This is a genomic window from Virgibacillus sp., from assembly GCF_013393565.1.
GTDB classification, from domain to species: Bacteria; Bacillota; Bacilli; order Bacillales; family Amphibacillaceae; genus Virgibacillus; species Virgibacillus dokdonensis.
Map to the genome: position 1 here is coordinate 1 of NZ_JABXHF010000022.1, position 55984 is coordinate 55984.

The 55984-nt window shown below is 36.5% G+C and carries 56 protein-coding genes, 1 other RNA gene and 2 other annotated features; of the genes, 6 read left to right on the top strand and 51 right to left on the bottom strand.

Annotated features, from left to right (window positions below; all coding sequences use genetic code 11):
- The 17 genes from mtnN to cymR form a co-directional block, all read right to left on the bottom strand.
- Nucleotides 1-450, bottom strand: a 450-nt coding sequence (mtnN, locus tag HLX49_RS06425; RefSeq protein ID WP_296361043.1) for a 5'-methylthioadenosine/S-adenosylhomocysteine nucleosidase, incomplete at its 3' end; no start/stop codon positions are given.
- Between the two features lie 16 nt (nucleotides 451-466).
- Nucleotides 467-1156 (bottom strand): YrrS family protein, encoded by a 690-nt coding sequence (locus HLX49_RS06430; protein ID WP_077703475.1) that lies wholly within the window; start codon nucleotides 1154-1156, stop codon nucleotides 467-469.
- Between the two features lie 264 nt (nucleotides 1157-1420).
- Nucleotides 1421-1897: a transcription elongation factor GreA gene (gene greA / locus HLX49_RS06435; protein WP_073004561.1), complete on the bottom strand. Its 477-nt coding sequence runs from the start codon at nucleotides 1895-1897 to the stop codon at nucleotides 1421-1423.
- Between the two features lie 256 nt (nucleotides 1898-2153).
- Nucleotides 2154-2804, bottom strand: a complete 651-nt coding sequence (gene udk, locus HLX49_RS06440; RefSeq protein ID WP_077703474.1) for a uridine kinase — start codon at nucleotides 2802-2804, stop codon at nucleotides 2154-2156.
- Between the two features lie 17 nt (nucleotides 2805-2821).
- Nucleotides 2822-3469, bottom strand: coding sequence for an O-methyltransferase (locus HLX49_RS06445; RefSeq protein WP_101933840.1), 648 nt, complete (start codon nucleotides 3467-3469; stop codon nucleotides 2822-2824).
- A gap of 68 nt (nucleotides 3470-3537) precedes the next feature.
- A complete protein-coding gene (gene mltG, locus HLX49_RS06450; protein ID WP_296361044.1) occupies nucleotides 3538-4656 on the bottom strand; it encodes an endolytic transglycosylase MltG in 1119 nt (372 codons plus the stop codon).
- A 493-nt stretch (nucleotides 4657-5149) separates the two neighbouring features.
- Nucleotides 5150-5431, bottom strand: a complete 282-nt coding sequence (locus HLX49_RS06455; RefSeq protein ID WP_073004569.1) for a DUF1292 domain-containing protein — start codon at nucleotides 5429-5431, stop codon at nucleotides 5150-5152.
- A 12-nt stretch (nucleotides 5432-5443) separates the two neighbouring features.
- Nucleotides 5444-5857: a Holliday junction resolvase RuvX gene (gene ruvX / locus HLX49_RS06460; protein WP_077703471.1), complete on the bottom strand. Its 414-nt coding sequence runs from the start codon at nucleotides 5855-5857 to the stop codon at nucleotides 5444-5446.
- A complete protein-coding gene (locus tag HLX49_RS06465) occupies nucleotides 5858-6127 on the bottom strand; it encodes an IreB family regulatory phosphoprotein (protein WP_073004573.1) in 270 nt (89 codons plus the stop codon).
- 120 nt (nucleotides 6128-6247) lie between these two features.
- Nucleotides 6248-8887, bottom strand: a complete 2640-nt coding sequence (alaS, locus tag HLX49_RS06470) for an alanine--tRNA ligase (protein WP_296361045.1) — start codon at nucleotides 8885-8887, stop codon at nucleotides 6248-6250.
- A 426-nt stretch (nucleotides 8888-9313) separates the two neighbouring features.
- Nucleotides 9314-10420, bottom strand: a complete 1107-nt coding sequence (locus HLX49_RS06475) for an AI-2E family transporter (protein WP_077703468.1) — start codon at nucleotides 10418-10420, stop codon at nucleotides 9314-9316.
- 38 nt (nucleotides 10421-10458) lie between these two features.
- Nucleotides 10459-10653, bottom strand: coding sequence for a hypothetical protein (locus HLX49_RS06480; protein ID WP_101933837.1), 195 nt, complete (start codon nucleotides 10651-10653; stop codon nucleotides 10459-10461).
- Nucleotides 10654-10736: 83 nt separating this feature from the next.
- Complete coding sequence (recD2, locus tag HLX49_RS06485; RefSeq protein ID WP_077703466.1) at nucleotides 10737-13058, bottom strand: SF1B family DNA helicase RecD2; 2322 nt, start codon at nucleotides 13056-13058, stop codon at nucleotides 10737-10739.
- A 21-nt stretch (nucleotides 13059-13079) separates the two neighbouring features.
- Nucleotides 13080-13745, bottom strand: coding sequence for a tetratricopeptide repeat protein (locus HLX49_RS06490; RefSeq protein ID WP_101933836.1), 666 nt, complete (start codon nucleotides 13743-13745; stop codon nucleotides 13080-13082).
- A gap of 15 nt (nucleotides 13746-13760) precedes the next feature.
- Nucleotides 13761-14867 (bottom strand): tRNA 2-thiouridine(34) synthase MnmA, encoded by a 1107-nt coding sequence (gene mnmA, locus HLX49_RS06495; RefSeq protein WP_483372445.1) that lies wholly within the window; start codon nucleotides 14865-14867, stop codon nucleotides 13761-13763.
- Nucleotides 14868-14961: 94 nt separating this feature from the next.
- Nucleotides 14962-16107 (bottom strand): cysteine desulfurase family protein, encoded by a 1146-nt coding sequence (locus tag HLX49_RS06500; RefSeq protein WP_296361046.1) that lies wholly within the window; start codon nucleotides 16105-16107, stop codon nucleotides 14962-14964.
- Between the two features lie 21 nt (nucleotides 16108-16128).
- Nucleotides 16129-16548 (bottom strand): cysteine metabolism transcriptional regulator CymR, encoded by a 420-nt coding sequence (gene cymR / locus HLX49_RS06505; protein ID WP_073004592.1) that lies wholly within the window; start codon nucleotides 16546-16548, stop codon nucleotides 16129-16131.
- Between the two features lie 158 nt (nucleotides 16549-16706).
- Here cymR and HLX49_RS06510 point away from each other — a divergent pair, with 158 nt between their 5' ends.
- The gene (locus tag HLX49_RS06510; protein WP_296361047.1) at nucleotides 16707-17975 is read left to right on the top strand and encodes a replication-associated recombination protein A; all 1269 of its coding nucleotides are present in this window, start codon (nucleotides 16707-16709) and stop codon (nucleotides 17973-17975) included.
- A 307-nt stretch (nucleotides 17976-18282) separates the two neighbouring features.
- The gene (locus HLX49_RS06515; RefSeq protein WP_296361048.1) at nucleotides 18283-18963 is read left to right on the top strand and encodes an RsfA family transcriptional regulator; all 681 of its coding nucleotides are present in this window, start codon (nucleotides 18283-18285) and stop codon (nucleotides 18961-18963) included.
- A 64-nt stretch (nucleotides 18964-19027) separates the two neighbouring features.
- On the opposite strand, the gene ssrS is transcribed toward HLX49_RS06515, so the two are convergent.
- The 3 genes from ssrS to hisS all read right to left on the bottom strand — a co-directional run bounded on the left by ssrS (nucleotide 19028) and on the right by hisS (nucleotide 22597).
- Nucleotides 19028-19211: non-coding RNA, 6S RNA (gene ssrS, locus HLX49_RS06520), on the bottom strand.
- Nucleotides 19212-19533: 322 nt separating this feature from the next.
- Nucleotides 19534-21315 carry an aspartate--tRNA ligase gene (gene aspS / locus HLX49_RS06525; RefSeq protein WP_101933835.1) on the bottom strand — a complete coding sequence of 594 codons (1782 nt, stop codon included), beginning with the start codon at nucleotides 21313-21315 and terminating at the stop codon, nucleotides 19534-19536.
- Nucleotides 21308-22597, bottom strand: a complete 1290-nt coding sequence (gene hisS / locus HLX49_RS06530; RefSeq protein ID WP_077703459.1) for a histidine--tRNA ligase — start codon at nucleotides 22595-22597, stop codon at nucleotides 21308-21310. The genes aspS and hisS overlap by 8 nt, the downstream gene beginning before the upstream one ends.
- Nucleotides 22598-22670: 73 nt before the next feature.
- Between hisS and HLX49_RS06535 the strand changes: the two genes are divergently transcribed.
- Nucleotides 22671-22928, top strand: a complete 258-nt coding sequence (locus tag HLX49_RS06535) for a hypothetical protein (RefSeq protein ID WP_296361049.1) — start codon at nucleotides 22671-22673, stop codon at nucleotides 22926-22928.
- Nucleotides 22929-23147 (bottom strand) — a binding site (T-box leader).
- 168 nt (nucleotides 23148-23315) lie between these two features.
- On the opposite strand, the gene HLX49_RS06540 is transcribed toward HLX49_RS06535, so the two are convergent.
- Nucleotides 23316-23492, bottom strand: a complete 177-nt coding sequence (locus HLX49_RS06540; RefSeq protein WP_164085519.1) for a hypothetical protein — start codon at nucleotides 23490-23492, stop codon at nucleotides 23316-23318.
- 112 nt (nucleotides 23493-23604) lie between these two features.
- Between HLX49_RS06540 and HLX49_RS06545 the strand changes: the two genes are divergently transcribed.
- Nucleotides 23605-24651 (top strand): N-acetylmuramoyl-L-alanine amidase family protein, encoded by a 1047-nt coding sequence (locus tag HLX49_RS06545; protein ID WP_296361050.1) that lies wholly within the window; start codon nucleotides 23605-23607, stop codon nucleotides 24649-24651.
- An 83-nt stretch (nucleotides 24652-24734) separates the two neighbouring features.
- Here HLX49_RS06545 and dtd read toward each other — a convergent pair whose 3' ends face one another.
- From dtd to HLX49_RS06580, 7 genes are all read right to left on the bottom strand, one after another.
- Nucleotides 24735-25181 (bottom strand): D-aminoacyl-tRNA deacylase, encoded by a 447-nt coding sequence (dtd, locus tag HLX49_RS06550; RefSeq protein WP_296361051.1) that lies wholly within the window; start codon nucleotides 25179-25181, stop codon nucleotides 24735-24737.
- Between the two features lie 185 nt (nucleotides 25182-25366).
- Nucleotides 25367-27568 carry a RelA/SpoT family protein gene (locus tag HLX49_RS06555; RefSeq protein WP_296361052.1) on the bottom strand — a complete coding sequence of 734 codons (2202 nt, stop codon included), beginning with the start codon at nucleotides 27566-27568 and terminating at the stop codon, nucleotides 25367-25369.
- 389 nt (nucleotides 27569-27957) lie between these two features.
- Nucleotides 27958-28470 (bottom strand): adenine phosphoribosyltransferase, encoded by a 513-nt coding sequence (locus tag HLX49_RS06560; RefSeq protein ID WP_077703455.1) that lies wholly within the window; start codon nucleotides 28468-28470, stop codon nucleotides 27958-27960.
- Complete coding sequence (gene recJ / locus HLX49_RS06565; RefSeq protein WP_296361053.1) at nucleotides 28460-30784, bottom strand: single-stranded-DNA-specific exonuclease RecJ; 2325 nt, start codon at nucleotides 30782-30784, stop codon at nucleotides 28460-28462. Before recJ ends, HLX49_RS06560 begins: the two co-directional genes overlap by 11 nt.
- Nucleotides 30785-30878: 94 nt before the next feature.
- The gene (locus HLX49_RS06570) at nucleotides 30879-31205 is read right to left on the bottom strand and encodes a LapA family protein (RefSeq protein WP_077703453.1); all 327 of its coding nucleotides are present in this window, start codon (nucleotides 31203-31205) and stop codon (nucleotides 30879-30881) included.
- Nucleotides 31206-31332: 127 nt separating this feature from the next.
- Complete coding sequence (gene secDF / locus HLX49_RS06575) at nucleotides 31333-33603, bottom strand: protein translocase subunit SecDF (RefSeq protein ID WP_077703452.1); 2271 nt, start codon at nucleotides 33601-33603, stop codon at nucleotides 31333-31335.
- Nucleotides 33604-33652: 49 nt separating this feature from the next.
- Nucleotides 33653-33952, bottom strand: coding sequence for a post-transcriptional regulator (locus HLX49_RS06580; RefSeq protein ID WP_077703451.1), 300 nt, complete (start codon nucleotides 33950-33952; stop codon nucleotides 33653-33655).
- 126 nt (nucleotides 33953-34078) lie between these two features.
- Here HLX49_RS06580 and spoVB point away from each other — a divergent pair, with 126 nt between their 5' ends.
- A complete protein-coding gene (gene spoVB, locus HLX49_RS06585; RefSeq protein WP_077703450.1) occupies nucleotides 34079-35629 on the top strand; it encodes a stage V sporulation protein B in 1551 nt (516 codons plus the stop codon).
- Nucleotides 35630-35721: 92 nt separating this feature from the next.
- Here spoVB and HLX49_RS06590 read toward each other — a convergent pair whose 3' ends face one another.
- A complete protein-coding gene (locus tag HLX49_RS06590) occupies nucleotides 35722-37014 on the bottom strand; it encodes an ArsB/NhaD family transporter (RefSeq protein ID WP_077703449.1) in 1293 nt (430 codons plus the stop codon).
- Nucleotides 37015-37156: 142 nt separating this feature from the next.
- Between HLX49_RS06590 and HLX49_RS06595 the strand changes: the two genes are divergently transcribed.
- Complete coding sequence (locus tag HLX49_RS06595) at nucleotides 37157-37546, top strand: TIGR04086 family membrane protein (RefSeq protein ID WP_296361054.1); 390 nt, start codon at nucleotides 37157-37159, stop codon at nucleotides 37544-37546.
- Between the two features lie 326 nt (nucleotides 37547-37872).
- On the opposite strand, the gene yajC is transcribed toward HLX49_RS06595, so the two are convergent.
- The 22 genes from yajC to HLX49_RS06705 form a co-directional block, all read right to left on the bottom strand.
- Nucleotides 37873-38130 carry a preprotein translocase subunit YajC gene (yajC, locus tag HLX49_RS06600; RefSeq protein WP_073004631.1) on the bottom strand — a complete coding sequence of 86 codons (258 nt, stop codon included), beginning with the start codon at nucleotides 38128-38130 and terminating at the stop codon, nucleotides 37873-37875.
- 25 nt (nucleotides 38131-38155) lie between these two features.
- Nucleotides 38156-39295 carry a tRNA guanosine(34) transglycosylase Tgt gene (tgt, locus tag HLX49_RS06605; RefSeq protein WP_077703446.1) on the bottom strand — a complete coding sequence of 380 codons (1140 nt, stop codon included), beginning with the start codon at nucleotides 39293-39295 and terminating at the stop codon, nucleotides 38156-38158.
- Nucleotides 39296-39405: 110 nt separating this feature from the next.
- Complete coding sequence (gene queA / locus HLX49_RS06610) at nucleotides 39406-40437, bottom strand: tRNA preQ1(34) S-adenosylmethionine ribosyltransferase-isomerase QueA (RefSeq protein WP_296361055.1); 1032 nt, start codon at nucleotides 40435-40437, stop codon at nucleotides 39406-39408.
- Nucleotides 40438-40454: 17 nt separating this feature from the next.
- Entirely contained in the window at nucleotides 40455-40652 is a 198-nt protein-coding gene (locus HLX49_RS06615; protein ID WP_077703444.1) for a DUF2905 domain-containing protein, read from the bottom strand.
- On the bottom strand, nucleotides 40639-41652 hold the full coding sequence (gene ruvB / locus HLX49_RS06620; protein WP_296361056.1) for a Holliday junction branch migration DNA helicase RuvB: 1014 nt from the start codon (nucleotides 41650-41652) through the stop codon (nucleotides 40639-40641). Before ruvB ends, HLX49_RS06615 begins: the two co-directional genes overlap by 14 nt.
- Nucleotides 41653-41670: 18 nt before the next feature.
- Entirely contained in the window at nucleotides 41671-42270 is a 600-nt protein-coding gene (ruvA, locus tag HLX49_RS06625) for a Holliday junction branch migration protein RuvA (protein ID WP_077703442.1), read from the bottom strand.
- A gap of 113 nt (nucleotides 42271-42383) precedes the next feature.
- Entirely contained in the window at nucleotides 42384-43115 is a 732-nt protein-coding gene (locus HLX49_RS06630) for a YebC/PmpR family DNA-binding transcriptional regulator (RefSeq protein ID WP_296361057.1), read from the bottom strand.
- Between the two features lie 328 nt (nucleotides 43116-43443).
- Nucleotides 43444-44001 (bottom strand): YhcN/YlaJ family sporulation lipoprotein, encoded by a 558-nt coding sequence (locus tag HLX49_RS06635; RefSeq protein ID WP_296361058.1) that lies wholly within the window; start codon nucleotides 43999-44001, stop codon nucleotides 43444-43446.
- 69 nt (nucleotides 44002-44070) lie between these two features.
- Nucleotides 44071-44814 (bottom strand): NAD(+) synthase, encoded by a 744-nt coding sequence (gene nadE / locus HLX49_RS06640; RefSeq protein ID WP_296361059.1) that lies wholly within the window; start codon nucleotides 44812-44814, stop codon nucleotides 44071-44073.
- 872 nt (nucleotides 44815-45686) lie between these two features.
- A complete protein-coding gene (safA, locus tag HLX49_RS06645; protein ID WP_296361060.1) occupies nucleotides 45687-46661 on the bottom strand; it encodes a SafA/ExsA family spore coat assembly protein in 975 nt (324 codons plus the stop codon).
- A gap of 148 nt (nucleotides 46662-46809) precedes the next feature.
- Nucleotides 46810-47670, bottom strand: a complete 861-nt coding sequence (gene pheA, locus HLX49_RS06650; RefSeq protein WP_077703437.1) for a prephenate dehydratase — start codon at nucleotides 47668-47670, stop codon at nucleotides 46810-46812.
- A gap of 160 nt (nucleotides 47671-47830) precedes the next feature.
- Complete coding sequence (gene obgE / locus HLX49_RS06655; RefSeq protein ID WP_077703436.1) at nucleotides 47831-49120, bottom strand: GTPase ObgE; 1290 nt, start codon at nucleotides 49118-49120, stop codon at nucleotides 47831-47833.
- Between the two features lie 13 nt (nucleotides 49121-49133).
- Nucleotides 49134-49664: a Spo0B domain-containing protein gene (locus tag HLX49_RS06660; RefSeq protein WP_164085518.1), complete on the bottom strand. Its 531-nt coding sequence runs from the start codon at nucleotides 49662-49664 to the stop codon at nucleotides 49134-49136.
- Between the two features lie 188 nt (nucleotides 49665-49852).
- A complete protein-coding gene (gene rpmA, locus HLX49_RS06665; protein WP_077703434.1) occupies nucleotides 49853-50143 on the bottom strand; it encodes a 50S ribosomal protein L27 in 291 nt (96 codons plus the stop codon).
- A gap of 13 nt (nucleotides 50144-50156) precedes the next feature.
- Nucleotides 50157-50486, bottom strand: a complete 330-nt coding sequence (locus HLX49_RS06670) for a ribosomal-processing cysteine protease Prp (protein ID WP_077703433.1) — start codon at nucleotides 50484-50486, stop codon at nucleotides 50157-50159.
- A gap of 9 nt (nucleotides 50487-50495) precedes the next feature.
- Nucleotides 50496-50804 (bottom strand): 50S ribosomal protein L21, encoded by a 309-nt coding sequence (rplU, locus tag HLX49_RS06675; protein ID WP_073004659.1) that lies wholly within the window; start codon nucleotides 50802-50804, stop codon nucleotides 50496-50498.
- 14 nt (nucleotides 50805-50818) lie between these two features.
- Nucleotides 50819-50891 (bottom strand) — a sequence feature (ribosomal protein L21 leader region).
- Nucleotides 50892-51114: 223 nt separating this feature from the next.
- A complete protein-coding gene (locus tag HLX49_RS06680) occupies nucleotides 51115-51987 on the bottom strand; it encodes a M50 family metallopeptidase (RefSeq protein WP_077703432.1) in 873 nt (290 codons plus the stop codon).
- Complete coding sequence (locus tag HLX49_RS06685; RefSeq protein ID WP_077703431.1) at nucleotides 51977-52747, bottom strand: M23 family metallopeptidase; 771 nt, start codon at nucleotides 52745-52747, stop codon at nucleotides 51977-51979. The genes HLX49_RS06680 and HLX49_RS06685 overlap by 11 nt, the downstream gene beginning before the upstream one ends.
- A gap of 462 nt (nucleotides 52748-53209) precedes the next feature.
- Complete coding sequence (minD, locus tag HLX49_RS06690) at nucleotides 53210-54010, bottom strand: septum site-determining protein MinD (protein WP_077703430.1); 801 nt, start codon at nucleotides 54008-54010, stop codon at nucleotides 53210-53212.
- Nucleotides 54003-54692 carry a septum site-determining protein MinC gene (gene minC / locus HLX49_RS06695; protein ID WP_101933831.1) on the bottom strand — a complete coding sequence of 230 codons (690 nt, stop codon included), beginning with the start codon at nucleotides 54690-54692 and terminating at the stop codon, nucleotides 54003-54005. The genes minD and minC overlap by 8 nt, the downstream gene beginning before the upstream one ends.
- 362 nt (nucleotides 54693-55054) lie before the next feature.
- Nucleotides 55055-55594, bottom strand: a complete 540-nt coding sequence (gene mreD, locus HLX49_RS06700) for a rod shape-determining protein MreD (protein WP_077703429.1) — start codon at nucleotides 55592-55594, stop codon at nucleotides 55055-55057.
- Nucleotides 55594-55984 (bottom strand): rod shape-determining protein MreC (locus HLX49_RS06705; RefSeq protein WP_296361061.1); only part of this gene is annotated, 391 nt, incomplete at its 5' end. The genes HLX49_RS06705 and mreD, both read right to left, overlap by 1 nt.

The following is a 55984-nucleotide window of genomic DNA, read 5'->3' on the forward strand; positions in this document are numbered from 1 at the left end:
CGAGTCACCAGTCGCAATAATTCCCTTTTTATATGAGATGTCTAGGTCTGTCAATACATTTACTACTTTTGCGACTAAATTAACATCTGCATCATACATTGCAGGCATTTGCGGCACTTGTCCGTAAGCATAATCGAATGCCGTAGCGTCTACATCATGATGGACAACTTGTGTCGAGATAACTACATCTCCTATTTCTAGATCTGTAGCAAATCCTCCTGCTGATCCAGTGTTAATGATGTAGTTTGGAGCAAATCGTTCATGCAGGATGGTTGTTGCCATCGCAGCATTCACTTTACCAATGCCGGATTGAAGCAAAACAACCTCTTTATCATATAATTGTCCTTCAATAAATAAGCAGTTTGCTACTTCTAACTCTTTTTTGATATACATTGCATCTTTTAAGAAAGCAATTTCTTCATCCATTGCTCCAATAATTCCTATTGTCATCCAAATACCTCCAAATCTATCTGTTAATAATTACACTTTTTAATTGTTCTACCTTTGTTGGTTTCCAGCCTTTTTCTTCTACCCAAATTAAATACACACGGTAAATCTGTGTATTATCTTCTGCAGAAACTGTTGCTTCTACTTTTTCCGGACTTCCACCATTTCCTACCCAATGTGTAACCATGCTATTTTTATCTAAACCCGTTACCTGCGTAACAGCAGTCTTGATTTCTTTTCTATCTTGAGAACCTTCATTATAGTTTGTTGTATGCGTTCCTTTTTGTTCTGTTCCAATTGGCTTCCAATCACCTGTAAAAGCTTTCACGACATTATCATCTGACGATTCAACTTGTTCTGTTTCCACTGAACTATTATCTTCAGCTTGTTCTTCCTCTTTTATATTATCTTGTTCATCTTTTTCATTATCAGAAGACTGAGTGTTGTCCTCATCATCTTCTACTCTAGTAAATTGATCGTTGTTATCTCCTTCCTTATTATCTTCTGTACCGTTATCTTCTGCTTCTGCCTGTTCATTGGAAGTATCTTTATTCTCTTCTGAGGATTCATCGCCACCGCCAAACATCCAAGTTCCCAACAGAATGAGGACTAAAACAGCACCTATAATAAGAAAAATTGATATAGATTTAGTATTTTTTCTTCGTTTTTCAAATTTATCTACACGGGAAACTCTATCAAAATCACCCATTATCTCAACCCTCCCATAATTACCCTACTATCATATCATATTTAGTATAAGAATTAATATGCTTAGCATATAACAATTTATGTACTAACTACAAATTTGCCTTTTGTATTAAGCCAAACCTTGCTTATGTGAAATAATTGTTTTTTGTATTAAAGGATCGACTCCCAAACTTTTTTCATAAAAGTGAGTCAATCCATAAGAGCCCTCATAGTTGTTGAGCGTAAAAAGATAGTGAACGCTTTGGCTCACTATCTTTTTGCTTACTTATTCAACTTCGATAATCTTTACAAATATTTCTCCACCAGGAGTAGCTACAGAAACTTCTGAACCCACTTCTTTTCCGATTAAACTCTGTGCCATTGGGGAATCATTAGAGATTTTACCTTCAAATGGATCAGCTTCAGCACTTCCAACAATGGTGTATGTTTCTGTATCACCATCAGGAAGTTCTTGGAACGTCACAGATTTACCTAAAGAAACAATGTGCGGGTTTTGATTATCATTTTCTATAATAACTGCATTACGAATCATTTTTTCCACTTGTGCAATTCGAGATTCCACAAAAGCTTGTTCGTCTTTTGCAGAATCATACTCTGAATTCTCGGAAAGATCACCGAAGTCTCGAGCCACTTTTATACGTTCAACCACTTCTTGACGGCGTTCTGTTTTTAGATAATGCAATTCTTGTTCTAATTTCTCTTTCCCCTCTTGAGTCATATAATAGCTTTTTTCTACAGTCATTCTAACCACTCCTTCTTCTTCCTTCAATATATCGTCGTCATACTAATGTAATTTGACATGTTTCTTTTTAGGCTATGCTCAAAACTTTAGTTCTATATTCTCACTTTAAGTACAATTACAACATTGTACTTCTTGTTTACTACTTTTTAACTTATATTTTTTGAGCACAAACTAATAGGAGCTCGACGAAAATGTAAGCGCTCCATTTTTTTCAAAATTATACTAACCATTACTATGGCAGAATTCGAATATTTTTTCAATACTTTTCATTAAATTTATTACTATGTTTCAAAAGGATATTTTCTATTTTAGTTGCCATAATGTCAATGGCTACATGATTTTGTCCACCTTCTGGAATAATGATGTCAGCATAACGTTTACTCGGTTCAATAAATTGTAAGTGTGATGGTCTGACTTTATGAACATATTGCTCAATTACAGAATCTAATGTTCTTCCACGTTCTTTTATATCTCGCATAAGCCTGCGAATAATTCGTAAGTCCGCATCTGTATCAACAAAAACTTTAATGTCCATTAAATCACGTAGCCGTGGATCTTCAAGAATTAATATCCCCTCTAAAATGATTACATCTTTTGGTTGTACTTGAATAATTTCTTGAGAGCGTGTATGCATCTTATAATCATAAACGGGTTTATCTATCGTCTCACCGCTTAATAATTTATGCATATGCTCAACTAATAGGTCATGGTCAAAAGCTAATGGATGATCGTAGTTGGTGTTTAAGCGTTCTTCGAATGGGAGATGGCTTTGATCTTTATAATAATAGTCCTGTTCAATAACTAAAATGGTTTGCTCTAAAAAGCGCTGGCATATGGAGCGTGTAACAGAAGTTTTTCCACTTCCGCTTCCACCTGCTACCCCAATAACTACTGGTTGATGATGCATCGAATGGTTTCTCCCTTCTAACTCTGACTCTGTTTGCTACTAATTGCTACACCATCTCCTATAGGTACTATAGTCGTGGTAAACAATGGATGTTGCATTAGCCAATGATTATATTCATTGATCTTTTCCACCATTTTTTTATACCTAGATGGAACGATACGCTCGTTGGCAACATATCCTCGGAATAAAACATTATCCGTAATGATAATACCTTCATTTGCTAGTAAGGGTGTAACAAGCTCAAAAAAACGACGATACTGGCTTTTAGCAGCGTCGATAAATATTACATCAAAAAATGCTTCGTTTTGCAAGTTTTTTAGTACTTCTAAGGCATCTCCAGATAAGATTTTTATCTGCTGTTCAGCTTGGTGAGCACGAATATGCCCCTTGGCTTCTTGATATCTTTGCTCATCTTTTTCTATGGTTATAATTTCTGCATTAGGTTGTGCTTCCAGCATGCGTAAAGCAGAATAACCAATTGCTGTACCGATCTCTAATATCCGCTTAGGCTGTTTTAGACGAATGATTTGTTGTACAAAATGCATACTTACTACATCCATAATTGGCACATGATCATTTTTGGCTTTTTTTTCTAACCTTTCAATAGAAGCGGTTCGTTTTGGTATCATTTTTTCTAAGTAATGACCACTATTGCTGTCATTCATTACAATCCCCTCTACCTTCTAAAAATTGCATTTATCCCCCTATCCATAAGACCGGGGGATAATATGCCTCAATTTATATGTTTTTGCTTGTTCTTATTATGTTGCTCTAATGTTTCTGCATAATAGATATTTCCATCTTTATCATGTAAGAAATATAAATTCTTCGATTCCTCAGGGTGAAGGGCGGCTTCAAGCGCGGTCTCGGAAAAATTACCAATCGGACCAACAGGAAGACCTTCTATATAATAAGTGTTATATGGTGATTCAATTTCTAAATCTTCATACAAAACTCGGTCTTTATGTTCCCCTTGCGCGTATAAAACAGTTGGATCTGTCTGAAGTTTCATCCCTTTTTCTAACCGATTAGCAAATACTCCTGCTATTTTCTTACGCTGGTCTTTGGCGCCCGTTTCTTTTTCAATAACAGAGGCAAACGTTATAGCTTCGTGAACAGTATAATTTTGCTCCTTGATGGCATCTAAATAATCGGATAGCACGCTTTCTGTCTTTTTTAGCATCTCATCGACAACTGTTTCAACACTAGGCTCTTCTTCAAAGAACTCATACGTTGCGGCAAATAGATACCCTTCCAGTGGTGAACGAATCTCTGGGTTTAAAATATCTTCTGACAGCACAGATGGATAGCGTTCCATTAATGCCTGAATATAATCTGGATCATTCACTTTTTCTAAAAACTTTTTTTTGGACAAAGGTAATTGTTCTGCATAAATTTCTGCTAACTCTTTTATCGTTTTTCCTTCAGGTATGGTAACCGTATAGACAGGTTCTGCCAATAATTTACCACTTTTTAATGAATCGACAATCTCACTTAGCTCCATATCTGGAGTAAATACATAATCTCCCGCTTGAAAGCTGGACTCATTATTAAATTTTAAGTAAAAGCGAAATATTAGTGCGTTCTTAATCACACCATTATCTTCCAATATATTAGCAATATTAGAGGATGAAGATCCAATTGGTATCGTTACCTTAATTTCTTCTTTACTGCCAGGATTAACAGGTTCTAATGCAGATTTCACATATAAGTAACCTGAAGCCCCCCCTATTACCAATATAATTAATAGCGTCATAATAATGATCGTTACAATTTTGCGAACCGTTTTAGCTTCTTCACTGCGAGCCTTGAGGTTGTCCTTAAATTTGCTGGTTTTTATCTGCTTGGACATATATCTTCCCTCCTCATCCGCTATATTATACTAAAATATGCTATTAGATGCCATTATTTTTGTATAAATATCCTTTGTTTAGATTTTTACAAAGGGATTTATGTCCAGCCTTAATCAACTTTCATTAGAAAAAACTTGGCTACCAGCAAGTCTTTATGGCGTAAAACACCATCCAATTTGTTGTTAACTATAAACCAATGAACGCTTAACATTATATTCTTTCCTATAGTGGCACAAAGGCGCAAGCGCCCGTTCAACAACGTAGCGACTGGAACGAATCAACTGAGATAAAGGAATCACGGTGAGGAACGAACCAATGATGACTTATCGTAGGGCAATGGAGTGAAGTCGCCTAGTTGCTGGGCGCTGGAGCCGGACGTGGCTAAATAACTTAGTAAGTTTACCCACAGCTGCAAAATTTTTTAATTTCCTAGACAACAAAAAAAGAGCTAATGTCAAAAAGGACATTAGCTCAAAATTACTATACTACAACTTATTCTTCATTTTCCTGCTCTGCTAAGGTGTTTAGCATCTCTTCTACCATTTCCCACTCATCGTCTGATTCGATTGGAAATAATGATAAATCATCCTCATCTTTTTCTTCATAGCGAAATGCGTACACTTCCACTTCTTCTTCCTCAGATTGCTCTACAGGTGTTACTGCAATGTAAGACTGGTTCGTATCGTCCAAATCAAATGTAAATAATACCTCAAAAAGATGCTCTTCTCCATTTTCATCTGGGATAATAATTCTTTCTTTTTCTTCTAACGCCATTATTCCACTCCTTTATTTTTGGTCAAGATAACCTTGCAAAATCATCACAGCAGCCATCTTATCAACGACCTTTTTTCGTTTTTTTCTACTAACATCAGCTTCTAACAATACTCTTTCTGCAGCAATTGTCGTTAAACGCTCATCCCAGAGTTCTGTTGGAATTTGAAACTTTTTCTCCATATGTTTTGCAAAAACAATGGAAGCTTCACCACGTTCACCAATCGTTCCATTCATATTTTTCGGTAACCCAATAATAGCCTTTCCAACTTCGTACTCTGTTATAATTTCACCCAAAGCATCATCCGCTGAAGTTAAAACATTTTCATTCCATTTAATAGTTGTAATTCCTTGTGCAGTCCAACCTAAAGCGTCGCTAACAGCAACGCCAATCGTTTTGGATCCTACATCAAGCCCTAATATCTTCATTTATCTACCTGCCCTCTGTTGCTCTAAATAAAATTTTACCAGTTCTTCAATAACTTCGTCTCGTTCAATTTTACGAATTAGATTACGAGCGTCATTGTATCTCGGAATGTAGGCAGGGTCACCGGACAGTAAATAGCCAACAATTTGATTAATTGGGTTGTAGCCTTTTTCTTGGAGCGCTTCGTGTACTTTAAACAAAATCTCTTTCACATTCTCTTCAAACGGTTCCTCTGAAAAATTAAATTTCATTGTTTTATCAATTGAACTCATCATGACACCTCGATTTTGGGATCATTATCTTTGAACAAGAAATTACCGATATGCTTCTCTTCTACTATAGTAACATGTTTAGACAATGAATTATATCTTTTTTATATCCTAAATGATATATTAGTTTTGCTTCTCTTTAATATAAAGCTTTGCAGCATGCAGCGCTTGTTCAATTTTAGCAGGGTCTTTTCCTCCAGCTTGTGCCATGTCAGGTCGGCCTCCTCCGCCTCCCCCACATGCTTGTGCTGCTTTTTTAATCAAATGCCCAGCATGATAACCTTGTTCGATTAAATCATTGGATACACCTGCTGCTAGCTGTACTTTATTATTATTTTCCATGGCTAATAGAATCATACCTGAATTAAGTTTTTGTTTTAATTCATCTACCATATTCCTTAACTGGTTCATATCTCGCACATCTACTTGTTTCGCTAAAACACGAACTCCGTCTATTGAATCAGCCTCTTCCAGCATGCTGGCAGTTTCTTTGTTTGCTAATTTAGCTTGCAGAGATTCCGCTTCTTTTTGTAATTGTTTTATTTCATTATATAGTCCTTCAATTTTTTCAGGCACCGCTTCTTCTTTTGCTTTTACAAGTTGGGCCGCCTGTTGTAACACGCCTAATTTATTTGACATAAAATGATAAGCTTGCTTACTTGTTACTGCTTCAATACGTCGTGTTCCAGCACCTATTCCACTTTCCGTTACAATTTTAAATAGGCCAATTTCAGCTGTATTAACAACGTGACAGCCACCACATAATTCAATACTATAGTCACCAATTTGAACGACACGAACTACATCTCCATATTTTTCCCCAAAAAGGGCCGTTGCTCCCATCTTTTTCGCATCTTTCAGCTTTTCTGTTGTAGTTTCTAATGAAATAGCTTGCCATATTTTTTCATTTACAATCTGTTCAATTTGCTTTAATTCTTGCTTAGATACGGCTTGATAGTGAGAAAAATCAAAACGTAATCTTTCAGGTGCTACGAATGAACCAGCTTGGTTAACATGTTCTCCAACCACATCCTTTAAAGCTTGATGTAACAAATGAGTTGCCGTATGATTTTTAACAATAAACGATCTCTTCGATGCATCCACTGTCGCAGTAACCATTTCACCTACTGAAATACTACCCTTTTCAATGAATACTCGATGTATATGTTGTCCTTTTGGAGACTTTTGTACATCTTTTACAGATCCAAGCGCATATTCTGTACGAATCGTACCATGATCAGCAATTTGCCCCCCACTTTCTGCATAAAAAGGAGTTTGGTGTAAAAACAAGTATACTTCTTCTCCAGCATTTGCTTGCTCTACTTGTTCTTCCCCTTGGATGATTGCAGCAACAGTAGTATCCTGTTCTAAGTTGGAGTAACCCACAAACTCGCTTAATACATCAATATTCGCTATCGCACCTCCTTGTACCTGCATAGAATCGACTTTTTGACGTGCTTTTCTTGCTCGTTCCCTTTGTTTTTCCATTTCTTTCTCAAAACCTGCTTCATCGATAGTAAATCCCTGTGCTTGAACATATTCTTCGGTTAGTTCTTTAGGAAAACCATACGTATCGTATAAACGGAACACTTCATAACCAGGGAAAATGGTACTACCTCGTTGTGTTTCACGATCCATAATAGTTGTTAATATATCTAGACCATCATGCAATGTTTCATGGAATTTTTGTTCTTCTGCTCTAATCATATTTTTAATGAATGCTTTCTTTTCCACTACTTGCGCGTAAAAATCTTGCATGATTTCTGCCACTATATCAACAAGCTCATACATAAACGGTTTTTCAATGCCGATCTCTTTCGCAAAGCGTACTGCTCTACGAATGAGGCGACGTAACACATACCCTCTTCCTTCATTCGATGGGACTGCTCCATCGCCAATAGCAAAGCTGACTGTGCGTATATGATCAGCAATTACTTTAAAAGCCGTATCCCCTGATGAAGTCTCACCATATTTTACAGATGCTAAAGCTTCCGTTTTATTTATTATCGGCATAAATAAATCTGTTTCAAAATTGGTTGGAACATCTTGAATGACGGACACCATTCGTTCAAGACCTAGCCCTGTATCAATATTCTTTTTAGGTAGCGGAGTATACGTATCATCTGGGTTATGATTAAATTGGGAGAATACAAGATTCCATATTTCTAAGTAACGATCGTTTTCTCCTCCTGGATACAGCTCAGGGTCATTCGAGTTATTGCCATATTTTTCGCCACGATCATAAAATATTTCGGTATTGGGACCACTTGGCCCCTCTCCAATATCCCAGAAATTTTCTTCGAGACGGATGATACGCTCTTTGGGCAATCCAATAGTGTGCAGCCAAATGTCATACGCTTCATCATCTTCGGGATGCACGGTGACGGATAAACGATCTTCTTCAAATCCAATCCACTTGTCACTTATTAAAAATTCCCATGCCCATTCGATCGCTTCTTGCTTAAAATAATCACCTATCGAAAAGTTTCCGAGCATTTCAAAGAACGTATGATGTCTTGCAGTAAAGCCTACATTTTCAATATCATTTGTACGAATCGATTTTTGAACATTAACAATACGTGGGTTCTCTGGAATAACTCTACCATCAAAATATTTCTTTAATGTAGCGACACCACTATTAATCCATAGTAATGTTGGATCGTCTATTGGCACAAGAGATGCACTTGGTTCCACTCGATGTCCTTTCTCCTTAAAAAAATCAAGAAACATTTGCCTCACTTCTGCTGACGTTAATTGCTTCATATAATTTTCCTCCTATACCATTATGTAAAAAATGTTGGATCGAAGTTTGTTCTGAGAAAACAATACATCTATTAAAAAACTTTACTTATTACTAAATTTGGAAAATAAAACAAAGATGTTTGCCTATTTAAATAGAAGAGAATAAAAAAATCCCCTCTCTGCACTTGCAGGGACGAGATTGATCGCGGTACCACCCTTATTATGAACACAACAGCATTCATCACTTGTTGTTGATAACGGTATACAAACCGGCGGGAATGAACCGCACTCCAGAACAGCTTTCCATGATGTGAACTTTAAGGGTTCTTGCAGCCTAAGGAACCCTTTCTCTACAAAAGCATTGATCATGTACTCAGAACCTTCAACGCATTTTAATGATAAACCTTGTTAAGCGCAATTATAGAATAAGGCAGACATAAATGTCAATTAAGATGGTGCAGAGTCTCTTTCTTGCTTAGAAGTGGAATGATAATCCTTCCATATAAATAAATGCGTGATAATTACTTTTAAAATAGTCATTAATGGCACCGCGATAATCATGCCAACGACACCAAACAACTGCCCACCTAGTAATAAAGCAAAAATGATGGCGGCTGGGTGAATATTAATACTTTTTCCAACAATATACGGGGAAAGTAAATTACTTTCTATCAACTGAATAACAAACACGGATAAAATGACAAAAACGACCATATTCCCTGAGACAGTAAAACCTATAGCTACTGCTGGGACCGCTCCAATAATAGGCCCAAAATAAGGAATTAAATTTGTTATTCCCATAATGATGGCTAGTAACAACGCAAAATCAAGTTGCAATAAAAATTTAAAAATAACAAAAGACGTGAGACTTACAAAGCCACAAACAATTAATTGGCCTCTAATATAATTTCCTAAACTATCATCAATTGCATGCCAAATTTGACTACATGGAGCTCTAAACCTAGATGGAATTAGCTGTTTCCCGTACTTTTTTATTTTTTCATAGTCTTTTAAAAAATAAAAAACAAGTACAGGTATAACCGTTAAAAAGATGATGAGATCAAAGACCTTGGTAAACCCACTCATCAATCTTTCTAAGAGTTGGTCGAGTGTATTCTCCATTCGTAACAAAAATTGGTCAAATTTATCATGCACATTTTCGGGTAAAAAGGATGTATACTCATAAAATTGATAAATCATTTTTTCATACATTTTCATTAACTGTGGAAACTGCTCATTTAAATCTCTCACTTGAACAACAACCATTGGATAAATACGATATATGCAATAGGCTGTTAAACCAAAAAAAAGCAGGTAAATGATTAAAACTGCCACTCCTTTAGGAATGTGGTACTTATGTATTGCCTGCACAACTGGGTATAATAGATAAGCAATTAAACAGGAAATAACAAACGGAGCTGCTACATGCCAGAAAAGTAAAAATACTGCTTTATAGAAAGGAAACAATTTAATCATTAAGTAAAAAAACAGGAAGAGTAGAATACCAATTAATAGAAAATAGAGGAAGTTCAGGCTTTGACGACTATTAAACATGGCTAACTTCCTCCAAAAGGTAGCGTGTAATCAAACCTTTAACTATTCCCATATAGTCTTCTTTCTTCCTCATTAAATAAGTCATTGAGCGAACTTAATGATCCGTCTGCTTCCACTTGATGTAAAAGCAGTGTATTATTTTCTACCGTCATCTCAACAAAACACGTCCAACAGTAGTATTGCCGGATTCCTATTTTACCAATATCTTTCCCATTACAATTCGGGCATCGCATGTCGTTAATACTCCTTCTGGTTTTCACTGAATACTAGTTATTTATCATGCTAACCCATTTCAAATAAAAATATACGTTCCTTCTTACATAAAGTCATAAGGGGAAAGATTAGAATCATTCTCTTCCAAATTTGCATGTATATTCGATTCATAAAGCACAGTTAATTTTTCCATGAGCAGTTGTGTCAGTGTTGTATAGCGATGACTTTTATTCTTTGTCGCTACACCGTATAAAAAAGCTTCTTGCTCACCACAAATAATTAATGATTGTTTACTTCTTGTTATTGCGGTATATAATAGATTCTTTCTCAGCATGCGTTGGTATGCCCAAGCAACAGGCATGATGACAATAGGAAATTCACTACCTTGTGATTTATGAATGGAAATACAATATGCCAGCATAATATTACGGTAGTCTTTCCGCTCATAAACAACTTCACGATCTTCATAGGCAATGACAAGCTGTTCTTCTTGTTCCGTGTTCTCTTCTTCTCGAAAAATAGCGACTACTTCTCCAATATCTCCATTATATACGCCATCATCAGGCTGGTTAACAAGCTGTATAACCTTATCACCTGTTCGAAAGATTGCTTCTTGTGTGCGAACTTCTCTTTTCTGGTTTGTCTTTGGATTAATTACTTGTTGAAGCTCTTGATTTAATTTAGTAATTCCAGCTTCTGAACGGTACATAGGGGCAAGAACTTGAATATCTTTCGTTTCAAATCCTTTCTCCAAAGCTTTCGTAAATATTTTAGTAATGACATGTCCCATTTGTGTTGTTCCGCATTGGATAAAGTTAAAATCATGATCTTTTCCTAAGTTTATTGGCTCATCTTTTTTTATTTCGTGAGCGAGTTGAATAATTTTTGAGCCTTCTTTTTGTCGATATACTTCCGTCAGCCTCACAAATGGTATTCTATTTGTACTTAGCAAGTCTGCTAACACTTGCCCTGGTCCAACAGAAGGCAATTGGTCTTCATCCCCTACAATTAATACTTGCATATCATCTGGGATAGCTTTAAAAAGATGATTAGCTAACCAAATATCTACCATAGAAAATTCATCTATAATAATAAATTTACCACTTAGTTGTTCATGCTCATTTTTTTCAAAAGTTTGGTTTCCATCCCATCCTAATAAGCGGTGTACAGTCATTGCTGGTAGCCCAGTAGATTCATTTAATCGTTTTGCAGCTCTTCCTGTTGGTGCAGTTAAGATGAATGGAAAGTCACTTTTATATTCGTAATCTTTTGGCTGTAAAGATAGCTCATGAATATTGGCATACGCTTTTAGAATACCTTTAATAACGGTCGTTTTACCTGTTCCTGGACCGCCTGTTAGAATCATAACCTTTGCATGAATAGCTTGGTTGATCGCTGTAAACTGTTCTTTTCCATAGGATAAAATTTCTTCTTCTTCAATACTGCCAATGATTTTCATAAGCTCAGCTATCGGCGTTTGATGCTCGATTGGCTTTTGTAAAATGCGTTTTAAATGAGAACTAAATCCATCCTCCGCATAGTAGAGAGAAGGTAAGTAGACATTGCCATCTTGGAGAATTACTTGTTTATCTTTATTTAAAGCTGTTAAAGTTTCTACTACCATTGCTTCCGTTAATTCTTTCGTATTTAATAGCGAACAAATAGATGAAATGCAAACATCCATTGGCAAATAAACATGCCCCTCCTGAATAGAAGTTTGCAAAACATAGATGCAACCTGCTCCTATACGAGTCGGGTGAGTAGCTGGAAGCCCCATTTGTCTAGCTATTTCATCAGCAGTTCGAAAGCCAAACCCATCAATATCGAACACAAACTGATACGGGTCTGCTTCTAATAATTGAACTGCTTCATCTTTATAGTTTTGATAGATTTTTTGTGCCATTTTCAAGCCAATATTATATTGTGCTAAATAGATAGCAACATGTTCAAAGCCTTGATTTTCTTGTAAAGTAACACGTAATTGATCGGCTGCTTTCTTCTTCAGTCCAGATATAGCATACAATGCTTCAGGATCATCAATAATTTTAGAAATTGCATTCTCACCTAATTGATCCACAATCTTGGCAGCTGTTTTTTTGCCAATGCCATAGAATAGATCACTGGATAAATAGGCTACTAAACCATCCTTCGTCTCTGGAATAAATGTTTTATATGAAGTTACTTTATACTGAGTGCCAAATCGCGGATGTTTATCAAATACCCCAAAAAAATAATAGCTAGTTTCCGGCTGCAGATTATAAAAATAACCCTTTATAACAATTGTTTTCTCTTCAAGTGTTTCGTTTGTATCTAACACCTTAATTTTAGCAATTGAAAAATGCTCCACTTCGTTTGTAAAAATTAAGTGAAGGAGTTCGCCACGAATATAGCTTTCATTTTCTGCTGGCTGTTTTATTTGTTCCATCCAAAACACTCCATCTTCTTCCTATGATTCATGAAGGTAGGGTTGTACATTCTTACGACCGTTGGCAGCTAAAATATGGTCAGGCTGAATGCGCAATGCTTCCTCAAAATAGTTTAATGCTCTTTCTGCCTGTTCTCTAAATAAAGCTATGACTCCTAAATTATAATATGCATCGCTATGATTCTGATTCAACTGAAGAACTTTGTGAAAGATTTCCTCCGCTTCTTTTACATGCTCACATTGTGCAAGACTTAATCCATATTGGAACAGGAATTCTTCTTCATTTGTATTCAGTTCAGCAGCTCGCAATAAATATGGTAATGCTAGTTTGTGATAACCCTGTTGTTGAAATGTCATCCCTAATAAATAATAAACATCTGCTTCCTTTAATCCTAGATCTATAGCTTGCTGTAAATGGTTTTGCGCTTTCGTGTATAGCGACTGCTCATAAAATAAATTTCCTAAACCGTAGTGAGCAGTTGCTGCATGTGGATCTAATTCAATTGCTTTGGCAAAGAAACGTTGTGCTCGCTCTGTATCTTGCATATGCAAAAGTAGATTCCCAAAATTAGTATACCCTACGGGATCATCTGGGTATTCTTCTATAATTTCTGCAAATAATGACGCAGCCTCTTCCAGCTCGTTATTCTGCATTGCTTTTATCGCTAGTTTTAACTTGTTCTCCATTGTAAAAACTCCTTGTTAACCTACATAATCAAGTTGACGTTCACGCTTATAAATTTTATCAATTGTACCGCCTCCAAGACATATTTCTCCATCATAAAAAACGACAGCTTGCCCAGGAGTAATAGCACGTTGACTTTCTTTAAAAACAACATGAACTTGATTATTACCCAACACGGTTACCGTTACTGGACTATCATCTTGACGATAGCGAAATTTTGCAGTACAAGTAAACACCTCGTTTAATTTATCCGATTGGATCCAATTTACATCTGTTGCAGTCAAAGCATCAGAAAACAGCTTTTCATTACTATACCCTTGCTCTACGTATAATATATTTTCGGCTATATTTTTTCCAACTACAAACCACGGGTCACCTGCACCACCAATACCAAGACCTTGTCGCTGTCCTATTGTATAGTACATTAAACCATCATGGCGTCCTTTCACTACGCCATCTAACGTCTGCATTTCTCCAGGCTGAGCAGGCAAATATTCACTTAAAAATGCTTTGAAGTTCCGTTCTCCAATAAAGCATATACCTGTACTATCTTTCTTCGTTGCCGTAGCAAGATCATTTTCTTTAGCTATTTTCCGTACCTCTGATTTCGGTAAATGTCCAAGCGGAAACATAACTTTTGATAGCACATCTTCTGTTAGTTGGTTCAAGAAATACGTTTGGTCTTTATTGCCATCTACACCACGCAACATTTCAAAGCGCCCATTCTGTTCACGAACTCTGGCATAATGACCAGTTGCAACATAATCAGCACCTAATGACAATGCATGGTCCATAAACGCCTTAAATTTTATTTCTTTATTACACATCACATCAGGGTTAGGTGTTCTACCTGCTTTATATTCATCTAAAAAATACGTAAACACTTTATCCCAATATTGTTTTTCAAAATTAATGGAATAATAGGGGATATCTAGTTGGTTACATACTCGGACAACATCTTCAAAATCCTCTGTCGCGGTACAAACACCAAATTCATCTGTATCATCCCAGTTTTTCATAAAAATCCCCACCACATCATAACCTTGTTGCTTTAACAATAGAGCTGCTACCGAAGAATCTACACCTCCACTCATGCCTATAACTACTCTTGTATCTTGATTCATTGTAATCATCCTTTTACTATTTAAACATTTGTTGATACATTTTCGCCCATTTATGGGTCTTTACTCTTCACATTTTGTATTGCTGACCTTTACTTTATAACTGAGTCAGTCGCTTCACGCTCTTAGCTACTCTTTTAGTAGCAGTCTGAATGTTTTCTGGAGTATTAGCTAGGCCAAAACTAAATCGAACCGAATTTGTAGTGCATTCATCCCCTGAACCGTACATCGCTGTTAACACATGCGAAGGTTCTACAGACCCGGCCGTACACGCACTACCACTAGATGCAGCAACACCATCGAGGTCTAAATTAGTTAAGAGTGCTTCTACAGCCGTGTTTGGAAAGCTAATATTTACAATCGAAGCGACTGTATTCTGTTGGTCACCATTTATTCGAAAGTCAATGTCTTGTTCCCGTAAGCCGTTGATAAATTGCTGTTTAAGAACTCGATATTGTTCCGCTCGCTCATGCCTATGTTCTACTGCTAACTCAACAGCCTTTTCAAAGCCTACGATTCGAGCAACATCTTCTGTTCCTGCACGCCGTTTCCTTTCTTGCTCACCACCATATTGCAAGGATTGTAACTGTACGTCTTTTTTCGTATATAACAAACCGATGCCTTTTGGACCGTTAATTTTATGAGCAGATACAGTTAGTAAATCAACACTTAATTCACGAACATCAATAGCAAGTAAACCAAAAGCTTGCACAGCGTCCGTATGCAAGTAGGCTTGATGATGCTGCATTTGTTCAGCAATTTCTTGAATTGGTTGGATTATGCCTGTTTCATTATTTACATACATTACGGAAACGAGAATAGTTTCGCTTGTCAATGCATCCATGACATCCTCAACCGCAATTTTCCCTTGTCTATCTACAGGTACATAGGTGACACGAAAACCTTCTTTTTCCAACGCTTCCGCAGTGTGTAATACCGCATGATGTTCCTGAGCAGTTACAATAATATGATTTCCTTTGTCTCGATTGGCTCTAGCTACGCCAACTAAGGCTAAATTATCCGCTTCTGTTCCGCCACTTGTAAAAATAATTTCTTTTTCGTTAGCGCCAATACGTTTAGCAATATGGGATCTAGCGCTATCTACAAGTTGTCGCGCTTTTCTTCCAAAAGCATGCACGCTGGATGGATTTCCAAAAGTCTCTTTTTCTACTTCACACATGCGTTTTAATACTTGTGGATGAACAGGTGTCGTTGCCGCATGATCCAAATATATATGTTCCAAGAAAATCTACCCTTCCTACGATTAAATATAAAACATATAAGCATCTTGTGGTTCATCATCATTATGCTCAGCTAAATCTTTTAACGTCGTCGTGTCCAATACGTCTTTAACTGCATCACGGATTCTTCGCCACAAAGCTTGCTTTGCTGGTTCTTCATTTTCTATTCCTTCTACAGGTGTAATCGGGCCTTCTAATACACGAATGATGTCACCAGCTTTTATATCCATTGGTTCCTTAGCTAATACATAACCACCATATGCACCGCGAATACTCCGAATTAAGCCGGCATTTCGTAATGGTGAGGCTAGTTGCTCTAAATAATGCTCCGATAATTGATTTTCCTTCGCTATTTGTTTTAGAGAAATAGGTCCTTTGCCATGACATTTTGCTAGATGTATCATAAGAGTAAGACCATATCTTCCTTTGGTTGAAATTTTCATATATAACACCTCAATTAAAATAACGTTCCACACTTTCTCATACATGTTATTATAGCATGGAATACAAAAGTATTGCATACGATGCATTTCATTCGTATGTGTATTACAATGTCAAGTTAGATAAGTAATTTATTATTATATTATAAAGGGCGGTATAAATGAAACAAAAACCACTTGCATTTCAAATGAGACCTGAACATATTGATGAAATTATTGGTCAAGAGCATTTAGTTGGCGAAGGGAAAATTATTCGTCGGATGGTAACTGCTAAGCGACTTGCATCCATGATATTATTTGGACCGCCTGGTACGGGAAAAACATCCATGGCAATAGCCTTAGCAAGAAGCTTAGCAATGCCAGTAAAAACATTAAATGCAGTAACAGATAAAAAAAGAGACATGGAAATTGTTGTGGAAGAAGCAAAAATGACAGGGCAATTGGTACTTATTTTAGACGAAGTACATCGTTTAGATAAAGCGAAGCAAGACTTTTTACTTCCACATCTTGAGAGTAATTTAGTAATTATGATTGGTTGTACAACAAGCAACCCTTATCATTCCATTAATCCTGCTATTCGTAGCAGATGTCATCTGTTTGAATTGCATCGACTAACAACGGATCATGTCAAGAAAGCAATACAACGTGCATTAAAAGATGAAGTAAACGGCTACGGCAGCTCGTCCATTTACATTTCTGAGCAAGCATTAAATCATTTTGCGTTTAGCGCTAACGGAGATCTGCGTGCAGCATTAAATGGGTTGGAGTTAGCTGTAGCATCAACACCAGAGATTGAAGAGAAACAAATTTCTATCACCTTAACAACAGCGGAAGAGTGTATGCAAAAAAAGAGTTTTTCACATGATAAAAATGGCGATGCGCATTATGATGTGCTTTCTGCTTTTCAAAAATCCATTCGTGGAAGCGATGTTGACGCTGCACTTCATTATTTAGCCAGATTAGTGGAAGCTGGTGACTTAGAAAGTATCGGGCGGAGAATGGTTGTAACTGCGTATGAAGATATTGGATTAGCCAATCCACAAGCAGGGCCACGGACGTTAACAGCTGTACAAGCTGCGGAAAGGTTGGGCTTTCCAGAAGCTAGAATCCCATTAGCTGTTGCAATTATTGAACTTTGTTTATCTCCAAAATCCAATTCAGCCTATAAAGCTTTAGACAAAGCTTTACAAGATGTACGCAGCGGAAAAGGCGGAGAAGTTCCTGCTCATATTAAAGATGCTCATTACGCTGGTGCACAAACATTAGGAAGAGGAACACAGTATCAGTATCCACACGACCATGAGAGTGGTTGGGTAAAGCAACAATATTTACCTGAGGCAATCAAACATAAGCAATACTATGAACCTAAAGCTACAGGGAAATTTGAACAAGCTATGAAACAAGTTTATGAGAGAATAAAGAAAGATTAGAAAAACTTGTCTTGTCTGAACTGCCCCCTGTCAAGTATTATGGCGAAAGGTATATTGTTTTTCTTTTACGATAAACCCTAAAAATTTATACTTTCTTTTAGTATAAATAAAATTTTAGGTATAAGTTGAAACTTCTTTGGTAACAATAAAAGCAAATATGATCTTGTATACTATTTTTCTCAAACTTTGATTGTTATTAGAAAACATGACGCTTCACCAACTTTGACGGGAAAGCTATTGTTTTTCTTAATATGATAAAACCTAACAGTTTATATTTTGATACAGTAAAAAAAGGAGTGGAAACAAAATGGCTAAGGTCAGACAAGATGCATGGTCACATGAAGATGATCTATTATTGGCAGAAACCGTCTTACGTCACATTAGAGAAGGAAGTACGCAACTGAATGCTTTTGAAGAGGTTGGAGATAAATTAAATCGTACATCTGCCGCATGTGGATTTCGTTGGAATGCAGAAATACGCAATAAGTATGTAAATGCTATTGATCTCGCAAAACGTCAGCGAAAAGAAAAGAAACGGGCTATGGCTAGAGCAGAAAAAGTAGAAAATAAACCAACCCTTGTAGCTTCATCAGCCACAAAACATCAAGAGACGGAGCAGTTTCAAACATCAACTGAAACTTCTATAAACGTCAATTCTTCCAATTCTCACGTAACGATGGATAAAGTCATTCATTTTTTAAGAGAATTAGAAAAGCAATCGTTACATTCAAATCAATCTCAAGCATCACTTGAACACGTTCAAAATGAAAAAGAAGAATTACAAAAACAAGTAGATAGATTGACTCAAGAATTAAAACAAACAAAATCGCAATTAGCGACGATGCAGGAGGACTATCAAGCTTTTATTCAAATTATGGATAGGGCGAGAAAAATGACTGTGTTAGAAGATCAAGATATGAGGACTGCACCAGCATTTCGAATGGATAAAAATGGAAATTTGCAACAATTAGCGCAAGGATCTAATTGAATGTATGCAAAACTGAAAAACCTACATTACTAAAGGAAAATTCCTTTAAGCAATGTAGGTTTTTTTATCTCCCGATCGTGCCGTCCAGTATAAAGTTTTGATCCCGCTCATGGCAGGTGGGTGCTCCGTTCTACATATATTGTGCTTCCTGTAAGTAAGGCGTGCACGCAACATAGAAACCAACAAGCTCCCTTTTATAAAGGTGTTCGGTCAAAACACTTTTTCATGGACGAACACATCAGGATCGACTTTATTGTAAATTTATTTTAACATGTCGCTTCTGTAAAAATCAATCCTTTAACTGCACTTTACTTCTATTCCTAAAAAACAGTTCAATAGCAAATATTCACGACATGCCATTTTTTGTAGCTTCTTGTTTTATTTACATAGTAACGATATCTTAGAAGAACTTGGCTTATCCCCAAGCCTTTGTTTTTCTTATACTATTTACCCTAAAAACTTCTACTCCCCTATAGTGTTAGAAAGCGTTGCACGCTTCACCCCAAAAGATATAAGTAAACTATTTGCAAGATGGTACAAATGCTTTATTCATTCGTTTTTTTTAAAAAGCTATTTATCTTGATCTTGAGAAATAAGTTGAATAGACAATTCATCTAATTGACCTGGGTCCACTTCGCTCGGTGCATCTGTTAATAGATCGGAAGCAGAAGCTGTTTTCGGAAATAGAATCGTGTCTCTTAAATTCGTTCTGCCAGCTAAAAGCATGACAATTCGATCAAGCCCCAAGGCTACGCCGCCATGTGGTGGAGCACCATATTCTAAGGCTTCTAATAGAAAACCAAACTGTTCTTTAGCCTCCACTTCAGAAAATCCTAACACCTTAAACATTTTCTTTTGCAGCTCTACCTGATGAATACGAACAGACCCACCGCCTAATTCGTAGCCATTCAAAACTAAATCATATGCATTTGCTCTGACATTTTCCGGCTCTGTAGCCAGCTTTTCAATGTCTGATTCAATCGGTGAAGTAAACGGATGGTGCGCTGCAAAATACCTTCCTTGCTCTTCGTCGTATTCTAATAACGGCCAGTCCGTCACCCATAGAAAATGATATGCAGTGTTGTCTATCAAGTTTAACTCTTTTCCTAATTTTAAACGAAGGGCGCCTAAGCTATTGTAAACAACATTGGTTTTATCTGCAACAAATAATAACAAATCACCATCTTCCGCTTGTGCTTTTTCCATTAAACCTGCTTTTTCTTCTTCAGAAATAAATTTGACAATTGGTCCTTTTAATTCTTCTCCTTCAACTTTAAGCCATGCAAGACCTTTGGCACCATACACTTTAACAAACTCAGTTAGTTTATCAATATCTTTGCGTGAATATGTCTTTGCCTGTTGTTTTACATTCAACAAAGCTACTAAACCGTCTGATTCAATAGCGCTTTGAAATACTTTAAAGCTCGATTTCTTCACAATCTCTCCAACATGAATTAATTCCATTCCAAAACGAGTATCTGGTTTATCAGAACCATATCGTGCCATTGCCTCATCATACGGCATGCGTTTTAATGGAAGGGAGATGTCAATTCCTTTCACTTCTTTCATAACAAATTGCATCATTTCTTCTGTTAACTGCATGATTTCATCGCTTGTTAAAAATGATGTTTCCACATCAATTTGTGTAAATTCAGGCTGGCGATCTGCTCGTAAATCTTCGTCACGAAAACAACGAGCAATTTGGTAATACTTTTCAAATCCCCCCATCATAATTAATTGTTTAAACAATTGAGGCGACTGTGGTAAAGCATAAAACTCACCTTGGTGCACACGACTTGGAACAAGATAATCCCTCGCTCCTTCTGGTGTACTTTTAGTTAAAATAGGTGTTTCCATCTCTAAAAACTGCTGTTCATTTAAATAGTGGCGAACAGCCTGTGTAATGTGATGTCTTAATTTAAACGTTTCTTGCAATGGCTGTCTGCGCAAATCAAGATAACGATAAGATAATCGTAAATCTTCGGATACTTCTGCTTTATCTTGAATTGCAAAAGGTGGTGTTTTCGCTTTGTTTAAAATCGTAATCGTAGAAACGATCACTTCAATTTCTCCTGTTTTCATAGTAGGATTAACCGTTGAAGAATCACGTTTTACAACGGTTCCCTCTACTTCAACTACATATTCACTGCGAATATTTTCAGCAATTTCTAACGCTCTTTGTGAATGATTTGGATTAAAGACAATTTGCACAACACCAGAAGCATCACGTAAATCGATAAATATTAAGCCTCCTAAATCGCGGCGCTTTTGCACCCACCCTTTTAAAAGGACAGATTCTTTTACATTAGATTCACATAGTGAACCCGCCATTACACGTTGCTGCTTACTCATGTTCTCTTCCTCCTACACACTTTTCCTTCATCACGTCAATTATTTGATCTTTAGCGACCGTTGTTTGCTCTCCTGTGCTCATCTCTTTTACCGTAATCGTCTGTTCTTCAAGCTCACTTTCTCCAATAATTAATACATATTTAGCTGCATAACGGTCAGCTGCTTTGAATTGCCCCTTCATTTTCCTTCCTAAATAGTCCTTATCTACCTGGACACCATGCTTGCGCAGTTTAGAAACGAGCATTACGGCCTCTTTTTGTGCTTGTTCATCAACTGCTACGACATAAGCTTCCAATGAACGATCGACAGGGATAACTTGATTTTCAGCTTCTAATGCCATAAGCAATCGTTCAAGCCCCATTCCAAATCCGATTCCGGGCGTGTTTGGACCTCCTAATTCTTCAGCTAAGCCATTGTATCTACCACCACCTGCTAAAGTTGTTATCGCACCGAATCCGTCTGCTTCACTCATGATTTCAAATGCCGTATGGTTGTAATAATCTAGACCGCGAACCAAGTTTTTATCTATTTCATAGGGAATTCCGATTTTATCCAAATAGTCTTTAACTTGTTCAAAATAGGCTTCAGACTCCTCATTTAAATAGTCTAAAATAGAAGGAGCAGTTTGCATTGCTGGATGATCCCGATCTTGTTTACAATCTAGTACACGTAACGGATTGTTTTGTAGACGCGTTTGGCAATCAGAGCAGAGTTCATGCTTATGCGGTGTAAAGTGCGCGATAAGTGCTTGTCTATGATTTTCTCTACTTTCTTTATCTCCGAGTGAATTAATTACTAATTTTAAAGATGTTAAGCCCATTTTTTGATAGCAAGTCATTGCTAAATCAATAACTTCTGCATCGACAGCTGGATCAGCACTACCCAATACTTCTACTCCAAATTGATTTAATTGTCGCATTCTCCCTTTTTGTGGACGTTCATATCGGAACATTTCTGCAAAGTAATAAAGTTTTGTTGGTTGGTTTGCCAAACCGTGCAGTTTATGCTGTACAAAAGAACGAACGACAGGAGCTGTTCCCTCTGGTCGTAAAGTAATACTCCTCCCACCTCGATCTTCAAAAGTGTACATTTCTTTTTGAACAATATCTGTTGTATCACCGACCCCGCGTTGAAACACTTCCGTATGTTCAAATACAGGTGTCCGAATTTCTTCATAATGAAATTTGTGACATACCTGTTTAATTGTTTCTTCTACCCACCGCCATTTTTTTGCATCTTCAGGTAGTATGTCAGTCGTACCTCGTGGCGCTTTATAGCTCATTTTGTTAACCTCCTATTAGTCATTGTATAGCTTATGTTTTAAATAAGATGTAGAAATTAAAATCATCATCGATATGATTGATAATGGGTTTATCCCGAATATAAGTAAAAATGCTGTAAGACTCGCTCTTAAAGCATTGAAAGATGTGAGCTGGGCAAGTCTAAACGGGAAGATAGCAACGCCTAAATCCCAATTTTTTCATTTAAACAATCCCTGTGGAATAAAAGAAAACCCCCATGAAGCACTTTATGTAAAAGCTATCATTTTTTACTATCAACCATATAACTATAATAATATAAAAAACTCCCGTCCCCTCATTATTTTTCAATAAATAAGGGACGAGAGTTTAACCCGCGTTGCCACCCTAGTTGATGTACATAACATCCGCTCTATGCAGTTAACGCCTGCGATACGTTTATACCTACTTGAAATTCGATATAAAACCTCTGGAGCGTCTTTCATTGGGCGAATATGTAAAATGCTTCCAGCCATTGGCATTTTTTCTCTAGTCAATTCGGCAACCAACTACTGTTTCCGTCATCGGTTCATTTACAGATATAATTTGTTCCATACAAACAAGAAATTATCGTTTAATAATAATAGTCTCCAAACCTACATTATAAAAATTAGTTTAGGTAGACAATCGTATTTGAATAAAGTACCGCACCTAACCAATACAAAGGAATGTATATTATAATAATCGTTCAAAGCCATTCTGTCAAGCACGATTGATCTTTTTCTTTAATACATGAATTTCCCTTAACGATAAACCTAATTCTTCTGCCATCTCCATATGATTTGCTTCCGCTTCTACTAACTCCATAACCTGATGTAAATTCACTCCAAACAAGTCCGTATGTCGATGAGCATTCCACTGTTTTTTTGATTTATGCATATACGTATCCTCCTCTTTCTTAGTTTTGCCTCCATTCATTTTTTTTATTATACTTAGTAGAAAGTTTGTAATTAACCATCATTGATAACGTTACCAATTAGGAGGTGTCTTTTTGAATAAACGTATAATGGCTATTTCCATTCTAGTACTGTTGTTTACTTTCAATTCGGACAAATCTGTTAGTTTTGCACAACAAGGTACTATTACAGAAGATAACGTGCATATGCGTTCAGGGCCTGGAACAGAATTTCAAATAATAACACAAATTAATGATGGAACAGCATTTACATTGATAAAACAGCAAGTAAAGTGGGTAGAAATACAATTAGATGATAGTAGCGTCGATTGGGTTCATGCTAAATATATTAGCATCAAAGACCAAGTGGACACACCGTCTACAATCACTATTCCCCATGATAATACCCAAATTCGTAGTAGTCCATCCACGGATGCTCCTATAGCAAATTTTGCAAAGAAAGGAAGTTCGTTTCAAGTTCTTTCTTCCAAAGGGGACTGGTACGAAATAGAAGATAAAGCGATACATGGATTCGTATATAAAGCCCTTACTGAACCTGCCCCCCTCCCTATGAAAAGCAGTTTTGCTAACAAATCGATTGTTATTGATGCTGGTCATGGCGGAAGAGATGTTGGAGCGATAGGTGCAAGCAGCGTATTTGAAAAAGATGTGGCTTTTTTGACAGCTCAAGAATTAACAAATGAACTATCCATGCTCGGTGCAAATGTCCGATTAACAAGAAGAAATGATGATTATATCCCTTTAAATAGCAGAATTAGCTACAGCAACAATTTTGATACAGATGTATTTATCAGCTTACACTACAACAGCGTACCAAACTTACCTAATGTTACTGGTATCGAGTCCTTTTACTACAAAGAAGCAAATCAAAAGTTAGCTGCTTCGATCCAAAAGAAAGTATTCCATGCTGTTCAAACAGATGATCGTGGTACATCATTTGGAGATTTTTTAGTACTTAGACAAAATTTGAAGCCAGCTATCTTACTAGAATTAGGGTTTATTTCCAACAAAGCAGAAGAATCACGTCTTCTAACGACGATGTACCAGAAGAAGCTTGTGTCTGGCATCATCCAAGGGTTAGGTTCCTATTTCGCACGTTCTGAGATTGGTAAAGCTGAATAGTGAAACTGTTATACAAATAAAAGCCGCATGAAATCACTTTTGAACTCTCTTTAGAGTACAACCTATTCCATGCGGTTCATAGCTTATCTTTGCTTACTATCTAAAATTAACGTAACAGGGCCTGAATTTGTCAATTGGACATCCATCATTTCCCCAAATGCCCCAGTTTCTACATGAACACCTTCATCTGTAACTAAACGATTAAATTGAAGGTACAGCTCATTTGCTCTTTCTGGTTTAGCTGCATTCATAAAATTTGGTCTACGCCCCTTTTTTGTATCCCCATACAATGTAAATTGTGAAACAGATAAAATACTTCCCTCTATATCTTTTAATGATAAATTTAACTTTTGCTGTTCGTCTTCAAAAACACGCAGATGGACGATTTTATTAGCTAAATAAGTTGCATCCTCGATCGTATCATCATGAGTTACGCCAAGCAATACAACAAACCCATGTTCTATTCGTCCAATAACGGAATCATTAACTGAAACGCTCGCTGCTTTTGCACGTTGAATGACTGCTCTCATACTATACTCCTTTTCATAATACTGTAGTTGGTATGCAATGAAGTCCAGATAGCGCCACATAAGGATGGACTTAAGCATCCTCGTTATAGCAAGGGTATTCTTTACTCAAACTCTTTACAGCACTCTTTGCCTATCTCCGTTTTAGCTACGAAGCGTATTATTGCGTTATTAAGATACAATGTACATCAATGCAATGTTCGTTTTACGGAATACACTTCAGGAATTTGTTTAATGCGCTCGACTATTTTTCGAAGATGTGCTGTATTATGAATTAGAATGGTTATTTGAATAATTGCCATCTTATTTCGGTCTGACCTACCATTCACATAAGTTATATTCGTCTTCGTTTCATTTACGGCTTGTAGCACTTCGTTCACTAATCCTCGTCGATCATAGCCCGATATTTCCAAATCTACATGATATTGTTTCTGTTCTGTACGATTATTTTCCCATTCGACATGCAAAAATCGTTGCTTAGCTTCTTCTGTCTGCACGTTCGGGCAGTCAGCTCGATGAACGGATACACCTCTTCCTTTTGTGATATATCCTACTATTTGGTCGCCTGGTACTGGGTTACAACATTTAGATAAACGGACAAGTAAATTGTCAATCCCCTCTACTTTCACTCCAGAATCCCGTTTACTGACTTTCTTTTGTTTTCCATCTGTTTTAACTTCTTCAATGGTTTGTTCAAGAGCTTGTTGTTTTTCTTTTGATTGTCTTAATTTTTCTGTTAACTTTGTTGCTATAGATGCAGCAGTAATACCTTGATAACCTACCGCTGCATACATATCTTCTTCATTAGAGAAATTATATTTTTCATACACACGCTGCAAATTATCCTGCTTTAAAACATCTTTTGGTTCGATACTAAAGCTACGAATTTCACGTTCCACAGCTTCTTTCCCTTTTAACAAATTTTCTTCACGACGCTGTTTTTTAAAAAATTGCTTAATCTTACTTTTAGCTTGAGAAGTTTGGGTTATTTTAAGCCAATCTTGAGAGGGACCATAAGAATGCTTTGACGTCATTACTTCAACTATATCGCCGTTTTTCAATTTATAATCAAGTGGCTCCATCTTCCCGTTAACTTTTGCTCCAATCGTTTTATTACCGATTTCTGTATGAATTTTATAGGCAAAATCTAAGGGAACGGAACCAGCTGGAAGCTCAATAACATCTCCCTTTGGAGTAAACACATATACCATGTCTGAGAATAAATCGACCTTTAAAGATTCCATGAATTCTTCTGCGTCATGTGTATCATTTTGCCACTCCAAAATCTCCCTAAACCAAGTTAATTTCTCTTCAAAAGACTTTTTATCATTTTGAACTTGCTTGCCTTCTTTGTACGCCCAATGAGCTGCAATTCCATATTCGGCTATTTCATGCATTTCTCTTGTCCGAATTTGCACTTCTAGCGGGTCACCTTTTGGACCTATAACGGTCGTGTGCAATGATTGATACAGGTTTGGTTTTGGCATAGCAATGTAATCTTTAAATCTCCCAGGCATCGGCTTCCAACAAGTATGGATAATGCCAAGAACAGCATAACAATCCTTAATGCTATTAACTAAAATGCGCACAGCAAGCAAATCATATATCTCATTAAACTGTTTATTTTGTTTTACCATTTTCCGATATATGCTATATAAATGTTTTGGACGGCCAGATAATTCAGCATCTATATTCATTTCTCTTAATTGTTTGGAAACTTGATCCATGACTTCTTTAATATATGATTCACGCTGATCTCTTTTTTGTTTCATTAATTGAACAATTCGATAATATTGCTGAGGATTTAAATAGCGTAATGCCGTATCCTCTAATTCCCATTTGATGGTTGAAATTCCTAATCGATGTGCTAACGGTGAAAAAATTTCTAGCGTTTCATTTGCAATACGACGCTGTTTTTCGGGAGGCAAATGTTTTAAAGTACGCATATTATGCAAACGATCTGCCAATTTAATTAAAATCACACGGATATCTTTCGCCATGGCAACAAACATTTTTCGATGATTTTCTGCTTGCTGCGCTTCTTTTGACTTATATTTAATTTTCCCTAACTTTGTAACCCCATCAACTAGCATAGCTACTTCATGATTAAATGCTTCTTCCACTTCTTCCACAGTCACATCCGTGTCTTCAACCACATCATGAAGAAATCCTCCTGCGATTGTTTCAGCGTCCATCCCGAGCTCCGTTAATATTCCTGCTACCTGTACAGGGTGGATAATATACGGCTCCCCCGACTTTCTAAATTGATCAGCATGAGCTTCTTCGGCAAATTCATAGGCTTGGCAAATAAAAGCAGTATCATCTTCCGACAGATACTGACTTGCCTTATTTAAAATATCATCTATTGTCATTATATCGGTTTTTGCCATAAAAAATCACCTTTATTCGCGAAATCGAGTCTAATTTTTAGTTATTTAAATAGTTTCATTATATGCTTTTCAAATACATGTGTCCATTGTTAGAATCAGCCAACTAGAAAAAAATCGAGTTTGAGTAAATGTACTTGCCTAAAAATATAGTATACTGGCTTTTAAAAAAGATTACTTGGAAATTTTTCACTATTCTCATCGCTATTATCATTTAATTTGACAATATATCTGAGATGCATTTTTAATAGCCATCTTGGTAATAAGGGAATGTATGATATGTATTGTTAGCATTCATTAAGCTTTGATCAACCCCTTGGTTGACCAGGTTATGTATATCAGTAATAACAATAGGCCTAACGAGGGCTTATCGTCAGACCTAATTGGCACGATTAAAAACGCATCAAAGATAGTACATCATAGCCTTTTAGTTTGTCCATTCCGTTTAAATAACTTAATTCAATAATAAATGCACATCCAGCAACAACACCTCCGAGTTCTTCTACTAACTGAATGGTTGCTTGAATCGTCCCCCCTGTTGCTAATAAATCATCTGTAATTAATACACGTTGACCAGGTTTAATCGCATCTTTATGAATGGTTAAGACATTTTTTCCGTATTCCAAACCGTAATCCACTTTAATGACTTCACGAGGAAGTTTTCCTTCTTTTCTCACTGGCGCAAATCCAACTCCTAACGAATAAGAGACTGGACACCCTATAATAAATCCTCTTGCTTCTGGACCTACAACGACATCTATTTCCTTTTGTTTCGCGTAATCCACAATTTCGTCTACTGCTGAATGAAAGGCTTCCCCATTTGCCATTAATGGTGTAATGTCTTTAAATTTAATTCCTTTCTTTGGCCAATCTTCCACAATTTTAATATATTTTTTATAATCCATAGCTTTGTTCCTCCTTGGGGCTTCCCAAATGTTCCATACAGTTTGTAAAATGTTTTTTTAATTGCTCGTAATTTGAGTAGTACAATTTCCTTTCAATCTCAGCTTGCTGTAAACGTTTCTGATATGTTGCTGACTCCTGCAAATCTTTTTTTAATGGCTTTTCTTCAACCTGTATTATTCTGCCTTCTATCTGTATAAAATGAAGTTCGTAAAACACATGAATTAAGAACAACAATTTATCCTTGCTCCAACCATTTGTTTGTGCAAATGGAGGTAAATCTTTATCAATGGATACTACTTTTTTCTGTTGTAAAAAAATATACATCTTTTTAAAGTCATCTCTAGACGGAAAAGCACGCAAATAAATGCTATCTTTTACATAATAACACAGATGAATATTTTTTGGCTTAATTTGTTTCAGTAATGCTTCTAAGTCTTTTAAGTTTGATGGCAGTGCAAATAAAATTAATGTATCCACATTTTCCAACGAAGACCAGTCGTCTTGATAATCTTTATGAGGGATTCCTAAAGACTCCGCACGGGTACGATCTCCTATACTAAAAACAGATGAGTATGAATGAATAAATTCATTTAAATTTGCTTGCCGCTTTCCACGATGATCAAACAGCTGCCATTCATCAATAGACAAGTCTTGAATCATTAGCTGTGGTTTTTGACTGCCATTCCATTCATTAATGCTTAACTCGCCTACGATGTTAACAGGCGTATGAGGAGTAAGGTAGTTGTACAACTCTCCAAAGCCAAAACCGATCGCATCAAGTTGTTGATTATTTTCTGTGAACTGCAATTTAAGGTGATTTTTCATACTCCCAATTTGCCTTGATTGTTCTGGTATAGCTTTTATATGAAACAACGGTTTCGAATTATGCATTCCAAATGGAGCTAATTGTTGAATTTCCTTAATTAAAGGAATATTTATTTGTGAAACAGGTAAAGTGGCATGAATGTTTAACTCTTGTTTGAAGTCTGACTCGCTTAATTGTTGAGCGATTTGTTTGTTTAAAGCTAGTTCCAACGGTTGAACATTCGTTAATGCTAATGTCATCCCTGCTGCTTGAGAATGTCCACCAAATTGCTCGAATAAATGATTTACTTGCATACAATTGTGAAATAAATCAAAAGCTGGGATGCTTCTGGCAGATCCTTTTGCAATTCCTTCATTTGGTTTAATAGACAGAACAATTGCTGGTCTGTCCCATTTACGAACTAGCTTAGAAGCAACAATTCCTAATACCCCTTCATTCCAACCTTCCTTTGCTACAACAATAACGTCTTGCTGCTCTTTATCAGATAGTAATCGCTCTGCTTCTTTTACAATCTTTTGCACAATTTGTTGTCTTTCGCTATTTATCTCTTCCATTTCTTCAGCAATGGTTATAGCTTCTTGTGGATCTTCGGTTAGCATTAATTCTACTGCCATGTCTGCTGATTGAAGTCTTCCTACAGCATTTAGTCTGGGCCCGATAGAAAAACCCACATCTTCTTCTGTTACATTACCGTTAATGTTAGCAGTCTGTTTTAAAGCTTTTAAACCTGGATTGGTGGTGTTTGCTAATTCTTTTAAGCCGTTGTATACCAATATACGATTTTCATCCACTAACGGTACAAGGTCTGCTACAGTACCTATTGCAACAAAACTTAACAATTGCTTGGGAAGATATCCAAGCAATGCTTGCGCAAATTTAAATGCTACGCCAACGCCAGCTAACTCCTGAAACAAATAATCAGGTGAGCATTTAGGATGAATAATCGCATAACATTCTGGTACATTTTCTTGAACCTCATGATGGTCTGTGATGATTACATCCATGCCTAATTCTTGCGCTATTTTTGCTTCTTCCATAGCGGCAATACCCGTGTCTACTGTTATTATAAGTGTATATCCCTCTCGATGTGCTTGTCGAAAAGCAGCTTCATTTGGACCATACCCCTCTGTAAAGCGATTCGGAATATAATAGTCGCACAGAGCACCTAATTCTTGTAATGCCTTTATCAAAACCGTCGTAGCAGTAACTCCATCAGCATCATAATCACCAAACACAAGTAGTTTTTCACCTTGTTCAATTGCTAATTTCACTCTTTTTACTGCTTTATCTATGGAAAGAAGTTTATCTGGACTATGTAAATCTTCTAAATCTGGTTTTAAAAATTTAGATACAGCTTGTTTCGTCGTAACCCCTCTTTGTACCAGTAATTTTTCAATGATAGGGGAAATAGACAGGGAGTCGTTGTCCCTTTCTACGTTCGCTATTTCTTGTTCGATAAAATTCCAATTTGCCTTGCTTGCCAACATAATTTACCCCCCTGACCTATCCATTATACATAAATAGTTACAGGGGGAGCAACTACATTTCCTCTATATTTTTTGTCATGAAATTAGTTAAAGACTACTTTTCTTTCTCCTCAGTTAATTGAAGCGCTTCGCTTTCTTCTTTAGGGTGTGAAATACCTTCTTCTTCTAACCTGTTCATCAAGTTGAAATTTTCAGCTTCAAGGCGCTTCATTTCTCTTTGCATACGGTACATCTTAATTAACCCTACTGTTGCAGTTATTAAACCGCCCATTAGTACGGAAAATAGAATGACTAATATTAACGGTGATTCCGCGGACCAAAAGAGGTAATTGACCTCCACTGTCTCCACATTCGTAACGGCAAATACTGCTACGATAATCACAAAAACAATGGTAAATATAACATATGTTTGACCTCTCACATATTCCCCTCCTTTTAACAAACGCAGTATTATATACCCTTTTTCCCTTTTCTAAAAACACTTTAAAAGCAAGGACGGCTCTACACCAAACGTACCTAGACGTTTGATGAGAGCCTCTCCTTATTGTCTATACTTGTGGGCCTTCTACACGCTTTTTCTTTGTAAAATCAACTGGTTTTTTCTTAATCATTTTTCCTCGCCATACAAGCCATAATTGTGAGGCTAAGAAAAGTGACGAATACGTACCAGCTAATAAACCAAACGTTAAAGCAATTGCAAATCCACCAATTGATTCAGCACCTAGAAATAAAAATGCTAATACAGCAATTAATGTGGTAATGGACGTATTGATACTACGTACAAACGTTTGTACTAAGCTTCGATTAACAACGCTAGCAAGCTCTTTATACGATTTAATTTTTTTCTTTTTCCTTAAATTCTCTCTAATTCGGTCAAAAGTAACAATGGTATCATTTATAGAATAACCAACAATTGTAAGAATCGCTGCCACAATGGTTATATCAAATTCAATTTGCGTAACACTAAAAATCGCGATCGTAAAGAAAGCATCGTGTAATAAAGCAATTATCGCCGTAATAGCGAAAAAGAATTCAAAACGAATAGTGACATAAATAATCATAAATATAGAAGCAATGGCGACAGCGTAAGCCGCATTTTTCACGAGCTCTTCACCAACAATTGGTGAAACAACACTAACGTTTGGCTCATTGCCATAAGTATCTACAAAATGGCTTTTCACTTCAGCAATTTTGTTTTTACTTAATACTCTATCAAATCTCGCAATGGCCATCTCTCCATTTTCCCCTGAAGAAACGATCGATTTCACTTCAAGATCAAGCTTGCCAAACTCCTTCTCTACTTCATCTGTAGTGATGCTAGTTTCAGCTAAAATTTCAATTCTTGAACCACTTGTAAAATCGATACCTGGATTTAATTTAAATAAGGCAAGGGAAACGATTCCTAGCACAACCATAATCGTTGATATCCAAAAGAATTTCTTTCGATGTTGAACAACATTGATTTCTCGATTAAATAATTTTGCTTCTTCAACTTGCTTATCCTTAATATCTTTAATGTCTGACCTTTTTACAGCAAACCAACTAGGACGCTGTTTTAAAAACGGACTTTTAATCCATAAGCTTAAAAGTAAACGAGTACCAAAGACAGCCGTAATAAAGCTCACAAGAATACTAACGATTAACATCGTTGCAAAACCTTTGACGGAGCTTGTTCCGAAAATAAATAATACGGAAGCTGCAATTAGCGTCGTTATGTTTGCATCTAATATGGTTGAAAGTGAATTCTTCGTACCAGCTTTAAATGAAGAAATTAACGATTTTCCAGTGCGTAATTCTTCCTTAATGCGCTCGAATGTAATGACATTGGCATCAACAGCCATACCTACACCGAGGATGAGGGCAGCAATACCTGGTAACGTTAATACACCATTCATTAATTCAAATACAAATAGAATAAGGTAAATATAGATGCTTAAATTAATTACTGCAATTAAACCAGGGAAACGATAAATAGCTATCATAAAGAGAAAGATGATGCCAACACCAATAAATCCTGCAAAAACGGTTTTGTTTAACGCCTGCTCCCCAAACTGTGCTCCTACCGATGTAGAATATTTCTCGACCATGTGTACTGGTAAGGAACCAGAATTAATGACATTGGCTAATTGCTTTGCAGATTCCACGGTGAAATTACCAGAAATCATGACTTGGTTCGTATTTAATGTCTGCGTTACGCTAGGAGCAGAAACATATTTAGGATCCTCTTTTCCATACTCTTCTGCAAAAGAATCACCTTCTTTATAATCCATCCAAATGACTAATAAATTATCTGGATAAGTCGTTTCTGGGTTATTCATATCCTTTATTTTACTCGTTACTTCACCAAATTTCTCTGCATCCTTCAATTCTAATGTAACGATTGGTTGATTACTTTTAGGATCGAAATCCTGCTTCGCGCTATTTTCTTTAACATCATTGCCACTTAAAAGCTCTTTATCATTAACATCACGAAAAGAAAGCTGTGCTGTTGTTGATAATAACTCTCTTGCTTCGGTTTGATTTTCTACTCCAGCAAGCTGGACACGAATGCGGTCTTCTCCTTCAATATCTATACTTGCTTCACTAATTCCAAGTCGATTCACACGATCATTTAAAGTCTCTACCGTTGATTCTAACGTTGTACGGTCTACCTCCTGTTGAGTGTCAACTGGTTCAACTTTATATAGAACTTCAAATCCACCTTGTAAGTCCAAACCTAAATTAATATCTTTTGTAATCCCTGTAACCGTTGTTCCAATTGTACCAGCAAAGATAAGTACGATTAGAAAAAAGGCAACAATTCTGCCTCTCATTTTCATTACAAATTGTCCTCCCTCTTATCATTAGGGTCATTCATTATGTAGTAATTTAATGATGATTCATTTCTGTATTCGTAACTGCTGCAATAGAAGCAAATAAATCATCATTTTGCTGTGCACTTACAGTTAAATAACTAATGTAAGTCGCTGTTGTTAATTGAAAAATGTCTTGTACTACTTCATAAATTCTTTTTTCAGGGTCGCCTTTCCATACTTTCCCTACAAGACATTTCCAAACATCTTCTGGCGTTGCTTCTTCATATCCCATTAAATGAAATTCTTCCGCCTTACTTTGCAAAGCTGGACGGACCATTTCTTTCCATTCAGATACAGTTTGTACGATTTCCAACAGAACTCCCTCCTTTTATGGAGTTAAAATATTCTTATTTGCTTATTCTTGTCATGCTTGGACCATTAATTTGCATATATATCATTGTATATGATATTCCATTATTTGAGAAGGCAGGTCGTCAAGATGACGAAACAAACTTTTTTACAAGGTACACTTATTCTTATTCTTGCAGGTATGATCACTCGTTTTCTAGGCTTTATCAATCGAATCGTCGTCGCTCGATTGATTGGTGAAGAAGGTGTTGGTCTTTATATGATGGCTTTACCGACATTTTTTCTCGTCATCACATTAACACAGCTTGGCTTACCTGTTGCTATCTCTAAACGTATTGCTGAAGCAGAAGCTCGTGGCGATGAAGCAAAAACAAAAAAAATTGTCATCGTATCCTTAGTCATTACAGGTATTTCTAGTATCGTCTTTACCACTTTAATGATTACAGCGACACCGTTTGTCGCCAAACATCTATTGACTGACGAAAGAACACTATACCCACTGTTAGCTATCAGCCCAATCATTCCTATTATAGCTATTTCATCCGTTTTACGGGGTTATTTCCAAGGAAAGCAAAACATGAAACCACAAAGCTATGCACAGGTGTTAGAACAAATTGTGCGTATAAGTTGTGTAGCAATGTTTGTTAAATTACTCTTGCCTTTTGGTCTTGAATATGCTGCAGCAGGAGCCATGTTTAGTATTATTTTAGGAGAATTTGTGTCACTTATTTATATGACGCACAAATTCAAACGAAAAAAACGAATTAAAATAAGAACAAACTTTTTTTCTTATTTAGCAACCAGTAAATCTACAATAAAGGAGCTTTTTTCCATTGCTTTACCAAGTACAGGCAGTCGCTTTATCGCATCTATTTCACATTTTCTGGAGCCAATACTTGTTGCGCAAAGTCTAGCCATAGCAGGGGTATCCACCACATTAGCAACAAAACAATACGGTGAATTAACAGGTTATGTACTACCTTTACTGTTTCTACCAACATTTATTACCCATTCTTTATCCATCGCTTTAGTCCCTTCTATTTCTGAAGCGGAGGCAACAAAAAATAAACGGATGATTCATTACCGAATTCATCAAGCCATTCGGATTTCTTTTGCATCTGGAGCCATAGCTACGATTGTACTGGCTTTATTTTCTGTACCTATTTTAACATATATGTACGGAACCGCTAATGCAAGTAAATTTATCACAATAATGGCTCCATTTTTTATTTTACTTTATATCCAAGCTCCATTACAAGCCGCATTACAAGCACTTGACCTTGCTAAAGCTGCTATGTGGAATAGTTTAATTGGTGCTTTTTGTAAGCTTGCCATGCTTTTTTTACTCGCATCCAATCCGAATTTTGGGATTACTGGTGTTGCAATAGCTATTTCCTTAAGCGTCGTATTAATTACACTTTTACATTTAGGAGCTTTGTATAAAGCGATTAAATTTAGCATACCTGTTTTAGATATATCAAAAATGATTGCTCTTCTCTTATTGACTTGGGGAGTCGGTGAGCTATTACAACGTATATACGTAAATATGCAAGGTGGGATTATACTGTTAATTATCATCTTTGTTATATTAAGTTTCATTTATATACTTTTTTTATTTTTACTTCGCTTTATAACGAAAGAAGAATTGAAACAAATCCCTTTTCTGCAAAAATGGCTTTAAATTGGGGAGTTTTTAAAATATCAGACGATAATGGAAAAAAATAAAACACTTCCTGCCTTATTAGTCATCGTGTATGGAAGTGTTTTTATTTTTTATCCAATATAAGGAACTAAATAACGGAAATATATATAGATCGTAGAAACAACTAAGGATATAATCACTAACGGAAATCCATATAACATAAACCGAATAAACGATATTTTTTCGTGAGCTCCTTCAGCAAGCCCTGTTACTACTACATTAGCAGATGCTCCAATTAACGTCGCGTTTCCTCCTAAGCAAGCACCTAGCGCTAAAGCCCACCAAATAGGATCTAAATATACCATTCCATAACTTTCAAACTCTTGAACGACAGGAATCATTGCTGCAACAAAGGGGATATTGTCTACGATCCCAGAAAACAATCCAGATACCCATAGTATTAATAATACAGTCTGTACATAATCCCCATCCGTTATAACTATAATTGCTCTTGCGATTTCATCAATAACTCCTACTTCTTCTAAACCTCCTACTAGCGTGAACAAGCCTATAAAAAAGAATAACGTTACCCACTCCACTTTTTCAAAAATCTTTCCCGACGCTAATTCTTTTTCTGTCAAAAGAAGAAGTAACACAGCTCCAGATAATGCTACTGTAGTTAATTCAACATACAAAAATGCGTGTAATAAAAAACCCGTTATCGTTAATAGAAGAACAGTAATCGACTGATATAACATGGGTGTTCGGTGCAAGTACGCTTGTGCATCCATAGCTAATAATTCTTTGACATCAAAATCTGCCCTACGTAACGATTTACGAAACAACGCCAAAACAAATAATAGCATCACTCCGAACATCATTATAGCAATTGGAGCCATATGAATTAAAAACGATGAAAATGTTAAATGCTCCACCGCTTGTCCAATCATAATATTAGGAGGATCACCAATTAACGTTGCTGCACCACCAATATTAGAGCTGAAAATAATCATTAGCAAGTACGGAAACGATGGAAGCTTTAATAACTTGGTTATTTTAAGCATAATAGGAACAAATATTAATACCGTTGTTACGTTATCTAATAGAGCAGAACCAATTCCTGTTAACACCCCAGCACCAATTAATAAAGGTATTGGATCACCTTTAACCTTTTGCGCAAAGCGAATAGCTATAAAAGCAAACAAGCCTGTCTTTTCTGTTATTGCTATTAGTACCATCATGGAAAATAAAAGCGCAATCGTGTTCCAATCAATATATTCTGTTAACATACGTTCTGCAGAATATATCCCTGTTAATAACAACAACACTCCACCTGTTAAAGTGACGACTGCACGATTGATTTGTTCTGTCATAATAAATACGTAACAGCAAATAAAAATCACTGAAGCTACTATTATTTCCAACTAACTCCCCACCTTCTATGCTTACCTTTTTACGCTATATTTCAACTATATGTCATTAAAAAAGAAAATATTTTTCGTCTATTATTTTTTCTAAGTGAATAGGATGAAAGTAAGTGGACAATCTGGAAAGGAGGCAATCGTTATGAAAAGTAAACAATGGGTAGCATTATTATATGGATGGGTTATTGTTTTAGGACTTATGATGCTCGCAAGTTTTGTATTAGCTTTGTTGCTTCGCTTTACTACGTTTAATGATCCTGCTTTGTCATGGGTCACTTTCGTCATTGGCCTTATCAGTTTATTTCTTGGGGGGCTTGCAGCAGGCGTTAAAGGAAAAACAAAAGGATGGGTCATTGGCCTAATTACAGGAATGGGATTTACATTATTCGTTTTATCTGTACAATACTTAGGCTACCAACAAGGATTTACATTTGAACAATCCCTTCACCACGCTGGATATATGGCCGCTGCGTTATTTGGTGGTGCATTAGGTGTCAACATCGTTGGAGATGCGTCGTCAAGCGATAACTAAACAATTAATACTAGATCAATTATCTTTTTGTGGTGTTAAAGCAGGCTCGGGGCGCCTGTTTAGGACGAACCAATGATGACTTATCTTAGGGCAATGGAGTGAAGTCGCCTAGTTGCTGGGCGCTTGCGCCCGACGGGGGCAATTTTTGTTCAATCCTCGTTTTGCTTTATAACAGAAATGCTTTTTTATCTTTCAAAAAAGGAACACAAAAGCAATTGCCTTTGTGTTCCATTATACTTTATCTATGTATAAAAATTTCTGTTCGTCGGTATAAGCAACAGACCCTCGTCCATTGCTTATCCCTTATTAGGTAACCATCATAGTTATTATTGTTTTACTTCACGTATTGCTGAGCGGTCATAAGTTAATTTAGATCCATCTCCAGCTTGTAAAACTAGCGTATCTTCATCCATTGCATGAATCTCTCCATGAAAACCGCCAATCGTAACTACAGCGTCCCCTTTTTGCAAATTAGATTGCATTTCTCTGACTTGCTTTTGGCGCTTTTGTTGTGGTCGAATAAGTATAAAATACAGAAGCACAAACATCAGAATAAGTGGTGCTAACGTTGCTAACATTTCCATTTGTTCTATTCCTCCCTTCTACACGTTAAAAATTCCTAGCATTCGGTTTATTAAAACCGTATTGCTCAAAGAATTCCTCCCTAAATGAGCCAAGACGATCTTCGCTAATCGCTTTTCGTACTTGCTCCATTAATTTTAACAGAAAATATAAGTTATGATAAGTAGTAAGTCTGAACCCGAACGTTTCATTACATTTAATTAGATGACGTATATAGGCACGTGTGTAATTTTTACAAACATAGCAGTCACAATTTTTATCAATGGGTGCAAAATCACGTGCATATTTTGCATTCCGCACAACTAAACGACCGTTCGACGTCATACAAGTACCGTTCCTTGCAATTCTAGTAGGAAGGACACAATCAAACATATCCACCCCGCGAATCGCGCCATCAATTAAAGAATCAGGCGAACCAACGCCCATTAAGTATCTTGGTTTATGACTAGGCATGAAAGGTGTCGTAAATTCAAGCACACGATTCATGACGTCTTTTGGCTCCCCAACAGATAATCCGCCAATGGCATAACCAGGAAAATCAAGGGAAATTAAATCACGCGCGCTTTGCTTTCTTAATGCTTCATATTCTCCACCTTGGATAATACCAAATAAACCTTGCTCCCCTTTTCGTTCATGTGCTTTTAAGCATCTTTCAGCCCAACGTGAAGTTCGTTCTACAGAACTTTTCATATATTGATACTCTGCAGGATAAGGTGGACATTCATCTAACGCCATCATAATGTCGGAGCCTAAAGCATTTTGTATCTGAATGGCTTTCTCCGGAGATAAAAATAGCTTTTCCCCGTTTAAATGACTACGAAAATGAACTCCTTCTTCCGTAATATGTCTATTTTCACTCAAACTGAACACTTGAAATCCGCCTGAATCGGTCAAAATTGCTCCATTCCAATTCATAAACTGATGTAAGCCGCCAGCTTCTTTAATAATATCTTCACCCGGTCGCAACCATAAATGATAGGTGTTAGATAAAATAATATTGGCATTTATCTCTGCTAACTCTTCTGGACTCATTGTCTTTACGGTTGCTAATGTCCCCACCGGCATAAATGTTGGAGTATCGAACGATCCATGTGGAGTGTGTACACGCCCTAATCTAGCGCCTGTTTGTTTACATGTTTTCTTTAATTCATAAGTAATTGGTGTCATGATTTACTCTTCCTTTATCAATAAAGTCGTTCTTTCAGCAGTTGGGTGATCTTTTCATGCAAAGTACGTTAAAATTATTGCAAAATCATTCACTGTGGTTAAGCGTATATTTAAGCATATATAAACATGGCATCTCCAAAACTAAAGAAACGATATCGCTCTTGTACAGCTTCACGATATGCTTCCATCACAGCACCTTTACCAGCAAATGCGCTAATTAACATTAATAAAGTGGATTTAGGTAAATGAAAATTAGTAATTAAACCATCAACTGCTTGAAACTGATAAGGAGGATAAATGAAGATATCTGTCCAACCACTAGCTTGCTTAAAAGTTCCATGATTATCCCTAGCAATGGTCTCTAAAGTACGTGTAGATGTAGTACCTACTGAAATAATTCGACCATCAGATTGTTTAACGTCATTAAGCAAATCCGCTGTATTCTGATCCATATGATAAAATTCTGCATGCATCTCATGTTCTTCCACTGTCTCTACACTTACCGGGCGAAAAGTACCTAGTCCTACATGTAATGTGATAAAAGCAATGCATACCCCCATTTGCTCTAATTCATTTAATAGCTCCTTCGTAAAATGAAGTCCAGCAGTAGGAGCTGCAGCAGATCCTTCTTCTTTTGCATAAACGGTTTGATAACGTTCCTTTTCAGGAAGTTGTTCTTTGATATAAGGAGGTAATGGCATCTCACCTAATTGATCTAGTACCTCATAAAAGATTCCTGTATAAGCGAAATCCACCACTCGACCGCCATGCTCTTTGATTTGCGTAACTGTTGCAGTTAAGAGACCATCTCCAAAACGGATTACCGTTCCAAGCTTTACTTTTTTCGCTGGCTTTGCAAGTATTTCCCACGAATCCCCGTCTACTTGATGTAACAACAATATTTCAACATTTGCTCCCGTATCCTCTTTTATACCATGAAGCCTTGCTGGTAATACTCGGGTATTATTTAATACAAGGCAATCCCCCGGTTTTAAAAATTGCTTTACATCAAAAAAATGGTGGTGAGAAATAGCTTTCGTTTGTTTATTTAAAACAAGCAGCCTTGAAGCCGTACGTTCTTTTAACGGCGTCTGAGCAATTAATTCTTTTGGTAAATCAAAGTCAAATTCTTCAATATTCATGATGAAACTCCTTACTTTTATCGAAACTTGCCAAAAATATAAAACAACAATGTTAGAATTAAGCTAACCACAATAGATGTAACAATAGGAAAATGAAAAATCACATTTCCTTTTTTCCACGTGATATCCCCTGGTAACTTACCGATGAAATTCCAAATAACTCCCATTAGCAAGAAGATAATTCCTAGTACAATAAAGACTTTACCGAGGTTCATTATCCGCTCTATCCTTCCATCCAAAGTGTTCATAAGCCTCTTGCGTTACTATTCTTCCCCGTGGTGTTCGCTGAATAAACCCAATCTGTAATAAAAACGGCTCATATACATCTTCAATTGTTTGCGGTTCTTCACCTATTGTAGCTGCGATGGTATCTAAGCCAACAGGACCACCTTGAAAATGATTCATCATTCCCTTTAATAGTTTATGATCGATATGATCTAAACCTTGTTTATCTACCTGTAGCATTTCTAATGCTTGACTAGTAGTAGATAAACTAATTTTCTGTTCTCCTTTTACTTGGGAAATATCACGAATTCGTTTTAACAGACGGTTCGCAATTCTTGGCGTACCTCTAGATCGTTCAGCAACCTCCAAAGCTGCCTCTTTTGTAATACTTGTATTAAAAATGTCGGCAGTACGTTCAATAATCATACATAAATCTTCTGGATCATAAAAATCGAGCCTGCTCAACACCCCGAATCGATCACGCAACGGAGCAGATAACAAACCAGCTCTTGTTGTTGCCCCGACTAATGTAAACGGTGGTAAATCTATTCTGACAGATCTTGCACTTGGTCCTGAACCGATCACAATGTCAAGAAAAAAATCTTCCATAGCAGGATAAAGAACTTCTTCAACGGTTCTAGGCAACCTGTGGATTTCATCAATAAATAATACATCCCCTGCTTCTAAAGAGGAAAGAATCGCTGCCAAGTCACCTGCTCGCTCAATAGCAGGGCCTGATGTAGATCGAAATTGAACACCCATTTCATTGGCAATAATAGCTGCTAACGTTGTTTTACCAAGCCCTGGAGGACCATATAAAAGAACGTGATCTAAAGGCTCCTCACGCATTTTAGCAGCCTGAATAAAGATGCGTAGGTTTTCTTTCACCTTATGCTGTCCAATATATTGTGACAACATCGTCGGGCGCAAACTTAATTCAACAGTTGCATCCTCTTCTTGCAGTTCACCAGTGACCATACGATCTTCCATTAACCTGCTCCTCCTCTCTTAATTTTTCATAAGTAATGCTAATGCTTTACGAACTAACATATCCGTTGTTTCAGACCCTGTATGTGATAATTTAGATAAAGTAGCTTTTATTTCATTTTCTGAGTAGCCTAAAGCTTTTAACGCTTCTTTAGCATCTTGAACAGCTGTATTATCAAATGGCTCATCTATTTTCTGCTGTCCTTCATTTACAGTAGTTGAAATAGTTAATTTTCCTTTTAAATCAAGAATGATTTGCCTTGCTGTCTTTTTCCCGATACCTGGAAAATGAGTTAAAAAAGCTTCATCTTCTCGTTCAATTGCTGCAGCAAATTCTCCTACATGAACAGACCCCATAATAGCGATCGCACCTTTAGGGCCGATGCCTGAGACAGATATAAGCTTTGTAAACAAATATTTTTCATCGAGGTTCTTAAAGCCATATAACAGTTGTGCATCCTCGCGAACATGATGATATGTATATACTTTTATATCTTTATTTTCTAAATCTTGAAAAGCAAATGGATTGGCACAAATAATTTCATAACCAACCCCCTGTACATCAACAATAATCGCTTCTTCGTGTATATATGTAAGCTTCCCTTGTATATATGCAATCATTTCTCTACTCCTTTTACCTTATCCATTCATTCTATCATAAGTTGATGGAAATGAATAAACTTCTATTTCTAGCTTGAAGAAATAGAAGTTTAACGTCAAAGTGTGTACAGCGATTATTCCGTTACTTCCAAATTATGATGAATATCTTGTACATCCTCGTTTTCTTCTAATGTTTCAATTAAATTCATCATTTGCGTAGCGGCTTCTTCTGATAAAGTAGTAGTTGTTTGCGGGATAAGTGTTATTTCTGAATCAGCAATAGCGTAACCAGATTCCACCAAATAATTGACAACTTCTGGAAAATTTTCTGGATCTGTAAATACTTCAAACGTACCTTCCTCTACTTGTATATCCTCAGCCCCAGCTTCCAAGGCTTCTAATGTTAATTCGTCTTCATCTATTTCACCTTGTTCATCGGTAATAACAATGTAACCTTTACGGTCAAACATAAACGACACGCTGCCATTTTCACCTAGGTTACCATTGTTTTTTTTGAATGCATGGCGTATGTCTGCTGCCGTTCTGTTTTTATTGTCTGTTAGAACATGCACAATGACAGCTACTCCTCCCGGACCATACCCTTCATATGTTAACTCTTCAAAATTGGCACCGTCTAATGACCCGGTTGCTTTTTTGATTGCACGATCTATATTATCGTTTGGCATATTATCAGCTTTTGCTTTATCAACAGCAAGGCGTAGACTCGGGTTTAACGCCATATCACCACCACCTTGCTTAGCAGCCGTATATATATCTTTGGCATGCCGCATGAAGATTTTTCCTTTTTTTGCATCTTGCGCGTTTTTTCTTCGTTGTATATTTTTCCATTTAGAATGACCAGCCATGAGGACATTCTCCTCTCTAGAAATTTCCTTTCTTACTATATCAAAAATAAGCCAATTCTTAAAGAGATACCCATAATACCACTTACTCCAATTTATAAGCCTTTGAGGTAGTATGTACTGCTCACGAAATTAACAGTGAAACAGAAATAAAATCCTCTCTCGCTATGTACATCTCCTCTTCATTCTAACAGATTTAACTTAGATTAAAATAATAAGGTTGTGGCTTTTTCTAGCCCTCCAACAATTCGTTGGGAATGAGGAGAGAACCCGCAACTTCGTTTCCAATCGAGTGGAAGCGGAAGTAAAAATCACCTTCCACTTCTTTTTCTCACTTTACAAATTGGTTAATAAACTCTTCCATTTTTTTACCATTATCCTTTGCTTCTATCCTTGCTTCTAAATTTTTCATTTTCTCCCAATGCGCATCGTCTGTATAAATAATGATTTCTTTATTTGCTTGAGGTAGTAATTGTTTTACTTCTTTTTTAATGTCTTCCCCAACATCATCTGTCACATGCGTATTTAACTTTACTCCTATTAAAATACGGTCAGCTGTAGAAGCGACTTGAGCTTGACTAATTTGTTTATGATCTCGTAATGCTTCTGCGATTAATTTTGATTCTTCATTGGTAAAAGGATCAGCATAACCACTTTTAAAATCCGATCGATTTATATTGTCTTGCTTACTTTGTGGATAGCCACCTTTTTCTCCAACTGTCTCTTCTCGAATATTTAAACGATCTTTCCTCTCCTTATCTGTTTCATAATGAATAGGCTGCGTATTGTCTTTTTCATGGTGTTGATAATCATATTCGGCTTCTTCATTCGTACAACCTAGCACAATAAAAGCCAAACTGAGTAGTATAATATTTATTTTAAACCGCATAAAAAAACACCTCCTTACCAATAGTTTGGTTCATGAAGGTGTTTTTACACAGTTAATAATAGGTAAAGTCTATTTTTTTCGAGAAAAAAAGGGTAAACTTTCACGCTTATGTGCCGTTCTTTTGTGCATGGTTTCAATTTTTTTACGGTCTGCTTGAGGAATATCTTCACCTTTGAGATATGCGTCGATCACGGCATAACGAATGCCCATTTCTTCTTCGTCACTCTGTCCTTTCCACAAATCTGCACTAGGCTGTTTGTTTACAACAGCATCAGGAATCCCTAAATAAGCTGCTAGTTCCTTCACTTCTCCTTTTGTAAATTCAACAATAGGAAGAATATCCACTCCGCCGTCTCCATACTTTGTGAAATAACCTGTATACCATTCCGCAGCATTATCTGTGCCGACAACGAGATAATTATGATTAGTTGCTATCGTATATAGTGTACTCATCCGTATTCTTGCACTTAAATTGGCTTTCGCCAGTTTTTCATTATTTGTATTATACATTTGATTTGCTTGTAGTTCTGATTGAATAGAGTTATACATATTATCTCTCATTTTAGCTAAATCAATTGTTACATGATCTATATCTATTTTCTCCACTACAGATTTCGCATCTTTTACAGAAGAATTACTTGAATGGATTGGCATAATTACTCCTATAGAATTATCTGGACAAGCTTTTTTAATTAATGCTGCCACAACAGCAGAATCAATACCTCCACTAACACCTACAGCTAATCCCTTAACGCCTGTTTTTTCCACTTGAAATTGTAACCAACTTACAATTTCGTCTACTTCTTTTTTCAACTTAAGCCCTCCTTATTTATATTAGCAACCATAAAACTGGTTGTCTGTTTCCTTTTTCTTCTTAACTAATTAGACATTTCATTCATAAGTATGTTTTACTTTTCACAAAATACAATTCCTTTATAGCATGTATTCAAGCTCTTACAATCACGTTAAACGTAATGCTACATAGGAAAATCTACTGTAAATGGAAACTTACTTTAATTATAATACCATTAATATGAATTTTTCACACTATAGGAATTCACAAAGTTTTTATCGACCTAGCTATAACCCAATATTTCCCGTACTCTATTTATGTACACTGTTATTGATTGGCTTTTAATACAACATTACATGTAAGCGAAATGTGGCTAGTTACCACTGCGAAAAAACGCAACGCTTTCCATACGCTAGCGCTAAGGCCTCCTCGAAAAAAAGAAGTTCGCTCTTTTCTGCGAGGTTTTCCCACTACGTTTCCACAGGACAAGGAAACTACAGACAGCGAAACATTGCAATTATTTTCGAGTCTCTGTGTTTTTTCTCCGCTTGCTTAACGGTACCACTGACGCTATATAGACTTCAAACTCCCAATTCACGGCAATGGAAAATCTCTCAGCTACCGCGCTATCAATTGCTGACTTGCTTTTTTCTTTGTTTGAGTATATGCAAACTCTAGAGATACTGACCACTCCGCTATCTCCGAAAAAAATCAGCTAGTATGAATATGACAGTAATCGTGTTTACAAAAACAAAACAAATAAATATTAGAAAAACTTAGCTTGTCGTCACTTTTTTTGGCGGAAAGCTATCGTTTTTCTTATAATATAAACTTTTATACTCTCCTATAAAGTATAAAAAAGAGACGATGGAAATGTCGCCCCTTTTAACAATTACTTATCTTCCTTCTCTTCCCTTTGTTCTTTCTGTGATGATTCATAATACCCAGGAGGCATCGGAAATGGCATTTGATTCATATTATTTTGAAACGGGGGATACAACGGCACATGCATTTCTGATGTATGTTGGTCAGGACTTTCTTCTCCCACTTGGTTGCGATACATACCCTGAGACCCACATTGCATTTGACTGTTCCAAGACGCTTGAGCTCCTCCCCCCATATTCGCCTGCATTTGCGGCATCATTTCATTTCCCATAGTTGGCATATATCCTTGACTTCCCATCATGCTAGCGTGTTGCCCGTGCTCATAAGCCATTGGCATTGATGGCATCGCCATACCATGACAAGCCCAAGGGTTCGGTCCTACCGTCTGAAAAGGTATTTGTGGATAGCACGGATCCATAACGTAACAGCATAGTGGAGCCATTGGAACTTGTGGTTGCATCATTGGCATTGGCTGAGGCATTGGTTGCTGTTGTGCTTTCACCTGTTTTGGCTCCTCTTTTGGCTTTTCCTTTTTAACAGGCTTTGCTTCTTGCTTTGGTTGTGCTGGCATTTGCGGAAAGTTGATTGTTGTATAATTTTGAAACTCTTGTTCCATTACTGGCATTTGCATCATTGGTTGGGTATGCATTTGTTGCATTGGTGGCATTTGTGGCATAGACGGCATTGGCGGCATTTCCGGCTTCACCATTTTAGGTTTTTCCTTATCATCTTCCTTAATCACAGGGGTTGGCTTTTTCTGGATTTCTTTATATGGTTGCTCTTTCAGAGGTTGCTGCATTTCCTTCATTTGCGTTTGTTTTACTGATTTGGAATTTCCAGGAATTTTTATTTTCATCCCAGGCATAATCATGTCTGGACTGGAAATTTGACTATTTAATTGCTTTAATTCTTCAAAATCCACACCATATTGTTGAGCTATCTCCCACATCGTATCACCTTTTTGTACAATGTGTATTTTCAAATTCATCAAACTCCTCTCTGTCATATCTGGGCTAATTACTCTATATCAACATATGCAAAGAAAGATTAAATGTTGATAAATTTAAATATAGAATTATCTCTACATAATGGTGTGGATTGGTTGTTGAAAAGAAAGTTTTCCTTATATTTTATAAATGATCCAATTGATATACTGGATATGTCCCTAAAACGGTCACTTGACAGCCTAATGCTTCTAATTCTGCTTTTACACCTGGGAAGAGAACTTCATCATAAGGTTGATTAACATCAATAATAAAGAAATAATTACCTAGCCCTGTTTTCATGGGACGAGATTCAATTTTAGACAAATTCATTTTTCTCCATGCAAAAGCAGATAATACTTGATGTAATGCTCCTGCAAAATCGCTTGGGAGTGTAATTAATAGCGTTGTTTTCTCTGATTGAACGGGATGTGCTATTTTTACCAATTCCTGTTGTTTACTTAACACAATAAACCTCGTATGATTATTCGGAAAATCATGAATGTTTTTCTGTATTGTATGGAGTCGATATATATTAGCAGCTAATTGATTACCAATTGCAGCTACTGGTTCTCCTTTTCTTTCACTTATTAGTTCTGCTGCTTTACCTGTAGATGAAGTAAAATGAAGCGTTGCATTTGGTAAGTGTTGATGAATATACTGATGACATTGTGCAATAGCATGACTATGAGAGTGCACTTCCTTTATATCAGCCATTTTTCCGGTGAAACTAGTGTGCACCAAAAGATGTTGCTGTATAGGAACAACAATTTCTGCCATAATCGGCAAACGTACTTGATGTACTAAATAATCAACGGTCAATTGAACCGTGCCTTCTATAGCATTTTCTAATGGTACAACACCGATATTAATCTCCCCATTATTTACTGCATCAATACATGCTGGTATTGTAGAATAACTATGTTTTACCTCGCCATTAAATGTCTTGTCCACTGCTAGTTTTGTAAACGTACCTTTTGGTCCCAAATAGCCAATAGTTGCTGTCACTACGTTATCCCCCTATATTTTCTAATATAAAAATGATTCTGTTGAAAATAAAGTGAAACTACATTCTAGAAGCTTTTACCCAGCCTCTACGAATGTAGCTAGAAATGAACATCTTTAACCTTTATACTTTTTTCGTTTGTTTCATAGACGGCACATGTTCTTATTCCATAAATTCAAACTCAAATTCTAATATACGAACCGTATCTCCGTCCTCTGCACCTCGTTTTCTTAAAGCATCATCAACTCCCATTTTTCTTAGCTGACGTGCAAACCGCTGTACAGCTTGATCGTGGTTAAAATCAGTCATCTTAAATAACTTTTCAATGCGATGTCCAGATAATACATAAGCACCATCATCATCTCGCGTAATTTCAAACGGATCTTCTTCTTTATGATAACGATAGATAACTTTCTCTTCTTTTGGAACAGCTTCTTCTTCATCCACAGCACTTTTTGGTATTTTTTCTAATTTATCAGCAATCGCAAATAATATATCGCGAACGCCATCTTTTGTGAGTGCAGATATTTCATAAACAGGATGTTTATTTTGTAGCTTTTCCTTAAAAACTTCCAAATTTTCTTTTGAACCCGGCATATCCATCTTGTTTGCCGCTATAATTTGGGGTCGTGTCATCAATTTAGAATCATACTGCTCTAGTTCTTGATTAATTTTAACATAATCATCATAAGGATTCCGACCTTCTGTTGCAGCCATATCAATGACATGAACAAGTACTCTCGTTCTTTCTACATGACGCAGAAATTGGTAACCTAATCCTACTCCTTCATGTGCTCCTTCAATTAAACCTGGAAGATCAGCCATAACAAAGCTTCTCTGGTCATTTGTATCAACAACACCTAAATTGGGAGCTAATGTAGTAAAATGATAATCTGCAATTTTAGGTCTTGCAGCACTTACTACAGATAAGAAGGTAGATTTTCCAACACTAGGAAAACCGATTAATCCGACATCAGCGATTAGCTTTAATTCCACCTTTATTTGTCTTTCCTGTCCTGGCTCGCCATTCTCTGCTATATCTGGCGCTGGATTTCTTGGAGTTGCAAAGCGTGAATTCCCTCTACCGCCTCGACCCCCTTTTGCAATCACAGCTTCTTGATTATGTTCCGTTAAATCAGCAATTAATTCTCCGGTGCTTTCATCTATTACTGTTGTCCCAGGTGGTACTGGAACAACTAAATGAGGGGCGTTTTTTCCATGTTGGTTTTTGCTCATCCCATTTTCGCCACGTTTTCCTTTAAAATGGCGATTATACCGAAAATCCATTAAAGTGTTCAGCCCTTCATCCACTTTAAATTTAACATCAGCTCCATTGCCACCATCGCCTCCAGCAGGGCCGCCTTTAGGTACATACTTTTCCCTACGATATGCGACAAGGCCATTACCACCATCACCAGCTTTAACATAAACACTTACCTGATCTACAAACATGTCCTCACCTCTTTCAATTACACGGAACAGAAAAAGAGCATTCTACAATGTCACTATTGTCCATTACAGTTAAAGGAAAATGCGTCTCCAACCGATGCAGTTGTTCTTTTAACTGTGCATGATTAAAAAATTCACTTACTGAGAAATACATTGTTATCCAATCCTTCTGTTCCTGCTTAACAACTAAATGAACCGTTATAAATTCATCTTTGAGCTTCAGCTTCTTTACCACAGCTAAAAATTGCTCACATTGCTCCGTTAATATTTGGTCTATACTTTCAATCCGCTTTCCTTCCGTATGTATATCGTACTCTAATTTTACATCCACATACATATAAGCGTGCTTCATCACCCATAAACAAAACTCATTTGCTTGTAGGTGCATTAATTTTCGTTCCATATTATAACAATGAATGATATCAACTATCTTTTCTTCTATCTTTTTAACATTGCCCATTGAAGCATAACCGTGAATTATTTGTAAATGATTCATTAAGTCATGCCGATAATGCTGCATGAAACGAACAGCTTCTTCTGCATTCATATAACATCCTCCCACATGTCCAAAAGTATAGCAGAAAACGCAAAAAAGGTCATTCATTCTCCTAAGTCATTTTTCAATCCTTGTGGGTTCTTTCATTTTCCACGTTTTGTTTTGGTTCCTTTTTTCTATAGAAAAAAATAATATTAAACGTTAAAAACTCCAGCCAATGAATTGGCTGGAGTTTTGTATTATGCTTCTTTAGCAACAGGGTATACACTTACTTTTTTACGATTACGCCCGTAACGTTCAAACTTTACAACACCATCGATTTTTGAAAAAAGTGTATCATCTCCACCGCGACCAACGTTCTCACCAGGATAAACCTTCGTTCCACGTTGACGGTAAAGAATAGATCCACCTGTTACAAATTGGCCATCAGCACTTTTAGAACCAAGCCGCTTGGATTCGGAATCACGACCGTTTTTTGTACTACCAGCACCTTTTTTCTGTGCGAAAAACTGCAAATCTAGACGTAGCATAAGATACACCTCCTTATTTATCTTGAATAGTAATAAATTGTCCATAATCCTGTTCTATGGACGAAAGTGATACAAGCATACCTTCAAATAATAATTGAACTCGACGCATTTCTTCAGAAGAAATATAGTCTGGTATTGTTACATGAAGATAACCGCCATTATCACTTTGGTTTATATCAAGATCCACTTCACATAAAGCCAGAACTGCGTTTATAGAACCAACGGATACTGCAGACACTCCTGCACACACTAAATCATATCCATAAGGACCGCTTTCAGCATGTCCGGAAAGTTCAAATGCTCTTATTTGTTCATCTTCACGAAAAACAATTACTTGTATCATAAGTAACCTCTAAGCGTTGATTTTATCAATCACTAATTTAGTGTAAGGCTGACGATGACCTTGCTTACGATGATAATTCTTTTTTGGCTTATATTTAAACACAGTAATCTTCTTTTGACGACCATGTTTAGCAACTTTAGCAGTTACCGATGCACCATTTACATATGGAGCACCAACTTTTACATCATCTCCACCAACAAAAAGAACTTTGTCAAATGTAACCGTCTCGTCTTGATCAGCAGCAACTTTTTCAATGAAGATTTCTTGACCTTCTTCTACTTTCATTTGTTTGCCACCAGTTTCAATAATAGCATACATATACTTTGCACCTCCCATAAACTAAGACTCGCCATACAGGTACTACACATTGAGTTTACAACCTGTTCTGAGCGGTTGTAGCACTGGTGCTACGATGAATAACGTATTAATGTTACCATTACAATACATTCATTGTCAATAAGTTTATGATAACTTCTCGGGAAAATAATGCTTTCTATACAAATGAACGCTTCATTTATTACATTGCCTCTTATCCGCATTTGTTTATAGTGTTAGAAGATCTTGTACCATCAATCGCTTTACATTCTACAATTCAGGGTAAATATCGAACACCTATAAAATGACAATACTACTTCGTGTTATTAGTCAAATCACCTAAGTCACCAACTGTATCTTTGTACCGTTTAGCTTCAAAATACCAATATAGGCAATCATATTCATTCATAAGCTTTATGGAGCCATTTGGGTATATAATGTAAATATTGTGACTCCATCCACGGTAAAAATAAGAAAAAACTTCTAGTAACGATTTTTCTGCTTTCACCCTAATAGATCTTGTCCGGCAAATTGGATTATGTCTTGTTTCAAAACGCTTAAGAAGGAACCTTGTAAATACATAGTACCGTTTTTTCCATTCATTTTTATTTTCAAACAGTAAGAAAAGGCACAACAAAAAAGTACTTAGTGTAAATGGTTGGATAACTAAAGAAGTGCCAAGCAAAAAAAGACAAGCAATCAACGAGAAATAAATCGATCGATAGTATGCCGTTTTGTATGGCCATTTTGTTGATATGATAAGCTGAAGTAATTTCCCTCCATCTAAAGGTAATACGGGTAATAAATTAAAAATAAATATAGTCGTATTATAGTACATAAAAGTATCAAATATGGATGAGGATATTACCCCTGTATCAACTGCCACCAGCGCAATAACGTATAATACAATATGCTGAAAGGGTCCGGCACAAATGACCAGAATCTCTTCTCTCACAGGTCTGGTCCCATGCTCTTCTGTGTCCATGACACCACCAAATACCCAGAGCATAATTTTCTTTATACGCCATTTAAATTGTAATGCCATTATGTAGTGACCTAATTCATGAAAAAACACAATAAACAATAAAATAGCCAGTTGCATAAATGTACCCGTAAAAAAAGAAATCAGGAGAAAAAGCAGTAAAATAGGATGGAAGTGAATTTTTGGCAATAAACTATTCCACATCGTCAACTTTTATCACCTGAACGGGGTCTATATATTGATTATCCTTCTCAATAGAAAAATAAACTGCTTGGTTATTTTCAGTCGGAACAAACTGGCCAATAGGTTGCTTCTTAGCAACATGTTCGTATAAGTGAACATCAATATTACTTAATTCACCGTACGTGGTAATACTATCATCTGGATGTTGAATGACAATTGTTTTATTTGTTTGCCGATCGTTTCCAGCAAAAATGACAATCCCCTGTTCCAACGCCATTATATCTGATTTTTCATTAGGTGAAATTTTTATTCCTGTACCGTTCGTTTGAAAAGATTCAGAAACATTACCGTTTACTGGAATTACTGGAGCATTCTCATTTACGACCTGATCTTTTGGAGCTCCGTCCGGCATGAAAGCAAGTGGACTACCAAATGTATCTTGATACCATAGATTTACTTTAGCAAATGGGAATTCCTCTATAAGGGCAGTGCTTATAATGGATTTAGCGGTTTGTAGTCGAGTTGATTCCATCTGCCAAATAATTGCAACCGTCAAAAATAAGATAGCGGAAAGAATTGCTTTCCATAAAAGTCCTGTTACTATTTTTCCTTGTCGCCCATTACTTGATGTTGCAGTATAGAGCGGTTCAAACCCATGCTTTTCCTCCTCTTGCACAAATGGTGTAACGACAGATTTTGATGCGCTATTCTGTGAAATAATGTTACGTGTTTTTTTTCTTTGTTCAATAGATTGACGTACTTGCTTAACTCCTCTACTCATAGTTTCTCATTCCTTCTAATCACATTTGTACAAGTATATGAAGCTAGTTGCAAATATATGTTAGTAAGAGGAAGAGCGAAACGATTCAAAAATGCACAATTGAATACTTTGATATGATATTAGAAAAAATTGGCTTATCGCTAAGTCTTATAACGAAAGCTGTAGTTTATTTTAGCGCGTTAACAACGTAGCGAATGGAACAAATCAACGAAAGATTTAGGAATCACGCCACTAAAAACAGGGTGATGCCGATGTCGGGTGCCAAGCCCGTTTTTAGTCGGCCTTCCTCTTAGTTATGAACCGACGATGACTTAGCTTAGGGTCAATGAAGTGAAGTCGCCTAGTTGCTCGGCGATGAAGACGGAAGTGGCTATTTTACTATTTCGTTATTGCTTTCTTATACTACAAAAAGCAGGAAAAGCCTGCTTTTTGTGTATGACTGTATTATATTAATTACTGCATTTAAGAACGCATGCCTAAAAATTGCTTAAGCTTTTGCATCATACCTTTTTCTGTATCTAATGATTGCAACGGGACTGTTTCGCCTAAGATTCTTCTAGCAATATTCCGATAAGCAATAGAGGCTTTAGAAGTAGGTTTAAACGCAACTGGTTCGCCTTTATTGGAAGCTTTAATCACTTCATCATCATCTATCACAATACCAATTAGATCTACAGATAAAATTTGTAAAACTTCATCAATATCAAGCATATCTCCATTTTTCATCATATGATTTCGAATGCGGTTAATAATTAAACGTGGAGATTCAACCATTTCCTCTTTTTCCAATAATCCGATTATACGATCAGCATCTCGCACACTCGATTTTTCTGGAGTAGTAACCACAATTGCTTTATCAGCACCTGCAATTGCATTTTGAAAGCCTTGCTCGATTCCTGCCGGGCAATCTATAATAATGTAATCATATTCTTGTTTCAGCTCATAAATAATTTGTTGCATTCCTTCACTTGTCACAGATGTCTTATCACTTGTTTGTGCAGCTGGCAACAAAGTTAAATAATCAAAGCGTTTGTCTTTAATTAATGCTTGTTTCAGCTTACACCTTTCTTCAATAACATCTACAATGTCATAAATGATACGGTTTTCTAATCCCATAATGACATCAAGATTTCTAAGCCCAATATCCGTATCTATTAAACAAACTTTCTTATCCATTAAAGCTAAAGCTGTACCGATATTCGCAGTAGTTGTCGTTTTTCCGACCCCGCCTTTTCCAGAAGTAATAACTATTGCTTCACCCATTCAGCATTCTCCTTTCGAACCTGTTTATCTCTCTTCGCTTCTGTGAAAGAACTTGGAGTCGATCAATGATTATTTTATCTTTTTCTTCATCGACCAGTCCACACTCCATATACACACCGTCAGATTCATAATCTGGAGCACGACTTATATAATGTGCGATCCTTAGTTGCATCGGGTTCATATAAGATGCAACTATAAATGCTTGTTTATCTCCATCAATACCTGCATGTGCAATTCCGCGCAAGTTTCCCATTACAAAGATATTGCCTGTAGCCGTTACCTTTCCACCTGGATTTACATCCCCAATTAATAATAAATCGCCAGTTATATGTAAGACTTGTCCAGAACGAACTATTTGATTCATCGTTTTTATTTCACTATTTTCCTGCCATTTACGAACTTCTTCACGAGGAACAACATCAGATTCAATGATTTGAATGGTAAAACGGTTTTCAGCTGTTATAATTTCTTTTAATCGAATCATCTGATCATGCTTTAAGTACCGATAGCCTAATTTAACTCTTACAGCTACAACCGGCTCCACATGTGCAGGCTTGCTCTCGTTCATTTTATACTGCAATTCCTGCATGGCTTCTTCAAACGAACAGGTATCGTCAATAAATAATGTGAGCCCGTCTTTTGTACCTTTCATGGTAATTAATTGTGTTTTTTCCTGTGTCACACGTTCACCTCATTCTATACATTCGGAAACTCGGAAGAATGCTTCAAATTAAAATCATATTTAGCCTTATTTACTATGGTATGTCAGACTTCATTGACTAGGTAGCCTAACAAGTATAATTTATTTGTAATACCAATATTCCCCTAGAACAGTACTCGTATATTTTATATTTAGGGAGAGTTGGGGGGAGAAAACTTAGCCTATCGCCGAATCTTTATGCAACCACCAGTTTTGCTTATACACTTAACACCACAATTTTATACTATCTTATTCGTGTAAGACGATGTGGTGAGTCGATAAAACATGTCGGTTACAGCTCATTTTAAAGTAATTAAGCAACTCCCCTAAAACCAAATAGCCTCTCAAAATGAGTTTCCTTTCGTTATTTGATCTTTCCCCCAATTTGTCAGTTTTTTTGCAAACAGCGGGTATAAAACGAATAAGAAAATTAAATTTGACCCTATTGTAGGCAATAATCGGTTGGTTAAATACATACTCCACGGCATGTCTGTTAATGCGACTACAGAGTAGATAAGATAAATCATCCCGTCACTCACTACTAATCCCACAATACCTAACAAAGCTACAACAAGAATGTTTCCGTGCAGTAATTTTTTCAGACCATAAATCAAGTAAATCGTAGATGCGTACGAAAACATATAAACGCCTAGTGTACTTGTATAAACTATATCAATTAGCAAACCAAAGATTAACGCGTATAGAACAGAATAGTGGGTGCTTTCATTGTCATAGAATACAGCGATAAAAACAAGAAATATAAACACCCAATGGGAAACAATCAGCCAATCTGATTTCAATAAGTTTCCAGGCAGTAATTCCAAAGAAACTCCTTGTAAAACAAGAATAAGTAGGAGGATAAGAGGTAAATAGGCACGCTTCATTACTCCTCCTCCTCTTCACTTTCCTGACCTTCATCAGTCTGTACAGAACGATCGACTACAATTACTTGGTTTAATTCGTACATGTCAGCAGATGGTTTTACTAAAGCAGTTTTCGTTAATCCATATTTGTCAGGAACTACTTCTTGAACTTTTCCAATCGGAAGCCCCGCTGGAAATACGCCTCCCATTCCAGAGCTAACAATTAATTCATCCTTCTTCACGTCTTTTTGAGACTCTTCAATAATTCGGAATATGAGGTGCTTACTTTTTTTATCATACCCTTCAATCATCCCAGAAATATTATCGCCCATGTCACGAGAAATTTCCCCGGAAATCCGGTTAAATTGGTCAAAGCCTGTAAGTGGTTGAACGGTAGAAGTATGCTTTGAT

What these genes read in the sequence shown, in the direction of transcription:
- HLX49_RS06430 (WP_077703475.1), bottom strand. Translation starts at nt 1,156, where the DNA reads ATGGGTGATTTTGATAGAGTTTCCCGTGTAGATAAATTTGAAAAACGA.
- greA (WP_073004561.1), bottom strand. Translation starts at nt 1,897, where the DNA reads ATGACTGTAGAAAAAAGCTATTATATGACTCAAGAGGGGAAAGAGAAA.
- udk (WP_077703474.1), bottom strand. Translation starts at nt 2,804, where the DNA reads ATGCATCATCAACCAGTAGTTATTGGGGTAGCAGGTGGAAGCGGAAGT.
- HLX49_RS06445 (WP_101933840.1), bottom strand. Translation starts at nt 3,469, where the DNA reads ATGAATGACAGCAATAGTGGTCATTACTTAGAAAAAATGATACCAAAA.
- mltG (WP_296361044.1), bottom strand. Translation starts at nt 4,656, where the DNA reads ATGTCCAAGCAGATAAAAACCAGCAAATTTAAGGACAACCTCAAGGCT.
- HLX49_RS06455 (WP_073004569.1), bottom strand. Translation starts at nt 5,431, where the DNA reads ATGGCGTTAGAAGAAAAAGAAAGAATTATTATCCCAGATGAAAATGGA.
- ruvX (WP_077703471.1), bottom strand. Translation starts at nt 5,857, where the DNA reads ATGAAGATATTAGGGCTTGATGTAGGATCCAAAACGATTGGCGTTGCT.
- HLX49_RS06465 (WP_073004573.1), bottom strand. Translation starts at nt 6,127, where the DNA reads ATGAGTTCAATTGATAAAACAATGAAATTTAATTTTTCAGAGGAACCG.
- alaS (WP_296361045.1), bottom strand. Translation starts at nt 8,887, where the DNA reads ATGAAGCAATTAACGTCAGCAGAAGTGAGGCAAATGTTTCTTGATTTT.
- HLX49_RS06475 (WP_077703468.1), bottom strand. Translation starts at nt 10,420, where the DNA reads ATGTTTAATAGTCGTCAAAGCCTGAACTTCCTCTATTTTCTATTAATT.
- HLX49_RS06480 (WP_101933837.1), bottom strand. Translation starts at nt 10,653, where the DNA reads ATGCGATGCCCGAATTGTAATGGGAAAGATATTGGTAAAATAGGAATC.
- recD2 (WP_077703466.1), bottom strand. Translation starts at nt 13,058, where the DNA reads ATGGAACAAATAAAACAGCCAGCAGAAAATGAAAGCTATATTCGTGGC.
- HLX49_RS06490 (WP_101933836.1), bottom strand. Translation starts at nt 13,745, where the DNA reads ATGGAGAACAAGTTAAAACTAGCGATAAAAGCAATGCAGAATAACGAG.
- mnmA (WP_483372445.1), bottom strand. Translation starts at nt 14,867, where the DNA reads ATGAATCAAGATACAAGAGTAGTTATAGGCATGAGTGGAGGTGTAGAT.
- cymR (WP_073004592.1), bottom strand. Translation starts at nt 16,548, where the DNA reads ATGAAAATTTCAACCAAAGGAAGATATGGTCTTACTCTTATGATACAT.
- HLX49_RS06510 (WP_296361047.1), top strand. Translation starts at nt 16,707, where the DNA reads ATGAAACAAAAACCACTTGCATTTCAAATGAGACCTGAACATATTGAT.
- HLX49_RS06515 (WP_296361048.1), top strand. Translation starts at nt 18,283, where the DNA reads ATGGCTAAGGTCAGACAAGATGCATGGTCACATGAAGATGATCTATTA.
- aspS (WP_101933835.1), bottom strand. Translation starts at nt 21,315, where the DNA reads ATGAGTAAGCAGCAACGTGTAATGGCGGGTTCACTATGTGAATCTAAT.
- hisS (WP_077703459.1), bottom strand. Translation starts at nt 22,597, where the DNA reads ATGAGCTATAAAGCGCCACGAGGTACGACTGACATACTACCTGAAGAT.
- HLX49_RS06535 (WP_296361049.1), top strand. Translation starts at nt 22,671, where the DNA reads ATGATTGATAATGGGTTTATCCCGAATATAAGTAAAAATGCTGTAAGA.
- HLX49_RS06540 (WP_164085519.1), bottom strand. Translation starts at nt 23,492, where the DNA reads ATGCATAAATCAAAAAAACAGTGGAATGCTCATCGACATACGGACTTG.
- dtd (WP_296361051.1), bottom strand. Translation starts at nt 25,181, where the DNA reads ATGAGAGCAGTCATTCAACGTGCAAAAGCAGCGAGCGTTTCAGTTAAT.
- HLX49_RS06555 (WP_296361052.1), bottom strand. Translation starts at nt 27,568, where the DNA reads ATGGCAAAAACCGATATAATGACAATAGATGATATTTTAAATAAGGCA.
- HLX49_RS06560 (WP_077703455.1), bottom strand. Translation starts at nt 28,470, where the DNA reads ATGGATTATAAAAAATATATTAAAATTGTGGAAGATTGGCCAAAGAAA.
- recJ (WP_296361053.1), bottom strand. Translation starts at nt 30,784, where the DNA reads ATGTTGGCAAGCAAGGCAAATTGGAATTTTATCGAACAAGAAATAGCG.
- secDF (WP_077703452.1), bottom strand. Translation starts at nt 33,603, where the DNA reads ATGAAAATGAGAGGCAGAATTGTTGCCTTTTTTCTAATCGTACTTATC.
- spoVB (WP_077703450.1), top strand. Translation starts at nt 34,079, where the DNA reads ATGACGAAACAAACTTTTTTACAAGGTACACTTATTCTTATTCTTGCA.
- HLX49_RS06595 (WP_296361054.1), top strand. Translation starts at nt 37,157, where the DNA reads ATGAAAAGTAAACAATGGGTAGCATTATTATATGGATGGGTTATTGTT.
- yajC (WP_073004631.1), bottom strand. Translation starts at nt 38,130, where the DNA reads ATGGAAATGTTAGCAACGTTAGCACCACTTATTCTGATGTTTGTGCTT.
- tgt (WP_077703446.1), bottom strand. Translation starts at nt 39,295, where the DNA reads ATGACACCAATTACTTATGAATTAAAGAAAACATGTAAACAAACAGGC.
- queA (WP_296361055.1), bottom strand. Translation starts at nt 40,437, where the DNA reads ATGAATATTGAAGAATTTGACTTTGATTTACCAAAAGAATTAATTGCT.
- HLX49_RS06615 (WP_077703444.1), bottom strand. Translation starts at nt 40,652, where the DNA reads ATGAACCTCGGTAAAGTCTTTATTGTACTAGGAATTATCTTCTTGCTA.
- ruvB (WP_296361056.1), bottom strand. Translation starts at nt 41,652, where the DNA reads ATGGAAGATCGTATGGTCACTGGTGAACTGCAAGAAGAGGATGCAACT.
- ruvA (WP_077703442.1), bottom strand. Translation starts at nt 42,270, where the DNA reads ATGATTGCATATATACAAGGGAAGCTTACATATATACACGAAGAAGCG.
- HLX49_RS06630 (WP_296361057.1), bottom strand. Translation starts at nt 43,115, where the DNA reads ATGGCTGGTCATTCTAAATGGAAAAATATACAACGAAGAAAAAACGCG.
- HLX49_RS06635 (WP_296361058.1), bottom strand. Translation starts at nt 44,001, where the DNA reads ATGCGGTTTAAAATAAATATTATACTACTCAGTTTGGCTTTTATTGTG.
- obgE (WP_077703436.1), bottom strand. Translation starts at nt 49,120, where the DNA reads ATGTTTGTAGATCAGGTAAGTGTTTATGTTAAAGCTGGTGATGGTGGT.
- HLX49_RS06660 (WP_164085518.1), bottom strand. Translation starts at nt 49,664, where the DNA reads ATGAATGCAGAAGAAGCTGTTCGTTTCATGCAGCATTATCGGCATGAC.
- rpmA (WP_077703434.1), bottom strand. Translation starts at nt 50,143, where the DNA reads ATGCTACGTCTAGATTTGCAGTTTTTCGCACAGAAAAAAGGTGCTGGT.
- HLX49_RS06670 (WP_077703433.1), bottom strand. Translation starts at nt 50,486, where the DNA reads ATGATACAAGTAATTGTTTTTCGTGAAGATGAACAAATAAGAGCATTT.
- rplU (WP_073004659.1), bottom strand. Translation starts at nt 50,804, where the DNA reads ATGTATGCTATTATTGAAACTGGTGGCAAACAAATGAAAGTAGAAGAA.
- HLX49_RS06680 (WP_077703432.1), bottom strand. Translation starts at nt 51,987, where the DNA reads ATGTGGAATAGTTTATTGCCAAAAATTCACTTCCATCCTATTTTACTG.
- HLX49_RS06685 (WP_077703431.1), bottom strand. Translation starts at nt 52,747, where the DNA reads ATGAGTAGAGGAGTTAAGCAAGTACGTCAATCTATTGAACAAAGAAAA.
- minD (WP_077703430.1), bottom strand. Translation starts at nt 54,010, where the DNA reads ATGGGTGAAGCAATAGTTATTACTTCTGGAAAAGGCGGGGTCGGAAAA.
- mreD (WP_077703429.1), bottom strand. Translation starts at nt 55,594, where the DNA reads ATGAAGCGTGCCTATTTACCTCTTATCCTCCTACTTATTCTTGTTTTA.